Source organism: Pseudomonas sp. BRM28 (assembly GCF_002939405.1).
Lineage (GTDB): Bacteria > Pseudomonadota > Gammaproteobacteria > Pseudomonadales > Pseudomonadaceae > Aquipseudomonas > Aquipseudomonas palmensis.
The window spans coordinates 4638268-4695938 of sequence record NZ_PEFV01000001.1; the positions used below are offsets into that span (position 1 = coordinate 4638268).

General features: G+C 64.5%; 44 protein-coding genes, 1 tRNA gene and 2 pseudogenes (2 of these 47 only partly in view). 29 read left to right on the forward strand and 18 right to left on the reverse strand.

What is annotated here, in order from left to right:
• Positions 1–694 carry the 3' portion of a TatD family hydrolase gene (locus CR917_RS21525; RefSeq protein ID WP_054916281.1) on the forward strand. 83 nt of this gene lie to the left of the window's left edge, so the window shows 694 of its 777 coding nt (coding positions 84–777); its start codon lies beyond the left edge, outside the window; it ends in the stop codon at positions 692–694.
• Positions 695–735: 41 nt separating this feature from the next.
• Here the strand turns inward: CR917_RS21525 and CR917_RS21530 are convergent, their stop codons facing one another.
• The 4 genes from CR917_RS21530 to CR917_RS21545 all read right to left on the reverse strand — a co-directional run bounded on the left by CR917_RS21530 (position 736) and on the right by CR917_RS21545 (position 6578).
• Complete coding sequence (locus CR917_RS21530; protein WP_054916280.1) at positions 736–2754, reverse strand: methyl-accepting chemotaxis protein; 2019 nt, start codon at positions 2752–2754, stop codon at positions 736–738.
• A 180-nt stretch (positions 2755–2934) separates the two neighbouring features.
• Positions 2935–3768 carry a regulatory signaling modulator protein AmpE gene (gene ampE, locus CR917_RS21535; protein WP_043864382.1) on the reverse strand — a complete coding sequence of 278 codons (834 nt, stop codon included), beginning with the start codon at positions 3766–3768 and terminating at the stop codon, positions 2935–2937.
• Positions 3765–4325, reverse strand: coding sequence for a 1,6-anhydro-N-acetylmuramyl-L-alanine amidase AmpD (gene ampD, locus CR917_RS21540; protein WP_043864381.1), 561 nt, complete (start codon positions 4323–4325; stop codon positions 3765–3767). The genes ampE and ampD overlap by 4 nt, the downstream gene beginning before the upstream one ends.
• A gap of 78 nt (positions 4326–4403) precedes the next feature.
• Complete coding sequence (locus CR917_RS21545) at positions 4404–6578, reverse strand: DUF1631 domain-containing protein (protein ID WP_104572940.1); 2175 nt, start codon at positions 6576–6578, stop codon at positions 4404–4406.
• A gap of 249 nt (positions 6579–6827) precedes the next feature.
• On the opposite strand from CR917_RS21545, the gene nadC reads away from it, so the two are divergent.
• On the forward strand, positions 6828–7676 hold the full coding sequence (gene nadC, locus CR917_RS21550; RefSeq protein WP_054916277.1) for a carboxylating nicotinate-nucleotide diphosphorylase: 849 nt from the start codon (positions 6828–6830) through the stop codon (positions 7674–7676).
• A gap of 97 nt (positions 7677–7773) precedes the next feature.
• On the opposite strand, the gene trxB is transcribed toward nadC, so the two are convergent.
• Positions 7774–8736 carry a thioredoxin-disulfide reductase gene (gene trxB, locus CR917_RS21555; protein ID WP_043864378.1) on the reverse strand — a complete coding sequence of 321 codons (963 nt, stop codon included), beginning with the start codon at positions 8734–8736 and terminating at the stop codon, positions 7774–7776.
• Positions 8737–9072: 336 nt separating this feature from the next.
• Here trxB and cysZ point away from each other — a divergent pair, with 336 nt between their 5' ends.
• The gene (cysZ, locus tag CR917_RS21565; protein ID WP_054916276.1) at positions 9073–9801 is read left to right on the forward strand and encodes a sulfate transporter CysZ; all 729 of its coding nucleotides are present in this window, start codon (positions 9073–9075) and stop codon (positions 9799–9801) included.
• Between the two features lie 51 nt (positions 9802–9852).
• Here cysZ and CR917_RS28230 read toward each other — a convergent pair whose 3' ends face one another.
• Positions 9853–10284, reverse strand: a complete 432-nt coding sequence (locus CR917_RS28230) for a methyl-accepting chemotaxis protein (RefSeq protein ID WP_370409069.1) — start codon at positions 10282–10284, stop codon at positions 9853–9855.
• Between the two features lie 159 nt (positions 10285–10443).
• Positions 10444–11289, reverse strand: a pseudogene (locus tag CR917_RS28235) (PAS domain-containing protein); the annotation flags it as partial.
• 55 nt (positions 11290–11344) lie between these two features.
• Here CR917_RS28235 and CR917_RS21575 point away from each other — a divergent pair.
• Positions 11345–12565, forward strand: a complete 1221-nt coding sequence (locus tag CR917_RS21575) for a glycosyltransferase family 1 protein (RefSeq protein WP_043864375.1) — start codon at positions 11345–11347, stop codon at positions 12563–12565.
• Here the strand turns inward: CR917_RS21575 and CR917_RS21580 are convergent.
• The 3 genes from CR917_RS21580 to CR917_RS21590 all read right to left on the reverse strand — a co-directional run bounded on the left by CR917_RS21580 (position 12534) and on the right by CR917_RS21590 (position 14936).
• Positions 12534–13637: an NADH:flavin oxidoreductase gene (locus CR917_RS21580; RefSeq protein WP_104572941.1), complete on the reverse strand. Its 1104-nt coding sequence runs from the start codon at positions 13635–13637 to the stop codon at positions 12534–12536. The two genes, CR917_RS21575 and CR917_RS21580, sit on opposite strands and share 32 nt — an antisense overlap.
• 166 nt (positions 13638–13803) lie before the next feature.
• Entirely contained in the window at positions 13804–14286 is a 483-nt protein-coding gene (locus CR917_RS21585; RefSeq protein WP_043864373.1) for a glutathione peroxidase, read from the reverse strand.
• Between the two features lie 164 nt (positions 14287–14450).
• Positions 14451–14936, reverse strand: coding sequence for a peptidylprolyl isomerase (locus tag CR917_RS21590; RefSeq protein WP_043864372.1), 486 nt, complete (start codon positions 14934–14936; stop codon positions 14451–14453).
• Here CR917_RS21590 and CR917_RS21595 point away from each other — a divergent pair.
• Genes CR917_RS21595 through CR917_RS21605 form a run of 3 tightly spaced genes read left to right on the forward strand, consistent with a single transcriptional unit; the run spans position 14935 to position 18269 of the window.
• Entirely contained in the window at positions 14935–15243 is a 309-nt protein-coding gene (locus CR917_RS21595) for a DUF3565 domain-containing protein (protein WP_173925101.1), read from the forward strand. The genes CR917_RS21590 and CR917_RS21595 overlap by 2 nt on opposite strands.
• 33 nt (positions 15244–15276) lie before the next feature.
• Positions 15277–17373 carry a phosphate acetyltransferase gene (gene pta, locus CR917_RS21600; protein WP_043864370.1) on the forward strand — a complete coding sequence of 699 codons (2097 nt, stop codon included), beginning with the start codon at positions 15277–15279 and terminating at the stop codon, positions 17371–17373.
• A gap of 2 nt (positions 17374–17375) precedes the next feature.
• Positions 17376–18269 carry an acyltransferase gene (locus CR917_RS21605; RefSeq protein ID WP_054916274.1) on the forward strand — a complete coding sequence of 298 codons (894 nt, stop codon included), beginning with the start codon at positions 17376–17378 and terminating at the stop codon, positions 18267–18269.
• 74 nt (positions 18270–18343) lie between these two features.
• Here CR917_RS21605 and CR917_RS21610 read toward each other — a convergent pair whose 3' ends face one another.
• On the reverse strand, positions 18344–19036 hold the full coding sequence (locus CR917_RS21610) for an OmpA family protein (protein WP_043864368.1): 693 nt from the start codon (positions 19034–19036) through the stop codon (positions 18344–18346).
• 376 nt (positions 19037–19412) lie between these two features.
• Between CR917_RS21610 and CR917_RS21615 the strand changes: the two genes are divergently transcribed.
• The 5 genes from CR917_RS21615 to CR917_RS21635 all read left to right on the forward strand — a co-directional run bounded on the left by CR917_RS21615 (position 19413) and on the right by CR917_RS21635 (position 34758).
• Positions 19413–21107: a ShlB/FhaC/HecB family hemolysin secretion/activation protein gene (locus tag CR917_RS21615; RefSeq protein WP_078479897.1), complete on the forward strand. Its 1695-nt coding sequence runs from the start codon at positions 19413–19415 to the stop codon at positions 21105–21107.
• Between the two features lie 61 nt (positions 21108–21168).
• Positions 21169–31080 (forward strand): DUF637 domain-containing protein, encoded by a 9912-nt coding sequence (locus CR917_RS21620; RefSeq protein WP_104572942.1) that lies wholly within the window; start codon positions 21169–21171, stop codon positions 31078–31080.
• Between the two features lie 115 nt (positions 31081–31195).
• Positions 31196–31855 (forward strand): paraquat-inducible protein A, encoded by a 660-nt coding sequence (locus tag CR917_RS21625; RefSeq protein WP_043860301.1) that lies wholly within the window; start codon positions 31196–31198, stop codon positions 31853–31855.
• Positions 31842–32465 (forward strand): paraquat-inducible protein A, encoded by a 624-nt coding sequence (locus tag CR917_RS21630; RefSeq protein ID WP_104572943.1) that lies wholly within the window; start codon positions 31842–31844, stop codon positions 32463–32465. The genes CR917_RS21625 and CR917_RS21630 overlap by 14 nt, the downstream gene beginning before the upstream one ends.
• Complete coding sequence (locus CR917_RS21635; protein ID WP_078479466.1) at positions 32458–34758, forward strand: PqiB family protein; 2301 nt, start codon at positions 32458–32460, stop codon at positions 34756–34758. Before CR917_RS21630 ends, CR917_RS21635 begins: the two co-directional genes overlap by 8 nt.
• A gap of 143 nt (positions 34759–34901) precedes the next feature.
• Here the strand turns inward: CR917_RS21635 and rpsT are convergent, their stop codons facing one another.
• Positions 34902–35180 (reverse strand): 30S ribosomal protein S20, encoded by a 279-nt coding sequence (rpsT, locus tag CR917_RS21640; RefSeq protein WP_043860304.1) that lies wholly within the window; start codon positions 35178–35180, stop codon positions 34902–34904.
• A 251-nt stretch (positions 35181–35431) separates the two neighbouring features.
• On the opposite strand from rpsT, the gene murJ reads away from it, so the two are divergent.
• From murJ to ispH, 6 genes are all read left to right on the forward strand, one after another.
• On the forward strand, positions 35432–36970 hold the full coding sequence (murJ, locus tag CR917_RS21645) for a murein biosynthesis integral membrane protein MurJ (RefSeq protein WP_043860305.1): 1539 nt from the start codon (positions 35432–35434) through the stop codon (positions 36968–36970).
• 118 nt (positions 36971–37088) lie between these two features.
• Positions 37089–38039, forward strand: coding sequence for a bifunctional riboflavin kinase/FAD synthetase (gene ribF, locus CR917_RS21650; protein ID WP_054914919.1), 951 nt, complete (start codon positions 37089–37091; stop codon positions 38037–38039).
• Positions 38036–40867, forward strand: coding sequence for an isoleucine--tRNA ligase (ileS, locus tag CR917_RS21655; RefSeq protein WP_043860307.1), 2832 nt, complete (start codon positions 38036–38038; stop codon positions 40865–40867). Before ribF ends, ileS begins: the two co-directional genes overlap by 4 nt.
• Entirely contained in the window at positions 40860–41375 is a 516-nt protein-coding gene (gene lspA / locus CR917_RS21660; RefSeq protein WP_043860308.1) for a signal peptidase II, read from the forward strand. The genes ileS and lspA overlap by 8 nt, the downstream gene beginning before the upstream one ends.
• Complete coding sequence (gene fkpB / locus CR917_RS21665) at positions 41368–41805, forward strand: FKBP-type peptidyl-prolyl cis-trans isomerase (RefSeq protein WP_104572944.1); 438 nt, start codon at positions 41368–41370, stop codon at positions 41803–41805. Before lspA ends, fkpB begins: the two co-directional genes overlap by 8 nt.
• A 14-nt stretch (positions 41806–41819) precedes the next feature.
• Positions 41820–42767, forward strand: coding sequence for a 4-hydroxy-3-methylbut-2-enyl diphosphate reductase (gene ispH / locus CR917_RS21670; RefSeq protein WP_043860310.1), 948 nt, complete (start codon positions 41820–41822; stop codon positions 42765–42767).
• On the opposite strand, the gene CR917_RS21675 is transcribed toward ispH, so the two are convergent.
• Positions 42756–43232: a GspH/FimT family protein gene (locus CR917_RS21675; protein ID WP_256589741.1), complete on the reverse strand. Its 477-nt coding sequence runs from the start codon at positions 43230–43232 to the stop codon at positions 42756–42758. The genes ispH and CR917_RS21675 overlap by 12 nt on opposite strands.
• A 137-nt stretch (positions 43233–43369) precedes the next feature.
• On the opposite strand from CR917_RS21675, the gene pilV reads away from it, so the two are divergent.
• The 5 genes from pilV to thiO are packed head-to-tail and all read left to right on the forward strand — an operon-like array spanning position 43370 to position 46476.
• Positions 43370–43717: a type IV pilus modification protein PilV gene (gene pilV / locus CR917_RS21680; RefSeq protein ID WP_104572946.1), complete on the forward strand. Its 348-nt coding sequence runs from the start codon at positions 43370–43372 to the stop codon at positions 43715–43717.
• Entirely contained in the window at positions 43714–44418 is a 705-nt protein-coding gene (locus tag CR917_RS21685) for a PilW family protein (protein ID WP_104572947.1), read from the forward strand. The genes pilV and CR917_RS21685 overlap by 4 nt, the downstream gene beginning before the upstream one ends.
• Positions 44415–44927: a PilX N-terminal domain-containing pilus assembly protein gene (locus CR917_RS21690; RefSeq protein ID WP_104572948.1), complete on the forward strand. Its 513-nt coding sequence runs from the start codon at positions 44415–44417 to the stop codon at positions 44925–44927. Before CR917_RS21685 ends, CR917_RS21690 begins: the two co-directional genes overlap by 4 nt.
• Positions 44928–44938: 11 nt before the next feature.
• Positions 44939–45349, forward strand: coding sequence for a type IV pilin protein (locus CR917_RS21695; RefSeq protein ID WP_043860314.1), 411 nt, complete (start codon positions 44939–44941; stop codon positions 45347–45349).
• 29 nt (positions 45350–45378) lie between these two features.
• The gene (gene thiO / locus CR917_RS21700) at positions 45379–46476 is read left to right on the forward strand and encodes a glycine oxidase ThiO (RefSeq protein ID WP_100633437.1); all 1098 of its coding nucleotides are present in this window, start codon (positions 45379–45381) and stop codon (positions 46474–46476) included.
• Positions 46477–46517: 41 nt separating this feature from the next.
• On the opposite strand, the gene CR917_RS21705 is transcribed toward thiO, so the two are convergent.
• Both CR917_RS21705 and CR917_RS21710 read right to left on the reverse strand, forming a co-directional pair.
• A complete protein-coding gene (locus tag CR917_RS21705) occupies positions 46518–46754 on the reverse strand; it encodes a PP0621 family protein (protein ID WP_043860316.1) in 237 nt (78 codons plus the stop codon).
• A gap of 98 nt (positions 46755–46852) precedes the next feature.
• Positions 46853–47875 carry an outer membrane protein assembly factor BamD gene (locus CR917_RS21710; RefSeq protein ID WP_043860317.1) on the reverse strand — a complete coding sequence of 341 codons (1023 nt, stop codon included), beginning with the start codon at positions 47873–47875 and terminating at the stop codon, positions 46853–46855.
• A 150-nt stretch (positions 47876–48025) separates the two neighbouring features.
• On the opposite strand from CR917_RS21710, the gene rluD reads away from it, so the two are divergent.
• From rluD to CR917_RS21730, 4 genes are all read left to right on the forward strand, one after another.
• Entirely contained in the window at positions 48026–48988 is a 963-nt protein-coding gene (gene rluD, locus CR917_RS21715) for a 23S rRNA pseudouridine(1911/1915/1917) synthase RluD (RefSeq protein ID WP_043860318.1), read from the forward strand.
• Positions 48985–49725, forward strand: coding sequence for a peptidoglycan editing factor PgeF (gene pgeF, locus CR917_RS21720; RefSeq protein ID WP_078479475.1), 741 nt, complete (start codon positions 48985–48987; stop codon positions 49723–49725). The genes rluD and pgeF overlap by 4 nt, the downstream gene beginning before the upstream one ends.
• Positions 49726–49850: 125 nt before the next feature.
• Positions 49851–52415, forward strand: a complete 2565-nt coding sequence (gene clpB, locus CR917_RS21725; RefSeq protein WP_043860320.1) for an ATP-dependent chaperone ClpB — start codon at positions 49851–49853, stop codon at positions 52413–52415.
• 302 nt (positions 52416–52717) lie between these two features.
• A tRNA-Asn gene (locus CR917_RS21730) sits at positions 52718–52793 on the forward strand.
• Between the two features lie 66 nt (positions 52794–52859).
• Here the strand turns inward: CR917_RS21730 and CR917_RS21735 are convergent.
• The 3 genes and pseudogenes from CR917_RS21735 to CR917_RS21745 form a co-directional block, all read right to left on the reverse strand.
• Positions 52860–53135: pseudogene (locus tag CR917_RS21735) on the reverse strand (DDE-type integrase/transposase/recombinase); the annotation flags it as partial.
• 359 nt (positions 53136–53494) lie between these two features.
• Complete coding sequence (locus tag CR917_RS21740; RefSeq protein ID WP_043860970.1) at positions 53495–54988, reverse strand: CoA-acylating methylmalonate-semialdehyde dehydrogenase; 1494 nt, start codon at positions 54986–54988, stop codon at positions 53495–53497.
• A gap of 62 nt (positions 54989–55050) precedes the next feature.
• The gene (locus tag CR917_RS21745; RefSeq protein WP_043860969.1) at positions 55051–56397 is read right to left on the reverse strand and encodes an aspartate aminotransferase family protein; all 1347 of its coding nucleotides are present in this window, start codon (positions 56395–56397) and stop codon (positions 55051–55053) included.
• 124 nt (positions 56398–56521) lie between these two features.
• Here CR917_RS21745 and CR917_RS21750 point away from each other — a divergent pair, with 124 nt between their 5' ends.
• Positions 56522–57439 (forward strand): LysR family transcriptional regulator, encoded by a 918-nt coding sequence (locus tag CR917_RS21750; protein ID WP_043860968.1) that lies wholly within the window; start codon positions 56522–56524, stop codon positions 57437–57439.
• Between the two features lie 100 nt (positions 57440–57539).
• Positions 57540–57671 carry the 5' end (the start) of a TetR/AcrR family transcriptional regulator gene (locus CR917_RS21755; RefSeq protein ID WP_043860967.1) on the forward strand. 528 nt of this gene lie beyond the right edge of the window, so 132 of the gene's 660 nt are visible here — the first part of the coding sequence; the start codon lies at positions 57540–57542; its stop codon lies off the right edge, out of view.

Below are 57671 nucleotides of genomic sequence, written 5' to 3' on the forward strand. Positions count from 1 at the left end.
CGCCGGGGTCGAGCGCATGGTGGTGCTGGGGGTGTACCAGGACAACTGGCAGCGGGTATGGGAGCTGGTCAAGAGCGATCCGCAGCTGTATGCGGCGTTCGGCCTGCACCCGGTGTACCTGGAACAGCATCGCCCGGAACACCTGCTGGCGCTGGGCGACTGGCTGAGCCGCCTGCGTGGCGACCGGCAGCTGTGCGCGGTGGGCGAGTTCGGCCTGGACTACTACGTGGCCGAGCTGGACCGCGAGCGCCAGCAGGCGCTGTTCGAGGCCCAGTTGCAGCTGGCGGTGGACTTCGACCTGCCGGCGCTGCTGCATGTACGGCGCAGCCATGCCGACGTGATCGCCCGGCTCAAGCGCTTCAAGCTGGCGCGTGGCGGCATCGTGCATGCGTTTGCCGGCAGCTACGAGGAGGCCCGCGAGTACCGCCGCCTCGGGTTCAGGCTGGGGCTGGGCGGGGCGGCCACCTGGCCCCAGGCGCTGCGCCTGCGCAAGGTGCTGCCGCGCCTGGGGCTGGACGGCGTGGTGCTGGAGACCGACTCGCCGGACATGGCCCCGGCGATGTACGCCGGGGTGCGCAACAGCCCTGTGCACCTGCCGCAGATTGCCGTGGCACTGGCTGAGGTGATGGGGGTTGCGCCCCAGGTGCTGGCCGAGGCCAGCACGCGCAATGCCTGCGAGCTGTTTGGCTGGTAATACCGCCCCTGCGCCTTGCCGGCGAAGGGCCCAGCCCTCGCTCAGACCCTGAACGCCCCGATCAACTGCTTCAACTCCATCACCTGCGCCGACAGCTGCCGGCTCGCATCTTCGGTCTGGTGCGCGCCCTCGGTGGTGTGCTCGGCCGCGCGATTGATCTGCACGATGTTCAGGTCGATGTCATGCGCCACCGCCGTCTGCTGCTCCACCGCCGCCGCAATCTGCTGGTTCTGCTCCACGATGCTGCCCATCGCCCCCAGAATGTTGACCAGCGCCTGCTGCACCTGCTGCGACTGCCCCACGGTGCCCGCCGCCATCTGGTGACTGCTGTCCATCGCCCGCACCGCCGCCTCCACCCCGCCCTGCAGGCGTGAGATCATCTGGTCGATTTCCTCGGTCGACTGCTGCGTGCGCTTGGCCAGCGTGCGTACCTCGTCGGCCACCACCGCGAAGCCACGCCCCTGCTCCCCGGCCCGCGCCGCCTCGATGGCGGCGTTGAGCGCCAGCAGGTTGGTCTGCCCGGCGATGCTCTTGATCACCTCCAGCACCTGGCTGATCTGCTGGCTGTCGCTGACCAGCTGGTTGATCACCCCCACCGACTGGTCGATTTCGGCCGCCAGCCCGGCAATGCTGCCCTGCTGCGACTCCACCAGCTCGCGCCCGCTGACCGTCTCGCGGTTGACCCCGTGGGCGCTGTTCACGGCTGCCGCAGCGCTGCGCGCCACTTCCTGGGCAGTGGCCGACATCTGGTTCATGGCCGTGGCCACCTGCTCGATCTGCCCGCGCTGGCCGCTTACCGCCTGGTTGCTGCGCGCCGATACCGCATGCACCTGCTCGGCCTGGTGTTCCACCTCGGCCACCGTCTGCCCGACCCGCTCGATCAGGTCATGGATGCGCCGCACCGTGGTGTTGAACACCTCGCCCAGCTCGCCCAGCTCGTCGCGACTGCGGGCCTGGAAGGTCACCGTCATGTCGCCACCGGCCACCTTGTCCATCACCTTGCCCAGGGTACGCAGGGTGCTGCGGGTGGAGGCGTAGAAGCCGCCATACAGGTAGCCGATCAGCATGAACACCGCCGCCAGGGCCAGCACCAGCAGCACCATGTGCTGGCGGTAGTCGCCCAGGCGCGCCTGCAACTGCTGTTCGAGTACCTGCAGGGTGGCGCCATTGAGCAGGTAGGTCTGCTCGATCAGGCCGCTGACCTGCTGGTAGAACGCCGGCCATGGCGCATCGAGGGTATCGGCCATCACTACCTGGTCTTCGAGCAGCTCGCTGGCCTGCTTGAGCGACGCCTGGCTGCTGGCGGCCTGGCTGGCCAGCCGCGGCTCGTCGCCCAGGGCGTCCTGCAGGCGAATGGCGTAGTCGGCCGACAGCTTGTCGAGGCTTTTGAGCAGTTCTTCGAAACGGGTACTGGCCGATGAGTTGAGAAACCCCTGGCCCAGCGAGTAAGCCCCGATTGCGCGGCCTTCACCCAGGGTCTGGGTGACCTGGGCGGTGACCGTGGTCAGCAGCTCGCCCATCTGGCGCACGCCGGCATCGCTGTCCTGGCCAAGGCCCGACTGGCTGACCACCAGCTTGCCAAGCAGCTGCGCCTGCGCCAGCAGGGCGTCGTACAGGGCTGCACGGGTCTGCAGCGAGGAGTCGGCTCGCGCCGCCTCGAGCCCTGCCAGCAACTCGTCGCGCCGGGCGGTGAAGGCCTGCACCTGGGCCGGGTCCTCGGTCATCGGGGCCAGCGCGGCCACGCGCTTTGCCACCTGCTGTTCCAGCGCATCGATGCGCGCCTCCAGGTCGTCGGCCTTGCCGGACTGCCCCAGCACCGCGTTGATCTGCACCAGATTGCCCAGGCTCTCCAGATCACCGCGCACGGCCAGGCTCTCGCTCAGCAGGCCGAGGCTGTGCAGCTCCACACGGGTGGCGTGGAACTTGGCATAGGCGTCGCGCACCAGATAGAAATTGGTGACCAGCATGGGCAGAAAGAACAGCACGCTGATCAGGCTGAACTTCATGCCGAAGCTCAGCCGGTTCATCAATGCGATTGCCGGATACAAGAGGCGCTTCAAGGGTCGTCTCCTTTCGATTTCTTATTGTTTTCTGCGCAATAGCACTAGGCCACTGGCGATCGTCAGCAGCCTCTGTATAGCGCATATCGAAGGGAAGTTTTGTAACTTAAGGTTAACCACCAGCGGCGGCGCCCTGTAGGAACGAGCCGCCGTTGCGGCAGCCCGTTTACACGTCGTGAGTCAGCCGAGCACGGTCCACAGGGCAAAGCCCGCGTACCAGAGCACTGCGGCACGCAGCAGCAGTTCCCACAGGCTGTCGAGCCCGGTCAGGCCTTGCGGGCCGGCCTCGACGTCGGCGGGAATCTCCGCCGCTGCCGTGCCCGCCTGCTCCACCAGGCGCGGCGCGCCGATGTGCCAGTTGAGCAGTTCGTGCAGCATCATGCGGCTGACCGCCACAAAGTTGCCCACCAGTGCAAAACTGGCGGCCAGTACCCGCACCGGCGCCCAGTCGAAGGCGTGGCGCAACTGCCGGGCGCGTTCCTGTACCGCCGGGTTGCCGGCCCGCTCGCCCGTCAGCGCCAGCAGCCGGTAAGCCAGCGCTGCAGCCGGGCCCAGCAGCACATACCAGAAGATCACCGCAAAGAAGCTCTGGTAGGCCTGCCACAGCAGGTGCCCCTGCACCTTCTGGATCAGGCCCTGGCTGTCGTCGGCCGTCACCCCCAGGTCGCGCTCGGCCACGTGCACGGCCGCCTGTTCATCGCCGCGTCGCCAGGCATCGCGAAACGGCCCCAGCGCCGCCTTCACATCGCCCCGGCCCAGGCTGTAGATCAGCACCAGCAGGTGCACCGGCAGGGCCAGCAGACCATAGGCGACCGGGTCGAGCACGTGCAGCAGCAGCGCCAGTACCACTACTGGCAACAGCACCAGAATGCCCAGCACCCACCAGGGGTCGGCCTTGGGCCTGCGCTCCAGGCGGGCCAGTTCGGTGAGAAAAAAGCCGTCGCGTTGCAGGCGCTGGCGCAGCGCCGAGAACTTCTCGACCCACAGCACCAGCAGTAACACCAGAAAACTCATGATCTGTCCTCGTTGACGTGCAGGCTGGCGCGATAGCGTTCCCAGTCGAACGCCGGCCCCGGGTCGGTCTTGCGCCCCGGCGCAATGTCGCTGTGGCCGCGGATTCGCCCCGCGATGGGCCAGGCAGCCTGCAGTTGCAGGGTCAAGTGTTGCAGGGCAGTGTACTGGGCGTCTGTGAACGGCGTCTGATCGGTGCCTTCGAGTTCGATGCCCACGGAAAAGTCGTTGCAGCCCTCGCGGCCCTCGAAGCGCGATACCCCGGCATGCCAGGCCCGGTCCAGGCACGAGACGAACTGGGTGACCCTGCCGTCACGCTCGATCAGAAAGTGCGCCGATACACGCAGGTCCTTGATCTGCTCGAAAAACGCATGCTCGGCGATGGGCAGGCGGTTCTGGAAGAACGCCTGCACCTTGCCGGTGCCGAACTGCCCGGGCGGCAGGCTGATGTTGTGGATCACCAGCAGGCTGATGGCTTCGCCCTCGGGGCGCGCGTTGAAGTTGGGGGAAGGGCAATGGGTGACGCCAGCGACCCAGCCAGTAGCGTGGTCAAGTTGCATAGAAGATCCTGAAGCATGAGGGCTCTGGCGCAGTATGCCCCGAGGAATCGAAGGTTGTATCGTTAAAAGTGCGGGCGCTCAGGGTTGACGCTGGCGCAGTTGGCTGACCACCGAACTCAGTGCACGTTCGAACAGCTGGGTGGCATCGAGCAGGCGTACCTGGCCCTGGCTCAACGCCCCGGCAAGCCCCTGCTGCGACCATTCGCGCAGCTTGCGCCCGGTACGGTCGACGAACACATAAGTGTGGGTGCTGTCGATGATCGCGATCAGCTTGCCGCGCACCGGCTCGTCATCCTCGTCGCGCAGCTCGATCCAGGCCCCCGGGCGCAGGTCGCGCACCTGGTGCAGCGCCGGGTCGTCGTCGGGCAGGCTGGAGCACAGCCCGCCCGCCACCACCGACTCCGGCCCCAGCAGCACGATGCGATCACGCACCAGCACCCGCTCGATACGCGCCTGGCCGGGGTGCCCTGCCCCTTCCACAGCCTGCAGGTGCAGCGCTTCGAGCTGGGCGAAGAACTCGCTGGTGGCAAAGGGGTCGTAGGCAACCCGGGTCAACCCCTCGCGCAGGGCCTTGAGCAGGCCCGGCACCTGCTCCAGCAGCCGAGCACGGTCGTCGCCTGTGTGTGACTCGACGCTCCAGAGCAACAGGTCCATGTTGGCCAGCGCGTCCTGCCACTGGGTCGAACCCCGCCCATGCTTGAGGCAGGCCAGCAGCAGCACCTGGCTCCAGGCCTGCTCGATCACCCGTACCACGCCTTGCGGCAGGCACTTGCCGAGCAGGCGCAGGTTGAGTTCGCTTTCAACCTGCTGGCGCGCCAGCACGGTGCGTGCCCGGCCCTCTTCGGCATCGCGGGTGCGCTGTTCGAGCAACTCGGTACGGCGGCGCTCATCGGCACTGAAGGCAAGGAACTCGGCCAGCAGCTCGGCGAAGATCTGCGGGTCGTCGGCAAAATCGGTGAGCAGGCGCTGCACGATGGCCTCGACCCGCAGGTACAGCTCGTCGCGCTGCACGTCATCACGCGCGCCCCAGCCCATCGCCACTGCGGCAATCTCGTCGAGCAGGCGGCGCGCCGGGTGGGTGGCGCGGCTGAAGAAGCTCTTGTCGAGCAGCGCCACCTTGAGCATCGGGATCTGCAGGCGTGCGATCAGCTGGCGCAGCGAATGCGGCAGGTTGCGATCGCCGAGGATGAAGTCGAAGAGCATGGCGATCAGGTTGATCACATCCTCATCGATCACCTCGACCCTGCGGTACTTGCCACTTTGCACGCTGGCCCGCGTCAGCAGCTGCTCCAGCTGGTGGCGCAGGTCGAAGTCCTGCACCTCCCCCGCTGCCGGCACGAACTGCTGCAGGTGCGAGAGCAGGCGCAGCAGATCCTGCCTGCTGATCGGCTGCACCCGGTCATAGGGCTCCAGGCGCGGGGCCACCCGACCGCGCACCGGGGACAACAGCACCTGCAGCGAGGCGAAGGCGGCCTGCGCCCCGGCATCGGCCATCAGCGGGGCTGGCTTGACCTCCGGATCGCCGGCCGGGTGCGCCGGTTCGGCCGCCGGGGTGCGCCAGCCCGGCGCGCTCTTGAGGTCGGGCAGGATCCCGGTGGCGCTCAACAGCTGGTTGGCTTCGCCGTACAACCGGCCGACGTCGCACAGCACGTAACGCTCGAACAGCTTGAGCAGTATCAGCTTGACCTTGATGCCCACGCCCAGGCTGCGCCCGGCCTGCAGAAAGTACTCGCACAGCAGCGCCGGCCCCAGCGGGTTGGCGCGATCGTCCAGGCGCTGGCTGATCAGGCTGTTCATGCGCAGGGTCAGTTGGCCGAGGGCGAAGCCGTCACGCGTGGCCACGCGGGCCACCATCGTCTCCACGGCCTGGGCCCGCTCACGCGCATCGTCGGCCATCAGCGCCTGCCTGTCGTAGCCACGGCGCGCCAACGGCGCGGTCGGGTCGTTGCCGGCAATATCGATGAAGGCGTCATAGAACAGGTCGAGGAAGGCACGCTCGATGCTCTTGCGCTTGAGGCGCAGGTCGCGCATCGCTTCGAAGAACAGGCTGCGGTCATGGTTGTCGGCGGCCGTGTCGGCCATTTCGAAGAGCGTGTCGTCGGCGTTGTCGAACAGCCCCTGCAGCGCCTGGCGCAGGTGCTGCGCTGCCTTGTCGCGCACTTGCAGCAGGATGACCGGCAGACGAGCGAACGGCGTGCGTGACGCCTGATCGGTGGCCGCCTTGAACGGCACCACCTTCCCGTCATTGGGCATCCCGGTCTCCTTGCTGGGTTGGCTACGAAGTGGATTGAATGGCTGTCAAAGTCATGACGCCAATTACAAGGCGCGCATTATCTGGCAAAAACGCGCGGCCTGCCAGCGAACTGTGCAGTACGTTTCGGCCAGCCTGTGGATAGACCGCCATGGGGCGCAAATGCTCATTTGCTGCGACCAAAGGCGGATTGCTGCACGCCCGCCCCGGGCTGCCCTATAATCGCGGCCACCTAGCTTGTGGAGCCCACCATGCCGAATCTACGCCTCGCCGACCTGACCGCCGAAATCGAAGCCAACGTGCGCCGTGCGTTGCTCGAAGATGTCGGCAGCGGCGACATCACTGCCCAGCTGATTCCTGCCGAGCGCCTGGCCAAGGCCACCATCATTACCCGCGACGACTGCGTGATCAGCGGCACGGCCTGGGTGGACGCGGTGTTTCGTCAGCTCGACCCGCGGGTGGCGGTGCACTGGCAGGTCAAGGACGGGGACCGGGCCACGGCCAATCAGGCACTATTCCACCTGGAAGGGCCGGCCCGCTCGCTGCTGACCGGCGAGCGCAGCGCGCTGAACTTTTTGCAGCTGCTGTCGGGGGTGGCCACCCATGCGCGGCACCTGGCCGACCTGGTGACCGATACCCAGGTCAAGCTGCTGGATACGCGCAAGACCCTGCCGGGCCTGCGCCTGGCGCAGAAGTACGCAGTGACCTGCGGCGGCTGCCACAATCATCGCATCGGCCTGTACGACGCGTTTCTGATCAAGGAAAACCACATTGCCGCCAGCGGCGGGATTGCCGAAGCGATCGCTGCGGCGCGCCGCATTGCGCCGGGCAAGCCGGTGGAAATCGAGGTGGAGAGCCTGGATGAACTGCAGCAGGCGCTGGAGGCCGGGGCCGACATCGTCATGCTCGACGAGCTGAACCTGGACGAAATGCGCGAGGCGGTGCGCCTCAATGCCGGCAAGGCCAAGCTGGAAGCCAGCGGCGGGATCAGCGAAAGCACGTTGCGCGCAATTGCCGAGACGGGGGTGGACTACATCTCGATCGGGGCAATGACCAAGGATGTGAAGGCAGTGGACCTGTCGATGCGCCTGAGCCTTTGAAAGCATCGCGGGTCAAGCCCGCTCCCACAAGGACAGCAGTGATCCCTGTGGGAGCGGGCTTGACCCGCGAAGGGCTGCGAAGCAGCCCCAACAGTCCTCAGAACGAAGCGTTCTGCAGGCCGTCCAGGTAGCGCTCGACATCCAGTGCCGCCATGCAGCCGGCACCGGCCGAGGTGATCGCCTGGCGGTACACGTGGTCGGCCACGTCGCCGGCGGCGAATACGCCCTCGATGCTGGTGGCGGTGGCATTGCCGTCACGCCCGCCGTTGACCACCATGTAGCCATCCTTGAGCGCCAGCTGGCCTTCGAACAGCGAGGTGTTGGGCGTGTGACCGATGGCGATGAACACGCCGTCGACCTTCACTTCATCGAAGCTGCCGTCGTTGTTCTTCAGGCGCGCACCGGTCACACCCATGTTGTCGCCCAGCACTTCGTCCAGGGTGGCGTTGAGCTTGAGCTCGATCTTGCCTTCGGCCACTCGGGCGTGCAGCTTGTCGATCAGGATCTTCTCGGCGCGGAAGGTCTCGCGGCGGTGCACCAGGGTCACCTTGCTGGCGATGTTGGCCAGGTACAGGGCTTCCTCGACGGCAGTGTTGCCACCACCGACCACGGCCACCGGCTTGTTGCGGTAGAAGAACCCGTCACAGGTCGCGCAGGCCGAAACGCCCTTGCCCATGAACGCCTCTTCCGACGGCAGGCCCAGGTAGCGCGCGCTGGCGCCGGTGGCGATGATCAGTGCGTCGCAGGTGTAGGTGGCGCTGTCGCCCTTGAGGGTGAACGGCTTGTTGGCCAGGTCCACGGCGTTGATGTGGTCGAACACCACTTCGGTCTCGAAACGCTCGGCATGCTCCTGCATGCGCTGCATCAGCGCAGGGCCGGTCAGGCCATGTGCATCGCCCGGCCAGTTGTCGACTTCGGTGGTGGTGGTCAGCTGGCCGCCAGCCTGCATGCCGGTGATCAGCAGCGGCTTGAGGTTGGCACGGGCCGCGTACACGGCGGCGCTGTAACCGGCAGGGCCGGAACCGAGAATGATCACTCGCGAATGACGAACTTCAGACATGAAACGCTCCTGTCGAGCTGGCGAGCCAGCCACATGACGCCGGGGGCACCGGCTGGAATAAAAAAGAACCCGCGAAGCACTTGGGGAAGGCTATTGGCCGCAGGTTCTGGAAACCGTGAAATTGGTGCGACTGTAACGAGGAGGCAGAGATTAAGGAAATATCCTTAGACAATCCACCTTATAGACGACCTCTATTCACCTGCCGAGCACCGGCCGCTTTGCCTATTAAATGATCGACAGGGTTTTGTTACCGGGGGTTGCGCGCATTTCGCCGCGCTTTCGCCCAGGCGTCAAACTCGGTAAGGTCGGCGCGTTTACCACCGCTCGGAGCCTTTTATGCAAGCCCCTGTCCTGTCTGGCCCCCAATACCTGCGCGAGGGCCTGAAACTGGTCCTGAGCCCGGGCCTGCGCCTGTTCGTACTGCTGCCGCTGGCGGTCAACCTGCTGCTGTTCGTGGGCCTGATCTATTTTGCCGGTCACCAGTTCAGCCTGTGGGTGGACTCGCTGATTCCGACCCTGCCGGGCTGGCTGAGCTTTCTCAACTATGTGCTGTGGCCGCTGTTCGTGGTGCTGGTGGTGCTGATGGTGTTCTTCACCTTCACCATGCTGGCCAACATCATCGCGGCACCGTTCAACGGTTTTCTGGCCGAAAAGGTCGAGGTGGTGGTACGTGGCACCGACCCGTTCCCGGCCTTCAGCTGGGGCGAACTGGCCGCCATGGTGCCGCGCACCCTGAGCCGCGAACTGCGCAAGCTGGGCTACTTCGTGCCGCGCGCCCTGGCGCTGTTCATCCTGTCGTGGATCCCGGTGGTCAACATCGTGGCCGCGCCGCTGTGGCTGCTGTTCGGTGTCTGGATGATGGCCATCCAGTACATCGACTACCCGGCGGACAACAACAAGATGAGCTGGCAGGACATGCTCGCCTGGCTGCGCGCCAAGCGCTGGCAGAGCCTGGGCTTTGGCGGCTCGGTGTACCTGGTGCTGCTGATCCCGTTCGTGAACATCGTGATGATGCCTGCCGCCATCGCCGGTGCCACGCTGTTCTGGGTGCGCGAACGCGGCTGACGGTTGCCGGGGCGACGGTGGCGACGGTGCAAGGCCGCCGCCACCGCGCCGTCAGGGCGCCAGCTGGTTGGAGAACTGGCCGACCGCGTCCACCACCTTCTGCGCCCCGTCCTGAATCTCGACGATCACCGTACCGGTCTGCCCGGCCAGCGACAGGCCCTCTTCGGCCTGGCGCTTGCTGTTGTCGATGATGTCGACCGCTGCCTTGGCCAACTGGGCGTTCTGCTGCACCACCCGGGCGATTTCCTCGGTGGCGGTGCTGGTGCGCGAGGCCAGTTGCCGCACCTCGTCGGCCACCACCGCAAAACCCCGGCCCTGCTCGCCGGCACGCGCGGCTTCGATGGCCGCATTGAGCGCCAGCAGGTTGGTCTGCCCGGCAATGTCGCTGATGGTCTTGATGATCGAACCGATCACCTGGGACTGCTTGTCCAGCGCCTCGATGCCGTCGGCGGCCTGCTGCATGTACGTCTCCAGGCCGCGCATGACCTCGACCGTCTGAGTCACCACCTCGGTGGCGCGACGTGCACTGGAGTCGGTGTCCAGGGACGTGGTGTAGGCGATGTCGGCGGCGTGGGCCACCGCCGCTTCCTGGTTGACCTGGTCGGTGATCACGGTGGCGAACTTGACCACCTTGTACAGCACGTCATGGGCGTCGATGATCGGGTTGTACGACGCCTCCAGCCAGACCACGCGGCCATGGGCATCGATGCGCTTGAAGCGCTCGGCCACGAACTCGCCACGGCGCAGTTTTTCCCAGAACTGCTGGTAATGCGCCGAGTTGTACTCTTCCGGCTCGCAGAACATGCGGTGGTGCTTGCCGCGCACCTGCTCCAGGGAATAGCCCATGGTCTTGAGGAAGCGGTCGTTGGCAGCCAGCACCTCGCCATTGAGGTTGAACTCGATCACTGCCGTGGAGCGCATCAGGGCCTTGATCAGGCTCTCGTGCTCGCGTGACGTCTCGATGGTGCGGGTCAGGTCGCTGGAGTGCAGGGTGAAGTAGCGCAGGCGCCCGTCACTGCCCTTGACCGGCTGCAGGATCGAGCGCAGCCAGGCTTCCTCGCCGTTGCCGCGCAGCAGGCGAAACGCGCCGTTGAGGTGCTCGCCGCGGTTGATCGCCTGTTTCATGCGCTGGTAGAAATCCAGCGGCTTCACATGCGCCGGCACGATCTCTTCGATGTTGCGGCCCAGCAGCTGCTGGCTGCTGTAGCGCATCTCTTTCTCGAAGTTGCCGTTGACCGCTTCGATGCGGCCCTGGGGGTCCAGTTGCAGCACCAGCATCTCGCTGTCCAGGCTGCACTTGACCTGCTCCATGGTCATCAGCTCTTCGCGCAGCCTGGCATTTTCTTGTTTCAGTTTGCTGTTGAACATCACCGCTCCTGGAGCGAAAGTCTCATTCGAATGCAACTTCATCGGCTGGCGATGCGGCATTCTTGAGGCGCTGGCCAAGCTTATTTTCACAGCGCAAAAGCGCCAATGATCGGGCGTCATGTATCCGTCATTTTGCTGTCATCCGGGCGCAATCGGCACCTCGGAAAATCCTCCCATGACCAGTCCCGCCGCCCTGCACATCACCCTTGTCAGCGAAACCTTCCCACCCGAAATCAATGGCGTGGCCAACACCCTTGGCCGCCTGCACGAAGGCCTGCGCCTGCGCGGCCACCGAGTGGAGCTGGTGCGCCCGCGCCAGGCCGGCGATGCCGCCGGCCCTGCGCAGGCCGACCTGCTGTTGTGCCGTGGCTGGCCCCTGCCCGGCTACCCCGGCCTGCAATGGGGGCAGGTGTCGATGCACAAGCTGCTGCGCCGCTGGCGCCGCGACCGCCCGGACGTGCTGTACATCGCCACCGAGGGGCCACTGGGCCTGAGTGCACTGCGGGCGGCGCGGCGCCTGGGCATCGCGGTGGTCAGCGGCTTTCACACCAACTTCCAGCAGTACTCCGGCCAGTACGGCTTCGGCCTGCTCACGCGGCTGGTCACCCGTTACCTGCGCGGCTTCCACCATCGCTGCCACAGCACCCTGGTGCCCAGCGTCAGCCAGCGCCTGGAGCTGCAGCGGCGCGGCTTCGAACGCCTGACCCTGCTGTCGCGCGGGGTCGACAGCAGCCTGTTCAACCCGGCCCGGCGCCGCCAGAGCTTGCGCGACCAGTGGGGCCTTGGGCCCGACGACATCGCCCTGCTGCATGTGGGGCGGCTGGCCACCGAGAAGAACCTGGGCCTGCTCGGCCAGTGCCTGGACGCCCTGCGCAAGGCCTACCCCCTGCGCAACCTGCGCCTGATCGTGGTGGGGGACGGCCCGCAGCGCGGCGCACTCGAGCAGCAGTTGCCAGGTGCAGTGTTCTGCGGGGTACAGCGCGGCGAATGCCTGGCCGAACACTACGCCTCGGGGGATATCTTCCTGTTCCCGAGCCTGACCGAAACCTTCGGCAACGTGGTGCTGGAGGCGCTGGCCTCCGGCCTTGGGGTAGTGGCCTACGACGAGGCCGCAGCAGCCCAGCACATTCGTCATGGGCACAGTGGCGCACTGGCCATGCCGGGGGATGCAGAGGCCTTCATCGATGCCGCCAGCTGGCTGCTGGAAGACAGCGAGACCTTGCGCCGGGTGCGCCTCAATGCCCGCCAGCATGCCAGCCGCCAGGGCTGGCCGGCCATCGTCGAACAGTTCGAGGCGCACCTGCGCGGCGCCTGCGAACAGGCACCGGCACCGTCTCAGCGCCGCGTCGATGCGGCGCTGCTGGTCAAGCCAGGCTCGTCAGCGCCTCGCGGCTGAACGGCAGGATGTCCTGCTCGCGCCCCTCACGCACCTTGGCCGCCCACTGGGCATCCACCAGCAAGGCACGCCCTACGGCCACCAGGTCGAACTCCTGGTCGTCCAGGCGCTGCAGCAGTTTCTCCAGGCTGGCCGGTTGCGCCACCTTGTCGGTGTCGACCATGAACTGCAGAAACTCCCCATCCAGGCCCACGCTGCCCACGGTGATGGTGGGCTTGCCGGTGAGCAGGCGGGTCCAGCCAGCCAGGTTCAGCTCCGAGCCTTCGAACTCAGGCTCCCAGAAGCGACGCGTGGAGCAGTGGAAGATATCCACGCCGGCGTCGGCCAGCGGGCGCAGGAACTCGCCCAGCGCCTCGGCGTTGTCGACCAGGCGGGCGCTGTAGTCCTGCTGCTTCCATTGCGAGAAGCGCAGGATGATCGGGAAGTCCGGGCCTACGGCGGCGCGTACCGCCTGCACCAGCTCGATGGCAAAGCGCGAGCGGCCGGCCAGGTCGCCGCCGTACTCATCGCTGCGCTGGTTGCTCGCGGCCCAGAAGAACTGGTCGATCAGGTAGCCGTGTGCGCCGTGGATCTCGACGCCATCCATGCCGATGGCCTTGGCATCGCGGGCAGCCTGGGCGAAAGCCTCGATCACGTCGCGGATGTCGGCATGACTCATGCCGTGCACCACCACCTGGCCATCCTTGAGTTTTTCGCTGGGGCCGTAACCCGGCACGCTGGCGTCCGGCTCGGTACCCAGGCGGCGCACGCTGCCCACGTGCCACAGTTGCGGCACGATCCTGCCGCCTTCGGCGTGTACGGCATCGACGACCTTCTTCCAGCCCGCCAGGGCATCTTCACCATGAAAGCGCGGCACGTTGGGGTAACCGTTGGCGGCCGGGTGGTCGACGGTAGTGCCTTCGGTGATGATCAGGCCGACATCGGCAGCGGCGCGGCGGCGGTAATACTCGACCACCTGCGCATGAGGCACACCGCCGGGGCAGAAGGTTCGGGTCATCGGTGCCATGACCACACGGGTCGGCAGCTCGAGGGCGCCCAGCTTGAAGGGGGTGAACAGGGCTTGAGCAGGCATTCGGCGCTCCTGGGAAAGGGATGGCGCCTGAGCATAGGGCGGGATTGTCGCTGACCCCAGTACTATTGATAGCGGTGATCGGGGTGGATTTTTCGCCGGCAAGGCCGGCTCCTGCATACGACGGTGCATCCATTGCAGGAGCCGGCCTTGCCGGCGAAGGGGCACGTCAGGCCAAGGCTTTCTCGATAGCCTGCACCACCGTGGCATCATCCGGCGCAGTACGCGGCGCAAAGCGCGCCAGCACGCGGCCGTCCTTGCCTACCAGAAACTTCTCGAAGTTCCAGGTGATATCCCCCGGGAACTCGGCGCCTTCACCGGCCAGCAGGCGGTACAGCTGATGCCGCTCCGGGCCGTTGACCTCCAGCTTACTGCCCAGCGGGAAACTCACCCCGTAGTTCAGGCTGCAGAACTGGGCGATCTCCTGCTCGCTGCCCGGCTCCTGCCCGGCAAACTGGTTGCACGGCAGGCCCAGCACGCTGAAGCCCTTGTCCTTGTAATGCTGGTAGAGATTCTCCAGCGCCGCATATTGCGGGGTCAGGCCACATTTGGAGGCGACATTGACCACCAGCACCACCTGCCCCTTGAACGGCGCCAATGGCAACTCCTGGCCATCCAGCGCCTGCAATTTCAGGTCGTGAAATGCACTCATGACGTACTCCCCTTTCCAGTTCCCGGCCAGTTACCGGCATCGGTCCCGGCTGGCGCAACAAATGCTGCCCACTAAAAAAGCGCCCGGCCAAGCCGTCTGCCTCCTGGGAGAACACGACAGACTTGCCCGGGCGCCTTAGCGACCTTCTGAGCTTAGCGCAGAAATCAGTGCTGATGGCCACCTTCGCCATGCACGTGACCATGGGCGATTTCTTCTTCGCTGGCATCACGCACGGCAACGACCTTGACCTTGAAGTTCAGGCGCTGGCCAGCCAGTGGGTGGTTGCCGTCGACGGTCACGTCGTCGCCGTCCAGGTCACGGATGGTCACGATCTGCATCTGGCCATCAGGCGCGGACGCGTGGAACTGCATGCCCACTTCCAGCTCGTCGACACCTTCGAACATGCTGCGGTTCAGGGTGCTGACCAGTTCGGCCAGGTATTCGCCGTAGGCGTCTTCCGGCTCGATGGCAACGTCCAGCTCGGCGCCGGTATCCTTGCCTTCCAGGGCTTTTTCCAGGCCCGGAATGATGTTGCCTGCACCGTGCAGGTAAACCAGCGGCGCGCCGCCGTTGGAGCTATCGATGACCTCACCAGCGTCGTTGGTCAGGGTATAGTCGATGGAGACAGCCTTGTTGGCGGCGATCGGCATGGGGCGAGACCTTTTGCATAAGAATGTAGAACGAACAAGTGTAACCAACGCATCGCCTGAAAGCGAACGCAACCCGGACAAACGGGAAGCCGCTTTTCCCAGCCGGGTGCTGGGTTTTCATCAGGACGAGCATGGCAACTGGGTGGTCGAACTGTCGTGCGGGCATACCCAGCACCTGCGCCACGAACCGCCGTGGCAGTCGCGTGGCTGGGTGCTGGACGCAGACCTGCGCCAGCAACGAATCGGCCAGCCATTTGCCTGCGGCTGGTGCGCTCAGGGGGTCGATAGCGCTACCCTTGGCAATTGATTCTTTTGCAACAGCTCACTTCGAGAAGCTCGCATGCAGACATTTTTCATCGCGCCGACCGACTTTGGTGTCGGCCTGACCTCCATCAGCCTGGGCCTGGTGCGCACCCTGGAACGCGCCGGACTCAAGGTCGGCTTCTTCAAGCCGATCGCCCAGCCCCACCCCGGCGACACCGGCCCGGAACGCTCCACCGAACTGGTCGCCCGCACCCACGGCCTCAAGCCGCCGCAACCGCTGAGCCTGGCGCATGTGGAACGCATGCTCGGCGATGGCCAGCTGGACGAACTGCTCGAAGAGATCATCACCCTGTACCAGCAGGCCTGCATCGGCAAGGACGTGCTGGTGGTCGAGGGCATGGTGCCGACCCGCCATGCCAGCTACGCCGCACGGGTCAACCTGCACCTAGCCAAGAGCCTGGACGCCGAGGTGATCCTGGTGTCGGCGCCGGAAAACGACGTGCTGGCCGAGCTGTCGGGCCGTGTCGAGCTGCAGGCCCAGCTGTTCGGCGGCCCGCGCGACCCCAAGGTGCTGGGCGTGATCCTCAACAAGGTGCGCAGCGACGAACCGATGGACACCTTCGCCAGCCGCCTGCAGGAGCATTCGCCCCTGCTGCGCAGCGGCGAGTTCCGCCTGCTGGGCTGCATCCCGTTCCAGGCCGGGCTCAACGACCCGCGCACCCGCGACGTGGCCGAGCTGCTCGGTGCCCAGGTACTCAACGCCGGCGACTACGAAACCCGGCGCATGAACAAGATCATCATCTGCGCCCGCACCGTGGCCAACACCGTGCCGCTGCTCAAGCCCGGCACGCTGGTGGTGACCCCGGGTGATCGCGACGACATCATCCTGGCCGTCAGCCTGGCCGCGATCAACGGTGTGCCACTGGCCGGCCTGCTGCTGACCAGCGACAGCAAGCCCGACCCGCGCATCCTCGAACTGTGCCAGGGCGCCCTGCTGGCCGGCCTGCCGGTGCTGTCGGTGAGTACCGGCTCCTACGACACCGCCAACCAGCTGAACCAGTTGAACAAGGAAATCCCGGTGGACGACCGCGAGCGCGCGGAGATCATCACCGACTTCGTGGCCAGCCACCTGGATGCCGACTGGCTCAACCAGCGCTGCGGCACCCCGCGCGAGATGCGCCTGTCGCCTGCGGTGTTCCGCTACCAGCTGATCCAGCGTGCCCAGCAGGCCAACAAGCGTATCGTGCTGCCCGAAGGCGCCGAGCCGATGACCGTGCAGGCCGCCGCCATCTGCCAGGCCCGCGGCATCGCCCGCTGCGTGCTGCTGGCCAGGCCCGAGGACGTACAGGCAGTGGCCCGCGCCCAGGGCATCAGCCTGCCCGAGGGGCTGGAGATTCTGGACCCGGACCTGATCCGCGAGCGCTACGTCGAGCCTATGGTCAGCCTGCGCAAGAGCAAGAGCCTGAACGCGCCGATGGCCGAGCAGCAGCTAGAAGACCCGGTGGTGATCGGCACCATGATGCTGGCCCTGGACGAGGTCGACGGCCTGGTCTCGGGCCTGGTGCACTCCACCGCCAACACCATCCGCCCGGCCCTGCAACTGATCAAGACCGCCCCCGGCTGCAGCCTGGTGTCGTCGGTGTTCTTCATGCTGTTCCCCGAGCAGGTGCTGGTGTATGGCGACTGCGTGATGAACCCGCACCCCACTGCCGGCGAGCTGGCCGAAATTGCCCTGCAAAGCGCCGATTCGGCCGAAGCCTTCGGCATAACCCCGCGGGTGGCGATGATCAGCTATTCCAGTGGCGATTCGGCCAGCGGCGAAGAGGTCGAGAAGGTGCGCGAGGCCACCCTGCTGGCCCAGGAAACCCAGCGTGGCCTGCAGATCGATGGGCCGTTGCAGTACGACGCCGCCGCCAACCAGGACATCGCCCGCCAGCTGGCGCCCAACAGCAAGGTGGCCGGACGCGCAACGGTGTTCGTGTTCCCCGACCTGAACACCGGCAACACCACCCACAAGGCCGTGCAGCGCAGCGCCGATTGCGTGAGCCTGGGGCCGATGCTGCAGGGCCTGCGCAAGCCGGTCAACGACCTGCCGCGTGGCGCCCAGGTCGACGACATCGTCTACACCATTGCCCTGACCGCGATTCAGGCCAACCGCTCGCTGGATAACTGACCATGCTCGCTTTTCTGCCCGCGCCCGTGCGCGGAGTCATCGGCTCGCTGCTGCTGGCCGCCAACACCATCCTGTGCTGCACACCGCTGTTCATCGTCAGCCTGTTCAAGCTGTGCCTGCCCTTTGCCGCCGCGCAGCGCGTCACCGACGAACTGATGCGGCACATCCACGAAGCCTGGATCAGCAACAACAAGGGCTGGATGAACCTGGTCGGGCGCACCCGCTGGGACATCGAGGGGCTGGCCGGGCTGGACTACCAGCACAGCTACCTGGTGACCAGCAACCACCAGAGCTGGGTGGACATCATGGTGCTGCAATACGTGCTCAACCGGCGTATCCGACCGCTCAAGTTCTTCCTCAAGCAGGTGCTGATCTGGGTGCCGGTGATCGGCCTGGCCTGGTGGGCGCTGGGCTTTCCGTTCATGAAGCGCTACAGCAAGGCCTACCTGGCCAAGCACCCAGAAAAACAGGGCAAGGACCTGCAGACCACACGCCGTACCTGCGCCAGGTTCCGTGGCAAGCCCACGGCGATCTTCAACTTTGCCGAAGGTACGCGTTTCACCCCCGCCAAGCATGCCGAACAGGGTTCGCCGTTCCGGCACCTGCTCAAACCCAAGGCGGGCGGCATTGCCTTCGTGCTGGATGCGATGGGCGAGCAACTGGAGTCGATCATCAACGTGACGATCCATTACCCGCAGGGCACACCGGGGTTCTGGGACCTGCTGTGTGGGCGGGTGGCGCGGGTGGAGGTGACGTTCGAGGCGCTGGCGATTCCCAAGGAATTCCTGGGACGCAGCTACGACCAGGATGAAGCCTACAGGCTGGCGTTCCAGCAGTGGATCAACCGGTTGTGGGAAGAGAAGGATGAACGGCTGGAGCGGATGCGCCAGCAGTGAGCCCTTCGCCGGCAAGGCCGGCTCCTACAACGGCGTGACCCCCCTGTAGGAGCCAGCATTGCTGGCGAAAAGATTTACTGGTACTGCTGCCCAGGAATCGGCTTGAGGTTCACCTCCACCCGACGGTTCTGCGCACGCCCGTTGGCATCGGCGTTGCTCGCGATCGGCTGGTCCGGGCCCAGGCCACGCGCACTCACGCGCGAAGGGTCGACGCCCTGGGAGGTCAGGTAGGTGCTCACGGCCTGTGCACGACGCTGCGACAGGTCCATGTTGTGCTGGCGACTGCCGGTGCTGTCGGTGAAACCGACCACTTCGATGGTGTTCTGGTTGAACTGCTTGAACGAGTTGGCCAGGTTGTTCAGCGGCGCGTAGAAGCTTGGTGCAATGCTCGCCGAGTCGGTGGCGAAGGTGATGTTGCCCGGCATGATCAGCTTGATCTGGTCGCCTTGACGCTGCACTTCGACACCGGTGTTGGCCATGCTCTCGCGCAGTGCCGCTTCCTGGCGGTCGGCGTAGTAGCCGTAGCCGGCGGCGGCGGCGCCCACCGCGGCGGCGCCGATCAACGCACCCTTGCCACGGTTGTTGTGGTCGATGGCGGCACCGGCAACGGCACCGGCCAATGCGCCCAGGCCGCCGTACTTGGCGGTCTTGCTCATCCCGGTGGAGCCTTGCGCCTGGCCCTGGTTGTCATAGGGGTTCTGACTGGCGCAGCCAGTCATCAGGGCAGCAGCAGTAGCGACGATAATCAGACGACGCATGGTGAACATGGACAAGCTCCTACAGAATTCGTGTATGCAGCGGACCGACGGCGGTTCCCTGCCAGGCTTGGAACGCGAGCTGCGATAAAAATTCCCTCGGGACAAACTGTAGTCTACTGGTTGCCACGGTAAACCCGAAAAGTGCGAAGCCGGCGGCCCCCCAAACAAACAGGATGTTCATCACGCGCACCGGTCAGAACCGAGTGCACGTCTGCGCCCTGCAAATTCGACGCTGTTCACCCCATGCGCAGCAACCGGAAACCTCCTACACCCGTTACAAAAATGACGTCAATTAGCCATCACCTCGACGCTTTTTTGCAGTATCCTGCGCCGCGTTTGTAGGAAACAGACGTTCTTTTTGCATAACGAGTGATGGATCACCCTCATGCTCTACCTCTTCCGTCGCCTGGCTTTCGGCCTGGCGCTGCTGCCGTTTTTCGCCTCGGCCGACCCGCTGCAAACCCCAGGCGACCGCGACCTGATCCGCGACCGCCAGGAGCGGCTGCTGCAAGAACAGCGCAAACGCCTGCAGGAGCTGCAAAGCCTCCCAGGCAGGGCTGCGCCCCAGGTGCCAGCCAGCACACCTGAAGACACCCGTTGCTTTACCATCCGTCACATAGTGCTCGAGGGCGCCGAGCACCTGGGCGAGCGCGAGCAGCGCCGTCTGCTCGAACCCTACGAAGGCCAGTGCCTGGGTGTCGGCCAGCTCAATGCGCTGCTCAAGGTGGTCACCGATCACTACCTCAACCGTGGCTACATCACTACCCGCGCCTACCTGCCCCAGCAGGACCTGTCCTCCGGCACCCTGCAGATCACTGTCGTCGAAGGGCGCCTGGACGGCCTGGACAGCTCCAGCCTGGCCAGCCCGCGCGAGCTGGCCATGGCCTTCCCCGGCACCACCGGCGAGGTACTGAACCTGCGCGAACTGGAGCAACTGGTCGACCAGCTGACCCGCCTGCCCTCGCGCCAGGCGCAACTGGAACTGGTGCCGGGCGACGAGGTGGGCAGCAGCCGGGTGCAGTTGCAGGGGCAGCGCGACAAGCCCTGGCGCGTGTCGGCCACGCGCAACAATGACGGCGACCGCAGCAGCGGTGAACAGCAGATGGGCCTGGGCCTGGACTGGGACAGCCCACTGGGCCTGGCCGATCAGTTCAGCCTGAGGGCCAATCAGGACGCGGTCAGCGACCACTGGCGCCACTCCGACAGCCAGTACCTGAACTACAGCGTGCCATGGGGCTGGTGGACCTTCACCTACAGCTACAACCAGAGCTACTACCGTACCCGCGACGATTCCAGCGGCTTTCCCTTCAAGCTCGATGGCGACAGCCAGATGCACCAACTGCGCGTCGAGCGCGTGATACACCGCGATGCCCTGAGCAAGACGGCGGTCAACCTCGGCATCAGCCACCTGCGTACCAACAACTACCTGGACGACAGCCTGATCGACGTGTCGAGCACGCGCCTGAGCGAAAGCCAGCTGGGCGTGAACCATGGACGGCGCATCGGCACCGCCTTCCTCAACCTCGACGCCGGCTGGCAGCAAGGCATCGGCGCCTTCGACGCCCAGGGCGCGGGCGACCCGCACGGCACCGAACCGGTTGCCCGCTACAACAAATACAGCCTGACCCTGAGCTACCTGCAGCCGTTCACCCTGTGGGGCGAAGCCTTCAGCTTCGACAGCCTGGCCACCGGCCAGCGCAGCGAAGACCCGCTCTACAGCCCGCAGCGCATCAGCGTGGGCGGGCTCAACTCGGTACGCGGGTTCAAGCAGCAGACCCTCACCGGCAACAGCGGCGGCTACTGGCGCAACCAGTTGCGCTGGCGTCGCCCGGTGAGCTGGGCGCCCTTGCAGCCCTTCGTGCAGGAGTACGGCGCGGCACTGGCCTACGACGTGGGCGTGATAAAGGGCGACCACAACAACCCCGACACCCATGGCCGCCTGAGCGGCAACGCCGTGGAACTGAACCTGCGCGGGCAGTACTTCGCCGCCAGCGTCAGTTTTGCCCGCTCGTTGCAGCGGCCCGACAGCCTCGAACGTCGTGAACACCCGATCTACGTGCGCATGGACGCGTTCTTCTGACCGGCCCCCCAGCCGATTAACGTGCCCTGATGGAGGGGCACCGATTTTCCGGAGTTTTGACATGGACGCCCGCAGCCCGTTGAACCAGTACCTGGCCCTGATCGTTGCCGGGGTCATGTTCCTCAACCCGATCGTCGCCACCGCCGCGCAGGTTACCGTGGATGCGGCGGCCAAGGCCGGCACCACCGTGGGCGCAGCCGGCAACGGGGTGCCCATCGTCAACATCGCCCGCCCCAACGGCAGCGGGCTGTCGAGCAACACCTTTCGCGACTACAACGTCGGCAAGCAGGGGCTGATCCTCAACAATGCCACCAACAAGACCCAGAGCACCCAGCTGGGCGGCATCATCGTGGGCAACCCCAACCTCAAGGGCCAGGCGGCCAAGGTCATCCTCAACCAGGTGACCGGGGGCAACCGCAGCACCCTGGCGGGCTACACCGAAGTGGCCGGCTCCGCTGCGCGGGTGATCGTGGCCAACCCCCACGGCATCACCTGCAACGGTTGCGGCTTCATCAATACCCCGCGCACCACGCTGACCACCGGCAAACCGATCATGGACGGCGAACGCCTGGACCGCTTTCAGGTCGATGGCGGCGACATCGCGCTCGAAGGCGCCGGGCTCAATGCCAGCAATGTCGAACAGTTCGACCTGATCACCCGCAGCGCCAAGCTCAACGCCACGTTGCACGCCCAGCAACTGAACATCGTTACCGGACGCAACGACGTCAAGGCCGACAGCCTGCAGGTCACGCCACGGGCGGACGACGGCAGCGGCAAACCCTTGCTGGCCATCGACAGTTCCGCACTGGGTGGCATGTACGCCGGCGCCATCCGCCTGGTGGGCACCGAAAAGGGCGTGGGGGTGAAACTGGCCGGCAACATGGCCTCCACCGCCAGTGACGTGCAGATCGACGTGAACGGCAAGCTGAGCCTGGGCAATGTCACCGCCGAGCGCGACCTGAAAATCGCCGCCCACCAGGTGGAGCTCGAAGGCAAGACCTACGCAGCGCGCAACGCCGAGATTCGCAGCGCCGAGCAACTGGTCAACCGGCAAAGCCTGGCTGCTCGCGAACGCATCGACGTGGCAGCCAGGCAGATCGACAACCGCGGCGTGATCGAAGCCGGTGTCGAAGCCAACAACACCCGCAACAACCGCGGCGACCTGCACCTGGCCAGCCAGGACCTGCGCAACAGCGCCAGCGTGGTTGCCAGCCGCCAACTCGAAGTGACCGCCCGCGCCAACCTGGACAACCAGGGTGGCAGCCTGAAGGGCGCTACCACCACGGTGACCGCCGGCAAGCTGGACAACCGCCAGGGCCAGGTACTGGCCAGCCACACCCTCACGCTCAAGGCCGACACGCTGGACAACCGCGACAAGGGCCTGCTGCATAGCCAGCGCAGCACCGTGGTGCAGGCCAACTCCGGCCTGAACAACCAGGGTGGTCGAGTGATCGGCCTCGACAGCCTGGCCATTGACGCACCGCAGTTGGACAACAGCAACGCAGGATTGCTGGCCAGCAACCGGCAGGTGCTGATTCAAAGCCACGCGCTGAACAACCAGGCCGGCGAGGTTTCCGGCGCACGCAACGAAGTGCGCAGCGCCAGCGTGAACAACCAGGGCGGCAAACTGCTTGGAGGCGACGTGCTGCTGATCGCCAGCGCTGCCATCGACAACCGCCTGGGCCTGATCTCGGCCAGTCAGCACCTGGACATCCAGGGCCTTGGCCTGAACAACAGCAACAAGGGCGCCCTGCTCAGTCAGGGCACGCTGAACACCCGCATCAGCGGCCTGCTGGACAACCGCAACCAGGGCAACGTGGTGAGCGAAGGCGCGCTGCAGGTCACGGCCGGCCAATTGAACAACAGTGGCAGCGGCCTGCTGTCGAGCAAGGCCACACTGACGCTTTCGGGTGAGCGGCTGGACAATCGAGGCGGTGTACTGGTTGCCGATCAGGGGCTGACGGTGGTCGGCGACACCCTCGACAACAGTGGCGGCGGCAAAGCCAGCACCCAGGCCGACCTGGTCGTTGACGTGGGCACGCTGCGCAACCATGACGCCGGCAAGCTGCTCGGCCAGGGCCGCGTGACCCTCGACGCCAAGCACATCGACAACCAGCGCGCCGGGCAGATCGTCGGCAACGATGCGGTGACTATCACCACCCACGACCTGCTCAACCAGCAAGGTGTGGTGTCGAGCATCGGCACGGTGGGCATCGCAGCTACCGGGCAACTGGACAACACCAGCGGCAAGGTCATCGGCGACAGCGGCCTGACCCTCACCGTGCAGCGTCTGCTCAACCAGAGCAAGGGCCTGCTGGCTGGACGCGATGGGGTAGTACTGCGCGGCGCCGAGTTGCTCAACAGCGATGCCGGCCGGGTCAGCAGCCTGGCTTCGGTCGATATCGAACTCAGCGGCACGCTGGACAACAGCGTGGGCGGCGAGCTGGTCAGCGAGGGCCGCCTGAGCCTGAGTGCAGCTCAGTTGGACAACCACAACAAGGGCCTGGTATCGGCCATCGATACCTTGAATGTGGTCAGCCACGGCGCCCTGAACAACCAGGGCGGCACCCTGGTGACCGACGCCGCGTTGTCGATCCGCAGCGCGAACCTGGACAACCGTCATGGCGGCGCAATCAGCGCGGTGGGCGCACTCGAGCTGCGCAGTGGCGGGCTCGACAACCGCGACAAGGGCCGCATCGGCAGCGACACCGGCATAACCCTGCATGGCGCCCAGTTGTACAACGGCGAACAGGGCCGCATCACCTCCAGGGGCAAGATCGAGGCCACCCTCAGCGGGCTGGACCAGCGCGATGGCGGCTACCTGTTCAGCGCAACCGGCATCAGCCTGGACCTGCAGGGCGGCACACTGATCAACCGCGACAAGGGCGTGATCGCCAGCCCCGGCCAACTACTGCTGCGCCAGATCGGCGCGCTGGACAACAGCGCCGGTGGCGAGATATCCAGTGACCTCGGCTACAGCCTGCACACCGATCGCCTGGACAACCAGGGCGGGCGCCTGATCAGCGCCGACAGCCTCATCCTGCGCATCGCCAACGCCCTGGACAACAGCCGCAACGGCGTACTGTCGGCGGGCGCCGGGCTGGATATCGAAGCCGGCAGCCTGAGCAACACCCATGGCGGCACCCTGGCCAGCCGTGGCGACATCGGGCTGACCCTCGAAGGGCTGCTGGCCAACCAGCATCAGGGCACCCTGTCGGCAGGCGGCAATCTGCGCCTGAACAGCGGCGTTTTCGACAACAGCGACCAGGGGCTGGTATCCGCCAACCTGGGCTTGCACATCGACACCGGCACCCTGGACAACAGCCAGGGCGGCCAGTTGATCAGCCAGGGCGATGCACGCATCGACAGCACTACGCTGGATAACCGCAGCGGCGCCATCACCAGCGCCAAAGCCTTGCTGTTGAACAGCACCGACCTGCGCAACGGCGCCTACGCCAACGCCCTGCCCGGTGGCCGCATCAGCAGTGACGCCAACCTCACGATCACTGCCCGCCACCTGGACAATGGCCCGCACGGCGAACTCTCGGCCAAGGGCGACCTGCGCCTGAGCGTACAGCGACTGATCCAGCAGCAAGGCCGCCTGATCGGCGAACAGGCCGTGCACCTGAACCTGCAAGGCGGCACGCTGGACAACCATGGCGGGCTGATTCACGCCCGCGGCCCGCTGACCTTCGAGCGCCTGGGGCTGGTCGACAACAGCAATGGCGGTGAGATATCCAGCGAGCAGGCATTCAGCCTGCTCGCCACGCAACTCGACAACCAGCACAAGGGCCGCCTCATCAGCGCGGGCACATTGCAGGTCGAGGCCACCAGCATCGACAACAGCAACGCGGGGCTTGTCTCGGGCCTGCAGGGCCTTGAGGTCAGGGGCACTACGCTGGACAACCGCGGCGCCGGCACCCTCTCCAGCCAACATGGCCGCCTCGACGTGCACCTTGAAGACACCCTGGACAACCGCGACCAGGGCGCACTGGTCAGCCTTGGCAGGCAGCAGATCACTGCCACGCGCCTGGATAACCGACACGGCATCATCGCCGGCGAAGCCGATGTGACCCTGAGCATCGACGGCCGGCTCGACAACAGCCAGGGTGGCCTGATCGCGGCCACCCAAACCCTGAGCCTGAACCGTACCAGCAGCGTGATCGACAACAGCGGCGGCCAGCTCAATGGCCAGCGCCTGGAAATCGACGGCAAGCAGCTGAACAACCAGAACGGCCAGGTGACCAGCCAGGGCGCACTGCGCGTCACCCTGCTCGGCGCGCTGCTCAACACCCAGGGCGCACGCCTGGCCAGTGGCGGCGACCTGCTGCTAAACAGCGCCAACCTCGACAATCGCGGCGGCAGGCTGGTCAGCCAGGCCTTGCTGCGCATCGGCGCCGACAGCCTGAACAACAGCGCTGGCGGCACACTGGCCAGCCAGCAGAACCTGGTATTACGTCTGAAGGGCGACCTGCTCAACCAGCAGGACGGCCTGGTATTCAGCGAACGCGGCAGCCTCGACATCCAGGCCCAGGCCCTCGACAACCAGGCGGCGAGCCTCAAGGCCCAGGGCAATATCCTGCTGCGCCTGGGCGACGACCTGCGCAATCAGGGCGGGCGCGTGGACAGCGTGGCCGGCAACCTCGATATCCACAGCACCCACCTGAACAACAGCGCCGGCGGCATGCTCAATAGCAGCCAGGGCCGGCTCACGCTGGTCAGCGGCCTGCTCGACAACAATGCTGGCACCCTCCAGGCCCAGACGCTGGACCTCGAGGCCCGCGACGGCCTGCACAACCGCAAGGGTTTCATCTCTGCCTTGTCCGGCGACAACCGCATCGCCACCGCCACGTTCGACAACCAGGGCGGCGGGCTGTATGCCGCAGGATGGCTGGGTGTGAACGCCGGGCAGTTCCTCAACCAGGCCGGCAAGGTGGGTGCCGGGCGCATCGACTTCGACCTGTCGGGCCTGCTCGACAACCAACTGGGCCAGCTCGAGAGCGAGGCTGACCTGGCCCTGCGCAGCCAGACGCTGAACAACGCCAATGGCAGCCTGCGCGCGCTGGGGCGCAGCGACACCACCCTGATCAGCACCCGCGAGACGTTCAACAACAACGCTGGCCTGCTGGAAACCGCCAACCAGCACCTGGACCTGCAAGTCGCCGGCCTGAGCAACAACAGCGGGCAGTTGCTGCACACCGGTAGCGGCAACTTCGGCCTGGCCGCCGACAAGGTGATGCGTGCGGGCGGCCTGCTGTACACCAACGGCCTGCTCGACATCAAGGCCGCCAACTGGACCAACAGCAGCGTATTACAGGCCGCGCGCCTGAACCTGGACATCGGCCAGTTCACCCAGACCGCGAGCGGCAAGCTGCTGGCGGCGCAGAGTTTCACCGGCAAGGGGGTCAATTGGCGCAACGACGGCCTGCTGGCCAGCGACGGCAGTTTGCGGCTCGACCTCACCGGCACCTACAACGGCACCGGGCGCACCACCAGCCTGGGCAACCTGACCCTGAACGCGGCCAGCATCGACCTTGCCAGCACCAGCACCCTTACCGGGGGCGCCACCAGCGTGGTGAGCGCCACCAACACCTTGACCAACCGCGGGCGGATCACCTCGGCGGGCAATCTGACCGCCACGGCCGGCACGCTCGACAACTACGCCACCCTGGGCAGCGCCACGGCCTTGCGCATCAATGCCGACACCCTGCGCAACGACCGCGGGCTGATCTTCAGCGGCAACGATATGACGCTGCGGGTAGGCACCTTCACCAACACCTATGCCGACCTGTACAGCCTCGGCGGGCTGAGCATCGCCCGTGATGACCGAGGTACCCGTGCCACGCACGTGGAGAACATTTCCGGCAGCCTGGAAAGCGCCGGCAACATGAGCCTGCTGGCCGACAGCCTGATCAATCGCAAGGACACGCTCACGGCCAGCACGCAGCGCGTGTCAGGCAACATCAACACCTATGCCGACGACCATTGCAAAGGCAAGGGTTGCGAGTTCGCGTTCAAGGCGTACGAGATCTACCAGGACGTGGTCGATGAAGACAGCCCGGCTGCGACCATCACCGCCGGCGGCAACCTGACCTTCAGCGGCAGCCGGTTCAGCAACCAGTACAGCAACGTCTCTGCCGCGCATAACATCAACATCAACACCGGTGTGTTCAACAACCTGGGGCTGGGCGGCGGCGAGCGGCGCGACTTCACCTCGCGCTTCTACACCCAGACCCATCACTACTATTACGACTTCATGGCCGCCAAGGCCCTGTTCAACCAGTACAACACCCAGACCAGCACCAGCTACTCCCCGAGCAGTATGAGCCTGGACGACGTGCTGGTCGCCGGGGGGTTCCCCAGCCAGAACATCCATGACTGGATCGACCGGCGCACGCCCATCGCTGGCGCCGTGGTCTCCCCTGCCGTCATCCAGGCTGCGGGCGCTGTCACCATCAACGCCACCGAGCGCATCGACAACAGTGTGGTGCGCGCCAATGCCAGCGGGGTCGGCAGCATCGGCCAACGCGGTGCCAATGCCGACAAGGCCACCGCGCAAACCTCGGTACGTGCCATTACCTCGCAGTTGCCGCCCGACCTGGCACAGCGCCAGGTCAACCCGGTCACGCTGCCAAGCTTCAGCCTGCCGCAGGGCGAGCACGGCCTGTTCCGCCTTAGCGGGCAGACCGGCCAGACAGCCCAGGCCAGCGGTGCACTGGCCGCAGGTGCCGACCTGACTCAGCACGGGCAAGCCGGCACGCTGGGCAGCCTGGCCAACACTGCCACCGGCAACGCCGGCCAGGGTCACTGGGCAGGCCCTGACGCACAGGCTGCCAGCGTTGCCGGGCAAACCGGTACGGGCCTGGACGGCCTGCCGGCAGGCGTGAAGCTGGTACAGGGCGTGCCAACCCCGGCAACTGCCAGCCAGCCGCACAAGTACCTGGTGGAAACCAACCCGGTGCTCACCGACCTGAAGAAATTCCTCAGTTCCGACTACCTGCTGGGCAGCCTCGACATCGACCCCGACGCCACCAAGAAGCGCCTGGGCGACGGCCTGTACGAACAGCGCCTGATCCGCGAAGCGGTAGTGGAGCGCACCGGGCAGCGCTTGATCGCCGGGCTGGACAGCGACGAGGCGATGTTCCGCTACCTGATGGACAACGCCATTGCCAGCAAGGATGCGCTGAGCCTGAGCGTAGGCGTGTCGCTGAGTGCCGAGCAGGTGGCCGCCCTCACCCACGACATCGTGTGGATGGAAACCATCGAGGTCAACGGCGAGCAGGTGCTGGCCCCGGTGCTCTACCTGGCCCAGTCCGAAGGACGCCTGGCGCCCAACGGCGCGTTGATCCAAGGGCGCGATGTCAGCCTGATCAGCGGCGGCGAGCTGAACAACGTCGGCACCCTGCGCGCCAGCAACAACCTTTCCGTCACCGCCGGCAACATCGACAACAGCGGCCTGATGGAAGCCGGCCAGCGCCTCGACCTGCTGGCCACCGATTCCATCCGCAACAGCGCCGGCGGCATCCTCAAGGGCCGCGACGTGAGCCTGTTGGCCCTGACCGGCGATGTCATCAACGAGCGCAGCGTCACCCGCCTGGACGATCGTGTCGGCGGCGAGCATGTGGTGCAGAACATCGTCAACAATGCGGCGCGCATCGAGGCTGCCAACGACCTGACCCTCTCGGCCGGTCGCGACATCGGCTTTGTCGGTGGCGTGGCCACCGCCGGCGGCAACATTGCGCTGAGCGCCGAGCGCGACCTCTACATCGCCAGCCAGCAAGTCACCGACAGCCACGAGTACCAGCGTCGCCGCGTCAGCGGCTACGACAGCACCACCACCCAGTACGTCAGCCAAGTGCAGGCTGGCGGCAGCTTCAGTGCCTCGGCCGGGCAAGACCTGTCGGTCATCGCCAGCGAGATCGAGGCACGTCGCGACATCGCCCTGGAGGCTGGGCGCGACGTGTTCATCGCTGCTGCGGCAGACGAAGACCATGCCTATTCCAAAGGCAGAAAAGGCAACACCAAAACCGAGAAACAGCACGACAGCGTGCGCCAGCAGGCGGCCGAACTGACTGCCGGCGGCTCGCTCAGCATCGAGGCCGGCGACAACCTGCTGATGGTTGCCAGCAAGGCCACGGCGGGCGGCGAGGCCTACATCTCCGCCGGCAATACCCTGCAGCTACTGGCCGCCAACGACAGCGAGTACTCGCTGTACGACATGAACAAGAAAGGCAGCTGGGGCAGCAAGAAGACCCAGCGTGACGAAGTCACCGATGTAAAGGCGGTGGGCAGCGTGGTCACCAGCGGGGGTGACCTGACCCTGGTGAGCGGCGGTGACCAGTTGTACCAGGGCGCCGCCCTGGAGTCAGGCCGCGACCTCACAATAGAAAGCGGCGGTGCGGTGACGTTCGAAGCCGTCAAGGACATGCATCAGGAGAGTCACGAAAAGAGTAAGGGCGACCTGGCGTGGACCAGTGCCAAGGGCAAGGGGCAGACGGATGAGACGCTGCGCCAGACGCAGATGGTGGCCAACGGAAACCTGATAATCAATGCGGTAGACGGCATCAAGGTCGATATAAAAAAGATCGACCAAAGGACTGTCAGTCAGTCCATCGACGCCATGGTGAAGGCTGATCCGAAACTGGCATGGTTGAAAGAAGTGGAAGCCAGGGGTGGTATCGACTGGCGCCAGGTGGAGGAAATTCACTCTAGCTTCAAGTACGACAATTCCGGTTTGGGTGTTGGAGCACAACTGGCTGTAGCTATCCTGATGGCCGCCGCAATGGGCCCGGCAGGATTCGGTCTCACGGGCTTTCAGCTAGGCGCAGCAACAAGCCTGGCAACAACCGGTGCGGTCAGTACGATCAACAACCAAGGTGATCTCGCAGCAGCGCTCAAGGAAACACTAAGCAAAGACAGTCTGAAGAATGCAGCAGTCTCCTCACTGACGGCAGGTTCATTTGAATACGTAGACACTCACTGGTTCGGCGTAGAACAAAGCGGTCAAGCGGGCGGATTCGTGAAGGCTGCCGATGGCACCCTCATTCCGGTTTCCAGCAACCCGCGCAACGTACTCACATGGGCGAACGCCTCAGATACGCTCATTCGGGCTGGTGCACACTCGCTTGTTTCGAGCGCAATATCTACGGCCATCAATGGCGGCAGCTTCAGCGACAACCTGGGCAATGCTCTAGTCGGCCAGGCAGGCAGCATCGCCATGGCCACGGGCTTCAAGTTTGCCGGTGACCAGACCATTCGATTTGAGAACGGCAGCCTGCCAAAAATTGTGGTGCATGCCGTCATGGGTGGTTTGCTGGCAGAGGCCACGGGCAGTGATTTCAAAACTGGCGCCATGGCTGCGGGCTTGAACGAGGCCATGGCAGATACGCTGTCAACGTTATCCGGTGGCGACACCAACGTTCATGTGATGCTGTCCCAATTGACTGGTGTGCTTGCCGCCGCAGCCGTCAACGGTGATCTTCAGAAAGGCTCCGAGGTTGCTCAGAGTGCAACCATTTACAACCATGACCTGCACAGGAAGAATGCCGAAAGCTTCGCCAAAGGCATCGCCGATGCATGCAGGCAAATGCCCGGTTACTGCGCGCCAGGGGCTGAAAACGTAACTGAACAGCAGATGGTTCAAGCGCTGGAAGCCACCGCGCGGCATGGTCAAGGGAGGGAAAAGGTCGATCCTGCTGCGCTGCAATTGGTCAGTCAGTTTCTGAACCAGTTTGAGAGCACCAAAGATACGCTGTTTACGCCGACCGAATCGGAGAGTCATCGGCTTGGGGTGGAGGCAGAAGCGGAACTGGCGCTGGCGATTATTTCGCTGGGAAGTGCTGCTAAAGCTGTGGCTTCGAAAACGCCAGGGTGGCTTGAGAAGCTGGCGGGGATGTTGCAAAGCGGGGAAAAAAATGGTGCAAAAGCATCGTCAAGATTAAATTCCGAAACCCCTATCTGCATCTGCAGGTAGGGGTTTTGTCTTTGTGGCCTGTTCTGCGCCAAGGCTGGCTCCTGCGCGGTTGTGCTCCCACAATTGGGGCAACGACACTAGAATAGGCCCCGACGTTTTTACTCAGAACCCTTCTATGCCCGACCCTGACGATCGCGATTCACTCGCAGGCTTGCCGCTGGATCAATTGGTGGCGTGCCACGAATGCGACCTGCTGCTGCGCAAGCCCGAGCTCAAGACGGATGAAAAAGCGCAATGCCCGCGCTGCGGCTATGAGTTGTACGCCCATCGGCACAATGTGGTCGAGCGCAGCCTGGCCCTGGTACTGGCGGCCTTGCTGCTCTACGTGCCGGCGAACTTTCTGCCGATCATGCAACTCCATCTGTTGGGCCAGAACTCCGATGACACGGTGTGGAGCGGTGTGATCGGCCTGTACAACAGCGGCATGGGTGGCGTGGCGGTGGTGGTGTTCCTGTGCAGCATGGCCATTCCACTGCTCAAGCTGCTGTGTCAGCTGGTGGTGTTGCTGACCATCCGCTTGAACAGGGGCCGCAGCTACGGCCTGCTTCTTTACCGTTTTTATCACCACATGCGCGACTGGGGCATGCTTGAGGTCTACCTCATGGGCGTACTGGTCGCCATCGTCAAGCTGGTGGATATGGCCGAACTCAGCCTAGGGCTTGGCTTGCTGTGTTTTGTCAGTTTGTTGCTGGTTCAGGTCTGGCTGGAAGTGGTGATGTCCCCCCACCAGATCTGGGTAGCCTTGTCGGGAGAAGATGTGCATGCGGGCGATTGACGCAGGAATACTGATCTGTACCGAGTGTCATGAGCTCAACCGCCAGGAGGCGGGCGCCAGCAGCCAGACCTGCACACGCTGCGGGGCCCTGGTGCATGCACGCCGGCCCAACAGCCTGGCCCGCACCTGGGCGCTGCTGATTACCGCGGCCATCCTGTACATACCGGCCAACGTGCTGCCGATCATGACGGTCAGCACCCTGGGGCAGGGCAGCCCCGACACCATCATGTCCGGCGTCATCACCCTGATGCAGCACGGCATGCTGCCGATCGCGGCCGTGGTGTTCATCGCCAGCATTCTGGTACCTACCTTCAAGCTGGTGGGTATCGCCCTGCTGCTGTATTCGGTGCAGCGCCACCAGCCGCTGTCGGCACGCCAGCGCATCGTGATGTATCGCTTCATCGAATTCATCGGCCGCTGGTCGATGCTGGATATCTTCGTCATCGCGATCCTGGTGGCGGTGGTGAATTTCGGCCGGATTGCCAGTGTCGAAGCCAACCTGGGGGCCGTCGCCTTTGCCAGTGTGGTGATTCTGACAATGCTTGCTGCAGTAACTTTCGATCCCCGACTGATTTGGGATAACACGGAGTCGGATGACGACCATGAGTGATTTGCCTACGGCTAAAACCCGCCCAGCTTCGAACTGGTCGGCCATCTGGATTCTGCCCCTGATCGCATTGGTGATCGGTGGGTGGCTCGGCTGGCAGGCCTACCGTGAAGCGGGGGTGAACATCGAGGTTCGCTTCGAGAGCGGCGAGGGTATCGTCGCCAACAAGACCGAGGTGGTCTACAAGGGTATGTCGGTGGGTAAGGTCAAGAGCCTGGTACTTGACGACAAAGGCCGCAACAAAGGTGTCATCGCCACCATCGAGATGAACCAGGTGGCCGAGGAGCACCTGCGCAAGAACACTCGCTTCTGGCTGGTCAAGCCAAACGTGAGCCTGGCCGGGATCACCGGGCTGGAGACGCTGGTATCAGGCAACTACATTGCCGTGAGCCCGGGCGATGGCGAGCCGAGCAAGCGTTTCAATGCGTTGAGCGAAGCACCGCCGATGTCCGACAGCGTGCCCGGCCTGCATCTGACCCTCAAGGCCGATCGCCTGGGGTCGCTCAACCGTGACAGCCCCGTGTTCTACAAGCAGATCCAGGTTGGCCGGGTGAAGAGCTACAAGCTCTCCGACGACCAGGGTACGGTCGAGATCAAGGTGTTCATCGAGCCGGGCTATGCCGACCTGGTGCGCAAGCACACGCGTTTCTGGAACGCCAGCGGCGTGAGCATCGATGCCAACCTGTCGGGCGTGAAGGTGCGCAGCGAGTCGCTGGCCAGCATCGTTGCCGGCGGTATCGCATTCGCTACCCCCGAGCACCGCAAGGACAGCCCGCCCACCGACCCGAACCTGCCGTTCCGTCTTTTCGAAGACTTCGACGCCGCCCAGGCGGGTATCCGGGTCAAGGTCAAGCTGAGCGACTTCGAGGGCCTGCAGGCGGGCCGTACGCCGGTCATGTACAAAGGTATACAGGTAGGTTCGCTGAAAGCCCTGAAGGTCGATGCCGACCTCTCCAGTGCCATGGCCGAGCTGACCCTGGACCCGCTGGCCGAGGACTACCTGGTCGAAGGCACCCAGTTCTGGGTGGTCAAGCCGTCGATCTCCCTGGCGGGTATCACCGGCCTGGAGGCGTTGGTAAAGGGCAACTACATTGCTATCCGTCCCGGCGACAAGGGCGCCTCGCCTCAGCGTGAATTCGAAGCCCGGGCCAAGGCCCCGCCCCTCGATCTGAAGGCGCCCGGCCTGCACCTTGTGCTGTTCAGCGACAACCTGGGCTCGCTCGAGGTTGGCAGCCCGATCCTGTATCGGCAGGTAAAGGTGGGTAGCGTGCAAAGCTACCAGTTCTCCAGGAAGCAGCAACGCCTGCTGATTGGCGTGCACATCGAGCCCGAGTACGCCAACCTGGTCAATGGTTCGACGCGTTTCTGGAACGCCAGCGGCATTACCCTGACTGGCGGCCTGTCGGGCATCCAGATCAAGAGCGAGTCGCTGCAGAGCCTGATGGCCGGTGGCATCGCCTTCGATACGCCGAAACAGAATGTACCGCTCAAGCGTCGTATCCCCACCTTCCGCCTGCTGGCCAACCAGGAAGCGGCGGATCGCAAGGGCACCAGCATCACCATCAAGGTGGACCGTGCGGACGGCCTCAAGGTCGGCACCCCCATACGCTTCAAGGGGCTGGATGTCGGCAAGGTCGAAGCGGTGGACCTGGCGGAGGACCTGCAATCGGTGACGCTCAAGGCGCAGATCACCGAGGTGCCCGAGCGTATTGCGCGTGTGGGCACGCAGTTCTGGGTAGTCAAGCCGGCGCTGGGTATCGTCAAGACGGCCAACCTGGAGACGCTGGTCACCGGTCAGTACCTGGAAGTGCAACCGGCGGCGAAGAATCAGGGCCCGCAGCGCAACTTCGTGGCCTTGCCCGAGCCACCGGACCTGACCGCTCGCGAGGCTGGCCTGCCGGTGGTGCTCAGCGCTGCTCGACGCGGGTCGATCAAGGTCGGTGTGCCGGTCACCTACCGTGAAGTGCCGGTGGGCAAGGTCACGGGGTACGAACTGGGGCAGACAGCGGATCGCGTGCTGATCCATATCCTGATCGAGCCACGCTACGCCTCGCTTGTGCGCGGTGGCAGCCGTTTCTGGAACAGCAGTGGCTTCGGCTTCGATATCGGCCTGTTCAAGGGTGCTACGGTGCGTACCGAGTCGCTGGAGACCCTGATCGAGGGTGGCATTGCCTTCGCCACGCCAGACGGCGACAAGATGGGCAACGCAGCGTTGCCGCAGCAGACCTTTGCCCTGTTCGACAAGGCCGAGGACGAATGGCTGCAATGGGCGCCGAAGATCCCGCTCGGCAAGTAGGCAAGGCATAGCCCTTCGCCGACCAGGCCGTCTCCTGCAGGAGTCAGCCTGGTCGGCGAAGGGAGCGGCCCTGTCTTCCCGGCATCATCAAATCGCAGGCAATAAAAAACCGACCCTAGGGTCGGTTTTTTAACAAGCGTCGCTTAGGCAGCTGCAGCAATCTTCAGTGCCTTGATGTGGCCATTCAGACGGCCTTTATGGCGAGCAGCCTTGTTCTTGTGGATGATGCCTTTATCGGCCATGCGGTCGATAACTGGAACAGCCAGGATGTAAGCAGCTTGCGCTTTTTCGGCGTCTTTTGCGTCGATGGCCTTGACTACATTCTTGATGTAGGTGCGAACCATGGAACGCAGGCTGGCGTTGTGGCTGCGACGCTTCTCAGCCTGTTTTGCACGTTTTTTGGCGGAAGGTGAGTTGGCCACCGTCGAGCTCCTCGAAAGACTTGGTAAATAGCAAACAAAATAGGCCGCGAATCATGCCGATGAGTTGATCGGTTGTCAAGGGCGCTTGTTAGGTTCCGCTGAGCGGTCGATTCGCTGGAGGGGATGATTCCCTTCTGGCGCATGACCTGTAAACTCGGGAGTTTTGCTCTGTCTGCTTTGCGCGGCGGAGTATCGCATACTTGGATGCCGTTTAGGCCTCTCCTTCATCCATATGGCATGAAAATCTTTCGATGAATCTCCTCAAGTCCCTGGCTGCAGTCAGTTCCATCACCATGGTGTCGCGCGTGCTGGGCTTTGTCCGCGATACCATCCTGGCGCGCATCTTCGGCGCCGGTGTTGCCACCGACGCCTTTTTCATTGCCTTCAAGCTGCCCAACCTGCTGCGGCGAATCTTTGCCGAGGGGGCGTTTTCTCAGGCGTTCGTGCCGATCCTGGCCGAATACAAAAGCCAGCAGGGCGAGGAGGCGACCCGCACCTTCGTGGCCTATGTCGCCGGCCTGCTGACCCTGGTGCTGGCGGTGGTCACGGCGCTGGGGATCCTGGCCGCACCCTGGGTGGTGTGGGTCACCGCGCCGGGCTTCGTCGACAGCGCCGAGAAGTTCGAGCTGACCACCGACCTGCTGCGTGTGACGTTTCCTTATATATTGCTGATCTCGCTGTCGTCCCTGGCGGGCGCCATCCTCAACACCTGGAACCGCTTCTCGGTACCGGCCTTCGTGCCGACCCTGCTCAACGTCGCGATGATCTTCTTCGCGCTGTTCCTCACCCCGTACTTCGATCCGCCGGTGATGGCCCTGGGCTGGGCGGTACTGGCCGGCGGCCTGTTGCAGCTGCTGTACCAGCTGCCGCACCTCAAAAAGATCGGCATGCTCGTGCTGCCCCGCCTGAACCTGCGCGATACCGGGGTATGGCGCGTGCTCAAGCAGATGCTGCCAGCCATCCTCGGGGTGTCGGTAAGCCAGATCTCGCTGATCATCAACACCATCTTCGCCTCGTTTCTGGTGGCCGGCTCGGTGTCGTGGATGTACTACGCCGACCGCCTGATGGAGCTGCCCTCCGGGGTGCTGGGCGTGGCGCTGGGCACCATCCTGCTGCCGACCCTGGCCAAGACCTACGCCAGCAAGGACCGCCACGAGTATTCGCGCATCCTTGACTGGGGCCTGCGCCTGTGCTTCTTGCTGGTGTTGCCTTGCACCTTTGCCCTGGCAATTTTGTCCGAGCCACTGACGGTGGCCCTGTTCCAGTACGGCAAGTTCACCGCCTTCGATGCCGCCATGACCCAGCGCGCGCTGATCGCCTACTCGGTCGGCCTGCTCGGCATCATTCTGGTCAAGGTGCTCGCCCCTGGCTTCTATGCCCAGCAGAACATCCGTACACCGGTAAAGATCGCCATCTTCACCCTGGTGGCCACGCAACTGCTCAACCTGGTGTTCATCGGCTACCTGCAGCATGCCGGGCTGGCCCTGGCGATCAGTGTCGGCGCCTGCCTCAATGCCGGCCTGCTGTACTGGAAGCTGCGCCAGCAGAACCTGTTCGAGCCGCAGCCGGGCTGGACCGCCTACCTGCTCAAGTTGCTGGTGGCCGTACTGCTGATGGCCGGTGTGCTGGTGGCCGGCATGTGGTACATGCCTGCCTGGGAGCAGGGGCACATGCTCGAGCGGTTCCTGCGCCTGGGCGTACTGATTGGCGCAGGCGTGGTGACCTATTTCGGTTGCCTGTACCTGTTTGGTTTTCGTCCACGGGACTTCGCCCGCAAGGCGCTGCACTGATGGCCGGCGCGGGTCAGGCGTCGGTTTTGTGTTTTAGACGCCCTGGCATCGCGCTGCTGCCTGTCGTCGGCGCCCGGGTGTGGTTATAATCGACCACTTTATGAGCAAGAAGCGCGTTATGCAGCTGGTTCGAGGCCTTCACAACCTTCGCCCCGAGCATCGGGGCTGTGTTGCCACTATCGGCAACTTCGACGGTGTTCACCGCGGTCACCAGGCTATCCTGGCGCGTTTGCGTGAGCGCGCGGTAGCGCTGGGCGTACCCAGCTGCGTGGTGATTTTCGAGCCACAGCCGCGTGAGTACTTTGCACCGGACACCGCGCCCGCGCGCCTGGCCCGCCTGCACGACAAGGTCGCCCTGTTGGCCGCCGAAGGCATCGACCGGGTGCTGTGCCTGGCGTTCAACCAGCGCCTGTGCAAGCTCAGCGCCGCCGAATTCGTCGACACCATTCTGGTCGACGGCCTGGGCGTGCAGCACCTGGAGGTCGGTGACGACTTCCGGTTCGGCTGCGACCGGGTGGGTGACTTCACGTTCCTGCAGCAGGCCGGCCTGCGCCACGGCTTCACCGTGGAAGCGGCGCAAACCGTGGAGCTCGAGGGCCTGCGGGTCAGCAGCACGCAGGTGCGCGAAGCACTGGCGCGTGCCGACTTTGCCGTGGCCGAGCGTCTGCTGGGCCGCCCGTTCCGCATCCGCGGCCGGGTGCTGCATGGGCAGAAGCTGGCGCGCCAGCTGGGTTGGCCCACGGCCAACATACAACTCAAGCGTCATCGCGTACCGCTCACCGGGGTGTACCTGGTCAGCGTCGAACTCGATGGCCAGGCGTGGCCGGGTGTCGCCAACATCGGCGTGCGCCCCAGCGTTGCAGGTGATGGCCGCGCCCACCTGGAAGTGCATCTCCTGGATTTTGCCGGCGATCTGTATGGCCGGCGTCTCACGGTGGAATTCCACCACAAGCTGCGCGATGAGCAGCGATTCGCCTCCCTGGAGGCGCTGAAGTCGGCGATCGATGCGGATATCGCCGCCGCACGTGCCCATTGGCACGGTCAACCGCTAACGAAGAGCCTGAAATGACCGACTATAAAGCCACGCTAAACCTTCCGGACACCGCCTTCCCGATGAAGGCCGGCCTGCCACAGCGCGAACCGCAGATCCTGCAGCGCTGGGACAGCATTGGCCTGTACCAGAAGCTGCGCGAAATTGGCAAGGATCGTCCGAAGTTCGTGCTGCACGACGGCCCGCCCTACGCCAACGGCAAGATCCACATCGGTCACGCGCTCAACAAGATTCTCAAGGACATGATCTCGCGGTCCAAGACCCTGGCCGGCTACGATGCGCCGTACGTGCCGGGTTGGGACTGCCATGGCCTGCCGATCGAGCACAAGGTCGAAGTGACCCACGGCAAGCACCTCACCGCGGACAAGACCCGCGAGCTGTGCCGTGCCTACGCGGCCGAGCAGATCGAAGGGCAGAAGAAGGAATTCATCCGCCTGGGCGTGCTGGGTGACTGGGACAACCCCTACAAGACCATGGACTTCGCCAACGAAGCCGGCGAAATCCGCGCCCTGGCCGAAATGGTCAAGCACGGTTTCGTGTTCAAGGGCCTCAAGCCCGTGAACTGGTGCTTCGATTGCGGTTCGGCCCTGGCCGAAGCCGAGGTCGAATACGCCGACAAGAAGTCCCAGACCATCGACGTGGCCTTCAACGTGGCCGACGAAGCGCGGCTGGCCCAGGCCTTCGGCCTGTCGTCGCTGGCCAAGCCCGCCGCCATCGTGATCTGGACCACCACCCCGTGGACCATCCCCGCCAACCAGGCGCTGAACGTGCACCCCGAGTTCAGCTATGCCCTGGTGGACGTCGGCGACAAGCTGCTGGTGCTGGCCGAAGAGCTGGTCGAAGCCTGCCTCAAGCGCTACTCGCTGGAAGGTTCGGTGATCGCCACCGCGCCGGGCTCTGCACTGGAGCTGATCAACTTCCGTCACCCTCTGTACGATCGCCTGTCGCCGGTCTACCTGGCCGAGTACGTCGAGCTGGGCGCCGGTACCGGCGTGGTCCACTCGGCCCCGGCCTACGGTGAAGACGACTTCGTGACCTGCAAGCGCTACGGCATGGTCAACGACGACATCCTCACCCCGGTGCAGAGCAACGGCGTGTACGTCGACTCGCTGGAATTCTTCGGTGGCCAGTTCATCTGGAAAGCCAACCCGCACATCGTCGACAAGCTCGCCGAAGTGGGCGCGCTGATGTTCACCGACACCATCAGCCACAGCTACATGCACTGCTGGCGCCACAAGACCCCGCTGATCTACCGCGCCACCGCGCAGTGGTTCGTGGGCATGGACAAGCAGCCTGACAGCGGCGAAACCTTGCGCAAGCGCGCCCTCAACGCCATCGAAGAAACCAAGTTCGTGCCGGCCTGGGGCCAGGCGCGCCTGCATTCGATGATCGCCAACCGCCCGGACTGGTGCATCTCGCGTCAGCGCAACTGGGGTGTGCCGATCCCGTTCTTCCTGCACAAGCAGACCGGCGAACTGCACCCGCGCACCGTCGAACTGATGGAGCAGGTGGCCCAGCGCGTCGAGCTCGAGGGCATCGAAGCCTGGTTCAAGATGGACGCCGCCGAACTGCTCGGTGACGAAGCCGGCCAGTACGACAAGATCGCCGACACCCTGGACGTGTGGTTCGACTCCGGTACCACCCACTGGCACGTGCTGCGTGGCTCGCACAACATCGGCCACGAAAGCGGCCCGCGCGCCGACCTGTACCTGGAAGGTTCCGACCAGCACCGCGGCTGGTTCCACTCCTCGCTGCTCACCGGCTGCGCCATCGACGGCCATGCGCCGTACCGCGAGCTGCTGACCCACGGCTTCACCGTAGACGAGAACGGCCGCAAGATGTCCAAGTCGCTGGGCAACACCATCGAGCCGCAGAAGGTCAACGACACCCTGGGTGCCGACATCATGCGCCTGTGGGTATCGGCCACCGACTACTCCGGCGAGATGGCGGTTTCCGACCAGATCCTGCAGCGCAGCGCCGACGCCTACCGGCGCATCCGCAACACCGCGCGCTTCCTGCTCTCCAACCTGTCCGGCTTCGACCCGGCCCGCGACCTGCTGCCGGCCGACGACATGCTGGCGCTGGACCGCTGGGCGGTCGACCGTACCCTGCTGCTGCAGCGCGAGCTGGAAGAGCACTACGGCGAGTACCGTTTCTGGAACGTCTACTCCAAGATCCACAACTTCTGCGTGCAGGAGCTGGGCGGCTTCTACCTCGACATCATCAAGGACCGCCAGTACACCACCGGCGCCAACAGTGTCGCGCGCCGCTCGTGCCAGACCGCGCTGTACCACATCAGCGAAGCGCTGGTGCGCTGGATCGCACCGATCCTGGCGTTCACCGCCGACGAGCTGTGGCAGTACCTGCCGGGCGAGCGCAACGAGTCGGTCATGCTCAACACCTGGTACCAGGGCCTGACCGAGCTGCCGGAAGGCATCGAGCTGGACCGCGCCTACTGGGACCGCGTGATGGCCGTCAAGGCTGCGGTCAACAAGGAGCTGGAGAACCAGCGTGCGGCCAAGGCCATCGGCGGCAACCTGCAAGCCGAAGTCACCCTGTTCGCCGACGAGGCCCTGAGCACCGACCTGAACAAGCTGGGCAACGAACTGCGGTTCGTGCTGATCACCTCGGCAGCCAGCGTGGCGCCGTTCGTCGAAGCCCCGGCCGATGCCGTGGTTACCGAAGTGGCCGGCCTCAAGCTCAAGGTGGTCAAGTCGGGTCACGCCAAGTGCGGCCGTTGCTGGCACTTCCGCGCCGACGTGGGCGTGAACCCGGAGCATCCGGAAATCTGCGGTCGTTGCGTCGACAACATCAGCGGCAAAGGTGAGGTGCGTCACTATGCCTAACCCCAACGTGGGGCGCTTCGGGCGCCTCGCCTGGCTGTGGCTGAGCCTGCTGGTACTGGTCCTGGACCAGGCCAGCAAGCACTACTTCGAAGGTGCGCTGAGCCTGTACCAGCAGATCGTGGTCATCCCCGACTACTTCAGCTGGACTTTGGCCTACAACACCGGTGCGGCCTTCAGCTTCCTGGCCGACAGCTCCGGCTGGCAGCGCTGGCTGTTCGCCCTGATCGCCCTGGTGGTCAGTGCGGTGCTGGTGGTGTGGCTCAAGCGCCTGGGCCGCGACGACACCTGGCTGGCCGTTGCATTGGCCCTGGTGCTGGGCGGTGCGCTGGGCAACCTGTACGACCGCATCGTGCTCGGGCATGTGGTCGACTTCATCCTCGTGCATTGGCAGAACCGCTGGTACTTCCCGGCCTTCAACCTGGCCGACAGCGCCATCAGCGTGGGCGCCGTGATGCTGGCGCTGGATATGTTCAAGAGCAAAAAGTCCGGAGAACCCGTCCATGACTGATACCCGTATCGGCCAGAACACCGAAGTCACCCTGCACTTCGCGCTGCACCTGGAAAACGGTGATACTGTCGACAGCACCTTCGAGAAAGCTCCGGCGGTGTTCAAGGTCGGCGACGGCAACCTGCTGCCGGGCTTCGAAACCGCGATCTTCGGCTTCAAGGCCGGCGACAAGCGCACCGTCAGCGTGGCACCGGAGAACGCCTTCGGTCAGCCGAACCCGCAGAACGTGCAGATCATTCCCCGCTCGCAGTTCCAGGACATGGAGTTGTCCGAAGGCCTGCTGGTGATTTTCAACGACGCGGCCAACGCCGAGTTGCCCGGCGTGGTGAAGGCGTTCGATGACGCGCAAGTGACCATCGACTTCAACCACCCGCTGGCCGGCAAGACCCTGAACTTCGAGGTGGAAATCCTCGCAGTCAAGGCCCTTTGAGCCAGGAGTCAGCCATGCAGATCAAACTCGCCAACCCACGCGGCTTCTGCGCCGGCGTGGACCGGGCGATCGAAATCGTCAATCGCGCCCTCGAGGTGTTCGGCCCGCCGATCTATGTGCGTCACGAAGTGGTGCACAACAAGTTCGTGGTCGAAGACCTGCGCGCGCGCGGGGCGATCTTCGTCGAAGAGCTCGACCAGGTGCCCAATGACGTCATCGTCATCTTCAGTGCCCACGGCGTTTCCCAGGCCGTGCGCCAGGAAGCGGCGGGGCGTGGCCTCAAGGTCTTCGACGCGACCTGCCCGCTGGTGACCAAGGTGCACATCGAGGTGGCCAAGTACAGTCGCGATGGCAAGGAATGTATCCTGATTGGCCACGAAGGGCACCCCGAGGTCGAAGGCACCATGGGCCAGTACGACGCCAGCAATGGCGGTTCGATCTACCTGGTCGAAGACGAAGAGGATGTCGCCAACCTGCAGGTTCGTGACCCCGAACGCCTGGCCTTCGTGACCCAGACCACCCTGTCGATGGACGACACCAGCCGCGTCATCGATGCGCTGCGCACGCGCTTCCCCAGCATTGGCGGGCCGCGCAAGGACGACATCTGCTACGCCACCCAGAACCGCCAGGATGCGGTCAAGCAACTGGCTGACGAGTGCGACGTGGTACTGGTGGTGGGCAGCCCGAACAGCTCCAACTCCAACCGCCTGCGTGAGCTGGCCGAGCGCATGGCCACCCCGGCCTACCTGATCGACGGTGCAGAAGACATGCAGCGCAGCTGGTTCGACGGTGTCGAGCGTATCGGCATCACCGCCGGCGCCTCCGCCCCCGAAGTGCTGGTGCGTGGCGTGATCGCGCAGTTGCAGGAGTGGGGCGCCACAGGTGCCGACGAGCTCGATGGTCGCGAAGAGAATGTAACGTTCTCGATGCCCAAGGAGCTACGGGTGCGTTCACTGATCTGACCCGGCGGCCGCGCACAGCGGCTGATCGGTGGCGAGCTGGCGCAGGCTGACCCGCCCGGTGCGTGACAGCACCACCTGATGCAGGCTCCGGGTTCCGGGACTTTCGCACACGTGCAGGCTCCCGGCCTGGAACGCACCGCCCGCCTGCAGCGGTACCCCCAGCCCGCTGAAATGCACCTGCCGCGCCAGCGGCTGATTGCCCACCACACGAACCTTCCCGCTGGCACGGTACTCGTGCAGCAAGCCTTCATCGTCGGCGCTCATTCGCCATCCCTTGCTCCAGTCGCCCTCAAGGGCCGTCAGGCTGACTCGCTGATTGCGCAGCAGGGCTTCGCTGCGGGCGCTGCGCAAGGCCTGGGCAAGGTTCTGCGCGCTGGCCTCGCGCTGTAGGCTCACGCTCATGGCGCTGTAGGCCGGCAGCCCTAACTGCGTCAGCGCCGCGGTCAGCCCCAGCGCATACATCATTTGTATCAGTGTTACGCCCTGTTGCCCCATCGTGCATCCCTCCCTGGAAGTGCTTCTCTGTAGATTCAGTGCCGCTCGGTTGGGCGTCCAGTCGGCCGGGTAGGCAATCACATGGGGAAATTTCGCAGGAGGCGAACATGGCCAGGAGGCTGCAGCAGGGCATGACCCTGATCGAAGTGATGGTGGCGCTGCTGGTGCTGTCACTGGGGGTAATGGCGGCTGCTGCGCTGCAAGGGCGGGCGTTGCACGGCACCGACGGCGCGCTGCGTACCACCCAGGCGCTGTACCTGGCCCAGGCCCTGCTCGAAGGCGCGCGCGCTGCGGGCGGGCTGAGGGCGGGGGAGGCCAGCGCCTTGCAACGCGAGCTGGTGAAGGTGGCCGGCGCGTCCGCGCAGGCACAGGTGCGCCAGGCGGGCAATGGGTTCGCACTCGACCTGCACTGGCAGGGCGGTGGCCTTGCTGTGCAGGGGCAGGTGGGACCATGAGGCGCGACACCGGTTTCGGCCTGGTCGAGGCGCTGCTGGCGTTGAGCCTGGGCGTGCTGCTGGTGCTGGCCGGCAGCCGTCTGTTCATCGGTGCGCTGCAGGGTTGGCAGGCGCAGGGCGCACTTGCGCAATTGCAGGAGGATGCGCGCTTTGCGCTGCAGCGCATGGCCCGTGACATCCGCATGGCCGGTGCATTCGGCTGCCTGCGGCGCGAGGCGATCAGCTTTGCCGACCCTGCTATTGCCGCGACATTTGCCCTGCCGATCAGTGTCAGCCTCGAGCCTGACGGCACCCTGCGCAGCCTGAGCCTGGTTGGCGTGCAGGGTGGGGAGGCCGGTGGCCCGCCCAACTGGACGCTGCTCACCGACTGCCTGAGCACCGCCCAGGTGCAGGCAGGCGAGCGCTTGCCCGGGCCACACCAGTTCGCCTTGCCCGTTCGTCAGCAGGTGTACCGCCTGGTGGACGGGCAACTGCTGCTCACCAGTGGTGGCAGCCACGCGGTGCTGATCGAACATGTCAGCCGGCTGCAGGTTGACCTGGGCGTGGCGGGCGAGGGCGGTGAGCTGGCCTGGATGACGGCGGTGCCCGACCCTTCGCGCATTCGCAGCATCCGCCTGCGCCTGACCCTGAACGACCCTGCTGAACGGGTGCGCGCGCAAACCTATCAGATGGTCGCCGCCGTGCGTAACCGCCTGCCATGAAGCTGCAACGGGGCATGGCGCTGCTGGTGTGCCTGGTGCTGATGCTGCTGTGCGGCCTGCTGGGTGTTTCGGTGATGCACAGTGCCGCCTTGCAGGCACGCATGGCCGGCAACCTGGTGATGGCATTGCAGGCGTTCGAAGCGGCGGAAACCACGTTGCGGCTCGCCGAGGCCCGTGTGCTGGCGGGGCTTGAGCCACCGGGCCCGTGCGTGTACTGCCTGCCGCCGCCGGAGGCACCCAGGGTACGCGCCGCCGGTGTGCAGGGCGGGGCGGGGCCAAGCTCCGGGCTGGCTTGGCAGGCGCAAGAGCCTGGCTTCTTCCTGGTACAGAACCTGGGCCGCAGCTCGCGCCCCGCGCGGTTGCCCGACGGCCTTGAGGTGCAGCTGCTTCGGGTGACTGCCGTGGGGCGTCAGCAGCAGGCGCGGGTGGTGCTGGAGAGCGTGCTGGCGCAGCCAGTGGTGCCGGCTGCGTGGCCGGCGCAACGTATCTTGTGGCGGCAGATCCACTAGGGGCGCACAACATGCCGCGAACTCATCAGGGCCTGAGCCTGATCGAACTGTTGATTGTCGTCGCCGTGGTCGGCATTCTGGCGGGCATTGCCTACCCCAGCTACCGCGACACGGTGAAAAGAGCCGCACGCAGCGAGGTCGTGGGGCTGCTGTTCGACAGTGCGCAGCACCTGGAGCGCCATCGCGCCCGCACGGGCCAGTATGCCGATACCGACGCCGTGATCACCCCGTTGCCCCCCGGCACAGGCCATTACAGCCTGCACGCCAGCCGCGAGGCCGAGGGTTTCAGCCTGCTGGCCCGGCGTCATGCCGGCGGGCTGATGGCCGGCGACGCCTGTGGCGACTTCGAGCTCGATCAGCAGGGTGTGCGCGGCAACCCCGGCGCCAGCAACGAGGCGGACGGGGGTTGCTGGGGTAACTGACGTCTTTCATACGGGTACTGGACCAATAGATGACCAAGCAAGTAGTGATTGTCGGCGGTGGGGTGATCGGCCTGCTGACTGCGTTCAACCTGGCGGCCGATGTCGAGCAGGTGGTGGTGTGCGACAAGGGCGCGCTCGGCCAGGAGTCTTCCTGGGCCGGGGGCGGGATCGTGTCGCCGTTGTACCCGTGGCGCTACAGCCCGGCGGTTACCGCCCTGGCGCATTGGTCGCAGGACTTCTATCCGCAGCTGGGCGAGCGTCTGTTCGCCAGCACCGGTGTAGACCCCGAGGTGCATACCACCGGCCTGTACTGGTTGGACCTGGACGATGAAGCCGAGGCGCTGGCCTGGGCGGCCCGCGAGGGGCGCCCGTTGAGTGCAGTGGATGTGGCCCGCGCCTATGCGGCGGTGCCCGTGCTGGGGCCGGGCTTCGAGCGGGCCATCTACATGGCGGGTGTGGCGAACGTGCGCAACCCGCGCCTGGTCAAGTCGCTCAAGGCGGCGTTGCAGGCCCTGCCGAACGTGACCCTTCGCGAGCATTGTGAAATCACCGGGTTCAGCCGCGAGGGCGAGCGTATTTGCGGCGTTGAAACCGTCGATGGCCCGATCCGCGCCGACCAGGTGGTGCTTACGGCGGGGGCCTGGAGTGGCGACCTGCTGCGCCCGCTGGGCCTGGAACTGCCGGTGGAGCCGGTGAAAGGGCAGATGATCCTGTTCAAGTGTGCGGAGGATTTCCTGCCGAGCATGGTGCTGGCCAAGGGGCGCTACGCGATCCCACGGCGTGACGGGCACATTCTGGTCGGCAGCACACTGGAGCATGCAGGCTATGACAAGACGCCCACCGAAGCGGCGCTGGCGAGCCTGAAGGCCTCGGCCATCGAATTGCTGCCGGCGCTGGCCGATGCCACGCCGGTCGGGCATTGGGCGGGGTTGCGGCCAGGCTCACCGGAAGGTGTGCCGTACATCGGCCAGGTGCCCGGGCATGAAGGCTTGTGGTTGAACTGCGGGCATTACCGCAACGGGCTGGTGCTGGCGCCCGCGTCCTGCCGGTTGTTCGCCGACCTGCTGCTGGGGCGTGCGCCGATCATCGACCCGGCGCCGTACGCGCCGGGGCCGCGCCTGCTGTAACAGCAGGCATGTGGAAGCCGGCCTGGCCGGCGAAGGGGCCCTCAGCCCTGGCGGGTATCGTTGGGCCCCTGCTCCAGATGCGCCGGGCTGCAATACCACAGCTGGCCCCGGTGCAAGGCACGGTCGGTGGGCAGGTGCACGCCGCAATGGGCGCAGCGCACCATCTTCAGCGGGTCATCGAGGGTAGGGCGAGTATCGGCAGCAGTGCCGGCCTTGAACTTGCGCCACAACCAGAACGCAGCAGCAATCAGGGCAATCCAGAGAATTAGGCGAACCATGGTGTCCAGCTTTGTCGAATGAAGAGCCCCCAGTTTAGGGCCTGGCAACAAAAAAGGGAGGCCATCAGGCCTCCCTTTTTCATTCACCGTATGGCGTGTCAGTCGAATACGCCAAAGGTCATGTAGCTGAACCACGAACGGTCTTCGTTGTTGCCTTCGGCTTCGTGGTTTTCTTCTTCGATCACGTCGCCATTTTCGTCCTTGGGCAGCAGTTCCTGCGGGATCGCGTCTTTGGCGTCCTGGTACTGCTTCTGCACGTCCTGGTTGGCGCGGGTCTGGCCTGGCGGCAGCGGCGGCGCGCTGGAGATCAGGCCCAGGGTGGCCTTGGACAGCCACGAGCGGTTGTCCGCCTCGTCCTGCTGCGGCACGAACTGGCCGTCTTTCAGGCTCGGGTGATCGGGGTAGTTGAGTTTCAGGGTTTCCAGGCTGGTGGCTGCCAGTTCGTCCAGGTGCAGACGCATGTAGGCTTCGGTCATCACCGCCAGGCCGTCACCGACCGATGGGGTTTCCTGGAAGTTTTCCACCACGTAGCGGCCACGGTTGGCGGCGGCCACATACGCCTGACGGGTCAGGTAGTAGTCGGCCACGTGGATCTCGTAGGAGGCCAGCAGGTTGCGCAGGTAGATCATGCGCTGCTTGGCGTCCGGCGCGTAGCGGCTGTTGGGGAAGCGGCTGGTGAGCTGGGCGAACTCGTTGTACGAGTCACGCGCTGCGCCCGGGTCACGCTTGGTCATGTCCAGCGGCAGGAAGCGCGCCAACAGGCCGCGGTCCTGGTCGAACGAGGTCAGGCCCTTGAGGTAATAGGCGTAGTCGACGTTCGGATGCTGCGGATGCAGGCGGATAAAGCGCTCGGCAGCCGACTTGGCAGCCTCGGGCTCGGCGTTCTTGTAGTTCGCGTAGATCAGCTCCAGCTGCGCCTGGTCGGCATAGCGGCCGAACGGGTACCGCGACTCCAGGGCCTTGAGCTTGGAGGTGGCGCTGGTATAGCTGTGGTTGTCCAGGTCGGCCTGCGCCTGCTGGTACAGCTCGGTTTCGCTGAGGTTTTCGTCGACGACTTCCTTCGAAGAACAAGCAGCGGTGAGTCCGAGGATGGCGATCAGCAGCAGGTGTTTCACTTGCATGGCGGCTTGCGTCCCTATGACGGCTGCTGTCTTGGGCGAGGCCGTCCTGTTATGATGAGCACCCCGTTGGAACCCTCGGGGCAAAAGACGCCGTATTTAACCACAAGCGTGCAGCTGAAACCAAAGGCTGTGCCTCCGCCTGATTCGAGCATGTCCGAGAAAATTGAACTTCGCGCAGAGGTACCGTCCGAATTGGGCGGGCAACGCCTCGACCAAGTCGCCGCCCAACTGTTTGCCGAGCACTCGCGCTCGCGCCTTTCCGCCTGGATCAAAGAAGGCCTACTGACCGTCGATGGCAACGTCGTGCGTCCGCGCGACATCGTCCATGGCGGCGCCCTGCTGGCGCTTGACGCCGAGCAGGAAGCCCAGGGCGAGTGGGTGGCGCAGGACATCGAACTGGACATCGTCTACGAAGACGAGCACATCCTGGTCATCAACAAGCCGGCCGGGCTTGTGGTGCACCCGGCTGCCGGTCATGCCGACGGCACCCTGCTCAATGCCCTGCTGCACCACGTGCCGGACATCATCAACGTGCCGCGCGCCGGCATCGTGCACCGCCTCGACAAGGACACCACCGGTCTGATGGTGGTGGCCAAGACCATTCAGGCGCAGACCCAGCTGGTAGCCCAGTTGCAAAGTCGCAGCGTCAGCCGCATCTATGAATGCATCGTGATCGGCGTGGTTACCGCAGGTGGCAAGATCAACGCCCCGATCGGTCGTCACGGCCAGCAGCGCCAGCGCATGGCGGTGATGGAGGGCGGCAAGCAGGCAGTCAGCCACTATCGCGTGCTCGAACGCTTCCGCTCGCACACCCACGTGCGCGTCAAGCTGGAAACCGGGCGTACCCACCAGATCCGCGTGCACATGGCCCACGTCAACTTCCCGTTGGTCGGCGACCCGGTATACGGCGGGCGCTTCCGCATCCCGCCGGCGGCCAGCGTGACCATGGTCGACGCGCTCAAGACCTTCCCGCGCCAGGCCTTGCACGCACGCTTCCTGGAGCTGGATCACCCGGTGACCGGTGAGCGCATGGGCTGGGAGTCGTCCCTACCGGACGACTTCGTATGGCTGCTGTCGCTGCTCAAGCAGGACCGCGAGGCCTTCGTCGGATGAGCCCGCTGACGCACCACCTGCTGACCCCCGACTGGCCTGCGCCAGCCTGGGTCAAGGCGTGCGTCACCACCCGGGGCGGCGGCGTGAGCCTGGCGCCCTACGATTCGTTGAACCTGGGCGACCACGTCGGTGACGCCCAGGCCGCAGTGGCCGAGAACCGTCGGCGCCTGACCGCGCAGTTCGGCATCCAGCCCGCCTGGCTCAAGCAGGTGCACGGCATCGATGTGGTCGAGGCCGACCCGGCGCTGGTTGCCGAAGCCGACGCCAGCTGCACCAGCACCCCCGGCATCGCCTGCACGTCCATGACCGCCGACTGCCTGCCGGTACTGTTCTGCGACCGTGCCGGCACCCGCGTGGGCGCTGCCCATGCCGGCTGGCGCGGGCTGGTGGGTGGTGTGCTGGAGGCCACGCTCGATGCGCTGGGCGTACCGGCCAGCGAGGTGCTGGTATGGCTGGGCCCGGCCATCGGGCCCCAGGCATTCGAGGTGGGCGGCGAAGTGCGCGAAGCCTTCATGACCGTTCATCCGGAAAGTGCCAGCGCCTTCGTGGCGGGGGCGCAGCCCGGCAAGTTCATGGCCGACATCTATGCACTGGCGCGCATTCGCCTGGCGGCCCGTGGCATCACTGCCGTGTATGGCGGCGGCCTGTGCACCGTGAGCGACCCACGCTTCTATTCCTACCGTCGCAGCCCCGTTACCGGGCGCTTCGCTTCGCTGATCTGGCTGGCGCCTCGCTGACCTGGATCAAGCCCGCTACGCTTGAATCTTCCACAATCACCCTTATCTATAGGGGTATCTCAGGCAGGTTTTTCTTCATCAGGTGTGTCCATCGCTCCGGCCTGCCCATTAAAGGAAGGTAAGTTATGCGAATAGACCGTTTGACCAGCAAGCTGCAACTGGCGTTATCCGACTCCCAGTCCCTGGCGGTTGGCATGGATCACCCCGCGATCGAGCCTGCGCACCTGTTGCAGGCGCTGATCGACCAGCAGGGTGGTTCGATCAAGCCCCTGTTGATGCAGGTGGGCTTCGACGTCAACAGCCTGCGCAAGGAACTGGGCAAAGAACTCGACCAGTTGCCAAAAATCCAGAACCCTACCGGCGACGTCAACATGTCGCAGGACCTGGCACGCCTGCTCAACCAGGCCGACCGCCTGGCCCAGCAGAAGGGCGACCAGTTCATCTCCAGCGAGCTCGTGCTGCTGGCGGCCATGGACGAGAACAGCAAGCTCGGCAAGTTGCTGCTCGGCCAGGGCGTGAGCAAGAAGGCGCTTGAAAACGCCATCAGCAACCTGCGCGGCGGCGAAGCGGTGAACGACCCCAACGCCGAGGAATCGCGCCAGGCCCTGGACAAGTACACTGTCGACCTGACCAAGCGTGCCGAAGACGGCAAGCTCGACCCGGTGATCGGCCGTGACGACGAGATCCGTCGCACCATCCAGGTGCTGCAACGCCGTACCAAGAACAACCCGGTGCTCATCGGTGAGCCTGGCGTGGGTAAGACTGCCATCGCCGAAGGCCTGGCCCAGCGCATCATCAATGGCGAAGTGCCCGATGGTCTGAAGGGCAAGCGCCTGCTGTCGCTGGACATGGGCGCGCTGATTGCCGGCGCCAAGTTCCGCGGCGAGTTCGAAGAGCGCCTCAAAGGCCTGCTCAACGAGCTGTCCAAGCAGGAAGGCCAGATCATCCTGTTCATCGACGAGCTGCACACCATGGTCGGAGCAGGTAAAGGCGAAGGCTCGATGGATGCCGGCAACATGCTCAAGCCTGCGCTGGCGCGCGGCGAGCTGCACTGCGTCGGTGCCACCACGCTGAACGAGTACCGCCAGTACATCGAGAAGGATGCGGCGCTGGAGCGTCGGTTCCAGAAGGTATTGGTAGAGGAGCCGAGCGAGGAAGACACCATCGCCATCCTGCGTGGCCTCAAGGAGCGTTACGAGGTGCACCACAAGGTGGCGATCACCGACGGCGCGATCATTGCCGCGGCCAAGCTCAGCCATCGCTACATTACCGATCGTCAGTTGCCCGACAAGGCCATTGACCTGATCGACGAGGCGGCCAGCCGCATTCGCATGGAGATCGACTCCAAGCCCGAGGTGCTCGACCGTCTGGAGCGTCGCCTGATTCAACTGAAGGTGGAATCCCAGGCGCTGAAGAAGGAAGACGACGAGGCGGCCCTCAAGCGCCTCGAGAAGCTGACCGAGGAGATCGTGCGGCTGGAGCGTGAGTACTCCGACCTGGAAGAGATCTGGACCTCGGAAAAAGCCGAAGTGCAGGGCTCTGCGCAGATCCAGCAAAAGATCGAGCAGTCCCGTCAGGAGCTGGAAACCGCCCGCCGCAAGGGCGACCTGAGCCGCATGGCCGAGTTGCAGTACGGGGTGATCCCGGACCTGGAGCGCAGCCTGCAGATGGTCGACCAGCACGGCAAGGCCGAAAACCAGCTGCTGCGCAACAAGGTGACCGAGGAAGAGATCGCCGAGGTGGTGTCGAAGTGGACCGGTATCCCGGTATCCAAGATGCTCGAAGGCGAGCGCGAGAAGCTGCTGAAGATGGAAAGCCTGCTGCACCAGCGCGTGATCGGCCAGGAAGAGGCCGTGGTGGCCGTGGCCAACGCGGTGCGTCGTTCGCGGGCCGGGTTGTCCGACCCTAACCGGCCAAGTGGTTCGTTCCTGTTCCTGGGCCCTACCGGTGTGGGTAAAACCGAGCTGTGCAAGGCACTGGCCGAGTTTCTGTTCGACACCGAAGAGGCCATGGTGCGTATCGACATGTCCGAGTTCATGGAGAAACATTCCGTGGCGCGGCTGATTGGTGCACCGCCAGGCTACGTGGGTTACGAAGAGGGCGGCTACCTGACCGAAGCCGTGCGGCGCAAACCCTATGCGGTAGTGCTGCTGGACGAGGTCGAGAAGGCCCACCCGGACGTGTTCAACGTGTTGCTGCAAGTGCTTGAAGACGGTCGCCTGACCGACAGTCATGGCCGTACCGTGGACTTTCGCAACACGGTGATCGTGATGACCTCCAACCTGGGGTCGGCACAGATCCAGGAACTGGTGGGTGATCGCGAGGCGCAGCGCGCTGCGGTGATGGACGCGGTGGGTTCGCATTTCCGCCCCGAGTTCGTCAACCGTATCGACGAAGTGGTGGTGTTCGAGCCTCTGGGTCGCGACCAGATCGCCGGTATCACCCAGATCCAGCTGTCGCGTCTGCGCAGCCGTCTGGCCGAACGCGAGCTGAGCCTGGAGCTGAGCCCCGAGGCCCTCGACAAGCTGATCGCGGTCGGTTACGACCCGGTGTATGGCGCACGGCCGCTGAAACGGGCGATCCAGCGCTGGATCGAGAACCCGCTGGCGCAACTGATTCTGTCGGGTCAGTTCATGCCGGGCAGCAGCATCACCGCCAAGCTGGAGGGCGAAGAGATCGTCTTTGCCTGAGTTTTCGGCGGGTTACGCTAAGGCCTCGATTTTCGAGGCCTTTTTTCTTTGCATTTTGCTTCGAGTGCTTGTAAAGTGCGCCCCGCTGTATGTCACCCCGCAGGTTTCCGGCAGAAGTGGGAATCTGAAAAAAAGTTGCAAATCAGTGTGTTGAATGCAAATTAAGGGTTGACAAGGGTTTTGAAGATTGTAGAATAGCGCGCCTCAGAGACATGAACGCAGCGATGCACAAGGTCGAAGAGTTCGAAGCGGTAGCGATACAGTTTTCGAAATTGAAGCAAGTTGTACTTGAAATTGATAGTTCCGCGATAGCTCAGTCGGTAGAGCAAATGACTGTTAATCATTGGGTCCCAGGTTCGAGTCCTGGTCGCGGAGCCAAATTTCAAACCGGGGTATAGCGCAGTCCGGTAGCGCGCCTGCTTTGGGAGCAGGATGTCAGGAGTTCGAATCATGGACGTGGTGACCAACAATTTTCCTGGAGTACGCGTCCGTTACCAGGCTCAGGTACAGCGGGCCGTTACGTGCGGGCAGATAAGTAATGTCGGCAACCCAGACGTGCTCCGGCCTTGTCGGAACGACTTGGCTTGGACCGGGCTTGATTAAGTTGGGATGGCGGTAGAAGCGATGAAAGCTCTGTGTTGTCTTGTGGTATGCCCGCTTGGGCAGTACCAGCAAACGGCGCTCTCCCAAGACCTGAAACAGCCTATCTCGGCCGACCTGGAATCGTTTCCTCAGAGTCTGTCAAGCGTTTATTTTGAAGTTTTTCGTTTCACTTCAAACACTTGACTCGCCTCGATCTCTCGTAGCGGGAGGCGAATTCTACAGCGTTACAACCTGCTGTCAACCACCTTTTTTCACCGCTGACGATCTTTCGATCGAAGCACCTCCAGCCTGACCTGAAACGTCCAACTCACTGATATTCAAGGAGTTTTTCGTTCCTGCTACGCTGGAAGTGGGGCGAAGTATAAAGACTTCTGGAAACCCGTCAAGCGCTATTCGCAATAAATCTGTCACATCGGTCAAAAACGCTGAAAAACAAAAGAGGGAGGCCTTGCGGCCTCCCTCCTTTCAGCCCGACCTCAAAGGCTTGGGAATGCGAACTGCGATGCTTCATGGCTGGCGCGCTGCGGCCAACGCTGGGTGATCGCCTTGCGCCGGGTATAGAAGCGCACGCCATCCGGGCCGTAGGCATGCAGGTCGCCAAACAGCGAGCGCTTCCAGCCACCGAAGCTGTGATAGGCCACCGGCACCGGCAACGGAACGTTGACCCCCACCATGCCCACTTCGATCTCGTCGCAGAACAGACGCGCCGCTTCCCCATCACGGGTGAAGATGCAGGTGCCGTTGCCGTATTCATGATCGTTGATCAACTGCATGGCCTGCTCGAGGCTGTTCACCCGTACCACACACAGCACCGGGCCGAAGATCTCTTCCTTATAGATACGCATCTCGGGGCTGACCCGATCGAACAGCGTACCGCCCACGAAGTAACCTTGCTCATGCCCCGCAACACTGTAGCCGCGGCCGTCCACCACCAATTCGGCACCGGCAGCCAGGCCGTCATCGATATAGCCAACCACCTTGTCGCGCGCAGCCGCAGTCACCAGCGGCCCCATGTCCAGACCGCAACTGGTACCGGCACCGATCTTCAGCGCCTTGATCTGCGGCACCAGCTTGGCCACCAGTGCATCGGCCACCTGGTCACCCACGCACACCGCTACCGAGATTGCCATGCAGCGTTCACCGCACGAACCGTACGCCGCGCCCATCAGTGCGCTGACCGCGTTGTCCAGGTCGGCATCGGGCATCAGCACCGCGTGGTTCTTCGCACCACCCAGCGCCTGCACACGCTTGCCACGACGAGTGCCCTCGGCATAGATGTACTCGGCAATCGGCGTGGAGCCCACAAAGCTCAGCGCCTTGACCTCTGGGGCTTCGATCAGCGCGTCCACCGCCACCTTGTCGCCATGCACCACGTTCAGCACGCCCTTGGGCAAGCCGGCTTCCAGCAACAGCTGGGCAATGAACAGCGACGAGCTCGGATCGCGCTCGGACGGTTTGAGAATGAAGCAGTTGCCACAGGCAATCGCCAGCGGGTACATCCACAGCGGCACCATGGCCGGGAAGTTGAACGGGGTGATCCCCGCAACGATGCCCAGCGGCTGGAAGTCGGACCATGCATCGATGTTCGGGCCCACGTTGCGGCTGTATTCGCCTTTGAGCACTTCGGGGGCAGCGCAGGCGAACTCGACGTTCTCGATACCGCGCTTGAGTTCACCCGCCGCATCCTCGAGGGTCTTGCCATGCTCTTCGCTGATCATCTGCGCAATGCGCGACTCGTTCTGCTCAAGCAGTTGCTTGAAGCGAAACATCACCTGGGCCCGCTTGGCCGGCGGGGTATTGCGCCAGGCCGGGAATGCCGACTTGGCCGAATCGATGGCCTGCTGCACGGTTTCCCGGCTGGCCAGCGCCACCTTGCGTACCGCCTGGCCGGTGGACGGGTTGAACACATCGGCGGTGCGCTCACCGCTTGAAACCATTTCACCGTGGATCAGATGCTGAACAATGCTCATGCAGAACTCCAGAAAGGGGGTTCAGGCGCGGCACCGCGCGCCTGCTTATATAAAGAGAGGGATCAGCCGACCTGGTTGATCGCTTCGCCCACCGCATCGAACAGGCGATCCAGTTCTTGCGGGGTGGTGTTGAAAGTCGGGCCGAACTGCAGGGTGTCGCCGCCGTAGCGAACATAGAAGCCGGCGTTCCACAGCTTCATGGCGATCTCGAACGGACGCACGATGGCATCCCCGTCCCGCGCGGCAATCTGGATGGCACCGGCCAGGCCGTAGTTGCGAATGTCGACGATGTTCTTCGCGCCCTTGACTCCGTGCAGCACACGTTCGAAATGCGGTGCCAGGTCGGCAGCCGACTGCACCAGGTTCTCCTTCTCCAGCAGGTCGAGTGCAGCCAGGCCGGCAGCGCAGGCAACCGGGTGCGCGGAGTAGGTGTAGCCGTGCGGGAATTCGACCGCGTATTCCGGGGTCGGCTGGTTCATGAAGGTCTGGTAGATCTCGCTGCTGGCGATCACCGCGCCCATCGGGATGGCGCCGTTGGTAACCTGCTTGGCGATACACATCAGGTCGGGCGTCACACCAAAGGCGTCGGCACCGAACATGGCACCCATACGGCCAAAACCGGTGATCACTTCGTCGAAGATCAGCAGAATGTTGTGCTGGTCGCAGATCTCGCGCAGGCGCTTGAGGTAGCCCTTGGGCGGTGGCAGTACACCGGCGGAGCCGGCCAGCGGCTCGACGATCAGTGCCGCGATGTTCGACGCATCGTGCAGCTCGATCAGCTTGAGCATCTCGTCGGCCAGGGCGATACCGCCCTCCTCCGGCATCCCCTTGCTGAATGCGTTGCCCGGCAGCAGGGTGTGCGGGATATGGTCCACATCCAGCAACTGGCCGAACATCTTGCGGTTGCCGTTGACGCCGCCCAGGCTGGTGCCGGCGATGTTCACGCCGTGGTAGCCACGGGCACGGCCGATCAGCTTGGTCTTGGTCGCCTGGCCTTTGAGGCGCCAGTAGGCACGCACCATCTTCAGCGCGGTATCGGCGCATTCGGAACCGGAGTTGGTATAGAAGACGTGGTTCAGGTTGCCCGGGGTCAGGTCGGTGATCTTCTCGGCCAGCTGGAACGACAGCGGGTGGCCGAACTGGAAGGCCGGCGAATAATCCAGCACACCCAGCTGACGCGACACCGCTTCCTGAATCTGCTTGCGGGTATGCCCGGCGCCGCAGGTCCACAGCCCCGACAGCGCATCATAGATCTTGCGCCCCTTGTCATCCGTCAGGTAGCTGCCTTCGGCGGCGACGATCAGGCGCGGGTCGCGCTGAAAGTTGCGGTTGGCGGTATAGGGCATCCAGTGCGCATCCAGCTTGAGCTGGCTGGCAAGGCCGAGGGGAGCGTTTTCAGGCAGATTCATGGGACAAACCTCGCAAGGCAATGAGCAACATGAGGGAGGCAAACGTTGTTGCAGCTAAGTTGTCACGGGGATAAAGTCTGAAAAAGCCTACTTTTCTAATCTTCAGTTAGCTGGACACTAAACTATGAGCCGTCGCCCGGAGCCGCTTGCGCAGGTCAGTGATTTCGACATCCGTCTGTTGAAAATCTACCGCAGCGTGGTGGAATGCGGCGGCTTCTCCGCAGCCGAGAACGTGCTGGGCATCGGCCGCTCGGCCATCAGCCAGCAGATGAGCGACCTGGAGCAACGCCTGGGCCTGCGCCTGTGCCAGCGCGGCCGTGCCGGGTTCTCGCTGACCGAAGAGGGCCGCGAGGTGTACCAGAGCGCCCTGCAACTGCTCGGCGCGCTGGAAAGCTTTCGCACCGAGGTCAACGGCCTGCACCAGCACTTGCGCGGCGAGCTGAACATCGGCCTCACCGACAACCTGGTGACGCTGCCGCACATGCGCATCACCCATGCCCTGGCGCAGCTCAAGGACCGGGGGCCGGAGGTACGCATCCAGATCCGCATGATCGCTCCCAGCCAGGTCGAACAGGGCGTGCTCGACGGCAGCCTGCACGTCGGCGTGGTCCCCCAGACCAGCCCGCTGTCGGGGCTCGAGTACCAGCCACTGTACAGTGAGCGCTCACTGCTCTATTGCGCGGTCGGGCACCCGCTGTTCTATGCCGATGACCGCCAGCTGGACGACGACCGCCTCAACAGCCAGGACGCGATCGCCCCCACCTTCCGCCTGCCGGCCGAGATCCAGGCCCAGTATCAGGACCTGCACTGCACCGCCAGCGCCTCGGACCGCGAAGGCATGGCGTTCCTGATTCTTACCGGGCGCTACATCGGCTACCTGCCCGACCACTACGCCAACGCCTGGGTACAGCAGGGGCGCCTGCGCGCCCTCAAACCCGACGAACGCTTCTATGACCTGAGCCTGTGCTGGGTTACCCGCAAGGGACGGCGCCCGCACCTGGTGCTCGAGAGCTTCCTGGACAGCCTGGCGGCCACCCGCTGATGCGGTTTATCGGCTTTTTCGCCGATGAGCGCTTGCCCGCCTGCCACGGCTGGGTTATCAGTGCATGTGCCACACTACCCCGCTCTGTCCGGAATCGCCCATGACCTTCGAAGTCCCCGCACACCGCCTCCAGGCTGCCAGGCCTGCCGGCCGTATCCGCCAGAAGAACGAGCAGGCCATCATCCAGGCTGCCGAAGACGAGTTCGCCCGTCACGGCTTCAAGGGCACCAGC

Bases quoted from the DNA above. Each gene is read 5' to 3' on its own strand.
- ampE (WP_043864382.1), bottom strand. From the start codon at position 3,768: ATGAGTTTTCTGGTGTTACTGCTGGTGCTGTGGGTCGAGAAGTTCTCG.
- ampD (WP_043864381.1), bottom strand. From the start codon at position 4,325: ATGCAACTTGACCACGCTACTGGCTGGGTCGCTGGCGTCACCCATTGC.
- CR917_RS21545 (WP_104572940.1), bottom strand. From the start codon at position 6,578: ATGCCCAATGACGGGAAGGTGGTGCCGTTCAAGGCGGCCACCGATCAG.
- nadC (WP_054916277.1), top strand. From the start codon at position 6,828: ATGCCGAATCTACGCCTCGCCGACCTGACCGCCGAAATCGAAGCCAAC.
- trxB (WP_043864378.1), bottom strand. From the start codon at position 8,736: ATGTCTGAAGTTCGTCATTCGCGAGTGATCATTCTCGGTTCCGGCCCT.
- cysZ (WP_054916276.1), top strand. From the start codon at position 9,073: ATGCAAGCCCCTGTCCTGTCTGGCCCCCAATACCTGCGCGAGGGCCTG.
- CR917_RS28230 (WP_370409069.1), bottom strand. From the start codon at position 10,284: ATGCGCGGCCTGGAGACGTACATGCAGCAGGCCGCCGACGGCATCGAG.
- CR917_RS21575 (WP_043864375.1), top strand. From the start codon at position 11,345: ATGACCAGTCCCGCCGCCCTGCACATCACCCTTGTCAGCGAAACCTTC.
- CR917_RS21580 (WP_104572941.1), bottom strand. From the start codon at position 13,637: ATGCCTGCTCAAGCCCTGTTCACCCCCTTCAAGCTGGGCGCCCTCGAG.
- CR917_RS21585 (WP_043864373.1), bottom strand. From the start codon at position 14,286: ATGAGTGCATTTCACGACCTGAAATTGCAGGCGCTGGATGGCCAGGAG.
- CR917_RS21595 (WP_173925101.1), top strand. From the start codon at position 14,935: ATGGGGCGAGACCTTTTGCATAAGAATGTAGAACGAACAAGTGTAACC.
- CR917_RS21590 (WP_043864372.1), bottom strand. From the start codon at position 14,936: ATGCCGATCGCCGCCAACAAGGCTGTCTCCATCGACTATACCCTGACC.
- pta (WP_043864370.1), top strand. From the start codon at position 15,277: ATGCAGACATTTTTCATCGCGCCGACCGACTTTGGTGTCGGCCTGACC.
- CR917_RS21605 (WP_054916274.1), top strand. From the start codon at position 17,376: ATGCTCGCTTTTCTGCCCGCGCCCGTGCGCGGAGTCATCGGCTCGCTG.
- CR917_RS21610 (WP_043864368.1), bottom strand. From the start codon at position 19,036: ATGTTCACCATGCGTCGTCTGATTATCGTCGCTACTGCTGCTGCCCTG.
- CR917_RS21615 (WP_078479897.1), top strand. From the start codon at position 19,413: ATGCTCTACCTCTTCCGTCGCCTGGCTTTCGGCCTGGCGCTGCTGCCG.
- CR917_RS21620 (WP_104572942.1), top strand. From the start codon at position 21,169: ATGGACGCCCGCAGCCCGTTGAACCAGTACCTGGCCCTGATCGTTGCC.
- CR917_RS21625 (WP_043860301.1), top strand. From the start codon at position 31,196: ATGCCCGACCCTGACGATCGCGATTCACTCGCAGGCTTGCCGCTGGAT.
- CR917_RS21630 (WP_104572943.1), top strand. From the start codon at position 31,842: ATGCGGGCGATTGACGCAGGAATACTGATCTGTACCGAGTGTCATGAG.
- CR917_RS21635 (WP_078479466.1), top strand. From the start codon at position 32,458: ATGAGTGATTTGCCTACGGCTAAAACCCGCCCAGCTTCGAACTGGTCG.
- murJ (WP_043860305.1), top strand. From the start codon at position 35,432: ATGAATCTCCTCAAGTCCCTGGCTGCAGTCAGTTCCATCACCATGGTG.
- ribF (WP_054914919.1), top strand. From the start codon at position 37,089: ATGCAGCTGGTTCGAGGCCTTCACAACCTTCGCCCCGAGCATCGGGGC.
- ileS (WP_043860307.1), top strand. From the start codon at position 38,036: ATGACCGACTATAAAGCCACGCTAAACCTTCCGGACACCGCCTTCCCG.
- lspA (WP_043860308.1), top strand. From the start codon at position 40,860: ATGCCTAACCCCAACGTGGGGCGCTTCGGGCGCCTCGCCTGGCTGTGG.
- fkpB (WP_104572944.1), top strand. From the start codon at position 41,368: ATGACTGATACCCGTATCGGCCAGAACACCGAAGTCACCCTGCACTTC.
- ispH (WP_043860310.1), top strand. From the start codon at position 41,820: ATGCAGATCAAACTCGCCAACCCACGCGGCTTCTGCGCCGGCGTGGAC.
- CR917_RS21675 (WP_256589741.1), bottom strand. From the start codon at position 43,232: ATGATGTATGCGCTGGGGCTGACCGCGGCGCTGACGCAGTTAGGGCTG.
- pilV (WP_104572946.1), top strand. From the start codon at position 43,370: ATGGCCAGGAGGCTGCAGCAGGGCATGACCCTGATCGAAGTGATGGTG.
- CR917_RS21685 (WP_104572947.1), top strand. From the start codon at position 43,714: ATGAGGCGCGACACCGGTTTCGGCCTGGTCGAGGCGCTGCTGGCGTTG.
- CR917_RS21690 (WP_104572948.1), top strand. From the start codon at position 44,415: ATGAAGCTGCAACGGGGCATGGCGCTGCTGGTGTGCCTGGTGCTGATG.
- CR917_RS21695 (WP_043860314.1), top strand. From the start codon at position 44,939: ATGCCGCGAACTCATCAGGGCCTGAGCCTGATCGAACTGTTGATTGTC.
- thiO (WP_100633437.1), top strand. From the start codon at position 45,379: ATGACCAAGCAAGTAGTGATTGTCGGCGGTGGGGTGATCGGCCTGCTG.
- CR917_RS21705 (WP_043860316.1), bottom strand. From the start codon at position 46,754: ATGGTTCGCCTAATTCTCTGGATTGCCCTGATTGCTGCTGCGTTCTGG.
- CR917_RS21710 (WP_043860317.1), bottom strand. From the start codon at position 47,875: ATGCAAGTGAAACACCTGCTGCTGATCGCCATCCTCGGACTCACCGCT.
- rluD (WP_043860318.1), top strand. From the start codon at position 48,026: ATGTCCGAGAAAATTGAACTTCGCGCAGAGGTACCGTCCGAATTGGGC.
- pgeF (WP_078479475.1), top strand. From the start codon at position 48,985: ATGAGCCCGCTGACGCACCACCTGCTGACCCCCGACTGGCCTGCGCCA.
- clpB (WP_043860320.1), top strand. From the start codon at position 49,851: ATGCGAATAGACCGTTTGACCAGCAAGCTGCAACTGGCGTTATCCGAC.
- CR917_RS21740 (WP_043860970.1), bottom strand. From the start codon at position 54,988: ATGAGCATTGTTCAGCATCTGATCCACGGTGAAATGGTTTCAAGCGGT.
- CR917_RS21745 (WP_043860969.1), bottom strand. From the start codon at position 56,397: ATGAATCTGCCTGAAAACGCTCCCCTCGGCCTTGCCAGCCAGCTCAAG.
- CR917_RS21750 (WP_043860968.1), top strand. From the start codon at position 56,522: ATGAGCCGTCGCCCGGAGCCGCTTGCGCAGGTCAGTGATTTCGACATC.